This is a genomic window from Streptomyces barkulensis (assembly GCF_002843305.1).
GTDB classification, from domain to species: domain Bacteria; phylum Actinomycetota; class Actinomycetes; order Streptomycetales; family Streptomycetaceae; genus Streptomyces; species Streptomyces barkulensis.
Map to the genome: position 1 here is coordinate 1 of NZ_PGSG01000043.1, position 41,938 is coordinate 41,938.

Sequence of the window (41,938 nt, forward strand, 5' to 3'; positions counted from 1 at the left end):
TGAACGCTTCTCATCCTGTGGTTCGTGGGTGATGGCGGCTGGTGGTCGGGGGGCCGTAACGCGGCAGGGCTCCTGGTCGTTGCGGCTGGTGATCTCACTCGCCAACGTCTCGACACAGGAGCCCTGTTGGTCCCGTATCGTGCCATGCTCGACGTCCCCCACGAAGTCGTGGAGCACGTTTCCTGGCTCATCTACGCCCGAAGGCGTGAGCTGAACTCCCGCTGGCGGAAGCTGGGCTGCTTCCGCCAGGCCCTGCTGGTCCTGGTGCACCTGCGCAAGAACGAGACCCTGGCCCAGGCCGCAGCGGGGTTCGGCATCTCCACCGCCACCGCCGGCCGGTACGTGAGCGAAACGGTCGACCTCCTCGCCGAGCGCGCCCCGAGCCTGCACGAGGCCCTGCGCGAGCTGCCGCCGGAGGGGTTCGTCATCCTCGACGGCACTTTGATCACTACCAACCGCATCGCGGCGGACGAGCCGTACTACTCGCAGAAGCACCGCCGCCACGGGATGAACGTGCAGGTCATCGCCCGCCCGGACGGCACCCCGCTCTGGTTCTCCCGCGCGACACCGGGCCGCACGCACGACCTGACCGCAGCCCGCGCCCACGGTGTGATCCAAGCCTGCCTGTCCCGTCAGCTCCTCGTCCTGGCCGACCGCGCCTACCAGGGCGCCGGCGCGACCGTCCGCACCCCCTACTACGGTCATCGCGACCTGCCCGAGCACTACCAGCAGTACAACCGCGACCACGCCCGGCTGCGCGCCCCGGGCGAACGCGCCTTCGCCCGCCTCAAGCAATGGCGGATCCTCCGCAAGGCCCGGTGCAGCACCAACCGCATCGGTCGCACGGTCGCCGCCGTTCACGCCATCGAGATCGCCTGGCGCTCAGGATGAGAAGCGTTCACTGGAAGCAAAGACCGAGAACCTGCGGTTCTCTGCCCGGATCTTCCCCTCTGTCCATACCTGCGGCCCTCACGACGCTAACGTCAAGTTCATGATCGTATGGCTCAACGGCACCCACGGCGCAGGCAAGACGACGACCAGCACACTCGTACAACAGCTCATCCCGAACTCACGGGTGTTCGACGCCGAGAAAGTCGGCGAGACACTCATGGACATCAAGCCCGGGCTGCCCGCGACGGACAACTTCCAGCACTGGCCACCGTGGCGGCCCCTCGTGGTCGAGACCGCCCGGCGCATCCTCGACTACACCGGCGGCACCCTGGTGATGCCCATGACAGTCTTGATCGAGCAGTATTGGCGCGAGATCAGCTCGGGCCTTGCCCAGCACGATATTCCGGTCCGGCACTTCGTCCTCCATGCCGACCAGGACACCCTCCGCGCGCGCATCGCGGGCGACACCGTTCTCGGCCCCAACTCCCCGTTCCGCCTCCAGTACCTTGAGCCCTACGCTGAGGCAGCCCGCACGTGGCTGCACGCCGAGGCCGAGGTCGTCGACACCACGCACCTCACGCCCGACCAGGCCGCCCAGCAGATCACAGAGGCCGTCAGGAGCTGAGAGAACGACCCTCCGGCGTCAACCCTCGCAGGTGACAACAGGCCTACCTATGTGACAACTATCGTGCTTCGGCTCAAGCGCTCGGCTGTCCGCCCACCCGCGAGCGCCGTGTGCCCCGAGCCGCCCAGCGGTCCGGGGACACACGGCGCCGGCGGGTGGGCCGGCAACGGCTCAGGGCTGGATGACGACGCGGCCGGTGGTGGTGCCGTCGGCGACGCGCTGGACGGCGTCGGCCGCATCCTCCATCGGTACGCGCTCGCTCACCAGCGGCTTGATCGCGCCCTGTTCGGCGAGCCTGGTCAGCTCCTGGTGGCAGGCGCGGACGGCGGCCGGGTCCTGGGTGTTGTACAGACCCCAGTGCAGGCCGAGGATGGCGTAGTTCTTCACCAGGGCGTGGTTGAGGCCGGGGCTGGGGATGGCGCCGCTGGCGAAGCCGACGACCACGATCCGCCCCTCGAAGGCGACGCACTTGGTGGATGCGGTGTATGCGTCGCCGCCGACGGGGTCGTAGACCACGTCCGCGCCGTGGCCGCCGGTGGCCTCCTTGACCGCCTGGGCCAGGCCCTTGACGCCGTCGACGGCGCGCCGGTCGATCACCGTCTCGCAGCCCAGCTCCCGGGCCACCGCGGCCTTCTCGGGGCCGCCGACGACGCCGATCACCTTCGCGCCCGCCGCCTGGCCGAGCTGGACGGCGGCGCTGCCCACTCCCCCGGCGGCGGCGTGGACCAGCAGGGTCTCGCCCGGCTGGAGGCGGGCGCGGCGGTGGAGGCCGAACCAGCCGGTCTGGTAGCCGATGTGAAGGGCGGCGGCCTCGGCGTCGTCCAGCGCAGCGGGCGCGGGGGCGCAGTGGGACTCGTCGACCGTCACCAGTTCGGCGAAGGCGCCGTGGGGCAGGTCGGGCTGGGCGATGACGCGGGTGCCGGTGGCGGTGGAGGTGCCCTCGCCGGCCGCCACGACCTCGCCGCACAGCTCCACACCGGGGGTGAAGGGCAGCGGGGGCCGTACCTGGTAGTGGCCGCGGCACAGCAGCGCGTCGGGGAAGTTGACGTTCGCCGCCCGTACGCGCAGCAGGAGGCGGCCGGGGCCCGGCTCGGGGTCCGGGACCTCCTCCAGCCGCATCGCCTCGCGCGGTTCGCCGTTGCTGTGGACGCGCCATGCCTTCACCTGAGGCCTCCGCCTTGGGTAGTGGGTCGTGTGGGGTCGTGGGTTGTGCCGGGTTCTTCGGGTGGTCCGTAAGGCGCCGAGTTGGGGGTCTACGGCCGCAGGGCCCGCAGCAGCAGGTCCGCCAGGTGGTCGGCGACCTCCTGCGGGGTCATGCGCCCGCCGGGCCGGTACCAGGTGCTGAGGTGGTGGACGGAGCCGAAGTGGTAGTCCACCACCAAGTCGGCCGGGGTGGCGGTGGAGAACACCCCCGCCTTCTGCCCCTCCTCGATCAGGGCGCGGAACCGCTCGTGGTAGCGGCGGCGTTCGGAGCGCACCTGCTTCTGCTTGTCCTCGCTGAGCTGGTGCATGGAGCGGAAGAAGATCGAGGCGTCGTCGAGGTTGTCGATGGTGGTGACGACGACGTCGGCGGCGGCGTCGCGCAGCCGCCGCTCCACGGGCGCGTCGGAGGAGGCGAAGGCGTCCAGCCGCTCCTGCTGCAGGCGCAGCACCCGGCCGTAGATCTCGTGCAGCAGGTCGTCCTTGGAACCGAAGTAGTGGTAGAGGGCGCCCTTGGTGACGCCCGCCGCCTCGACGATCTCCTGGACGGAGGTGCGGTCGTAGCCGCGGTCGGCGAACAGCCGGGTGGCGGCGGCCAGCAGCCGCTGCGGGACGGGCTGGGTGGGGGCGGCGTCGTCCTGCCGCTGGTTCGCCGGGCTCGTCATGGCGGTTCCTCCTGCTGCTCGTGGCCTTACCGGGCCTGCTGGTCCCGCTGGATTGTCTCCAGCTTCCGCTGCACATGATTCATGCCGTCCAGCCACTTGTCGGTGTCGGATGCCCGCGCGACGGCGTAGCGGCCGGCCTCCGGGTGCGGCAGGACCAGGAAGCGTCCGGCGTCGACGGCCTCCAGGGTGGCGCGGGCGACGTCCTCCGGCTCGATGGCGGTGGGCCTCAGCACCAGGTCGCCGGCGGTGGAGGCGGAGTCGAGCATGTCGGTGCGCACGCCCTGCGGGCACACGGCGTGGACGTCGATGCCGCGGTGGCGGTAGGTGAGCGACAGCCACTCGGCGAAGGCGAGGGCGGCGTGCTTGGAGACGCTGTAGGGCGCGGAGCCGACCATGGTGAGCATTCCGGCGGCCGAGACGGTGGCGACGAAGCGGCCCCGGCCGCGCTCCAGCCACTCGGGCAGCAGCTCGCGCGCCGCCCGGACGTGGGCCATGACGTTGACGTCCCAGGCTGCGTCCCAGACGGCGTCGGCGGCCTCGGGGCCGCCGCCGGGGGCGATGCCGGCGTTGGCGCAGAAGACATCGATTCCGCCGCCGAGGGCCTCGCGGGCGGCGGGGACGACCTCCGAGGCGTCGCCGGGCACTGCCGTGGCGCCGATCTCGCGCGCGACGGCCTCGGCCTTGCCGGCGTCGAGGTCGTTGACGACGACCCTGGCGCCGCGTGCGGCGAAGGCGCGTGCGAGGGCGGCGCCGATGCCGCCGCCCGCCCCGGTCACCACGACGCCCGAGTCCCGCAGGTCCTCCATGTGCCCACCCTTCGTCTCGTTCCGGTCGCCGACGGTGGTCGTCTTCCGGCCGCTCCCGGTGATCCACCGACTTCCTGCACAGACTAACCAGTCGGTATGTGGCATCGGAAGATTCGGGGGCACACGGATCCATTGGAGGGTCCGGTACGTCCCAGCGATGACGGCTGTGGTCGATTACGTCGGAGGTGGTACGCGTTGGCCGGTTTCAATGCCCTGGCGGAACAGGTCCGTGATCCCGGAAGAGACCCGTCCCAGCGCAGGCAGGCCCTGCGCAAGTGCCTGGAGCGCTTCGCCCCCTACGGGCACCGCGCCACCTGGCACCACCTGTGCGCCCGCGCGGGTATCTCCCCCGACGACCGCAGCCCCGATCCGGATCGGCTGGTGGCCGCGCTGGAGGAGCTGGAGGAGGCCCGGGAGGTGTGGCTGGCGTACGAGCGCGACTTCGCGCGGCGGCGCAGGGAGCAGAAGCACGTCGGCGTCCGGCAGCCGCCGGGCGACGCCTGGCACCGCCGGTGCTGGGGCGGTCGCGGGCTGCTGCCCGTGGAGGACCCCGGCGCCGCGCCGCCCGCCCCGCTGGCGGAGGTGCTGCGGCGGCTGGTCCGTGAGGCGGAGGCGCGCGAGGCACGGCGTGCGGCGCAGGCGATGCACAGCGCCGAGCGGGCCCTGGGGGCCCGGCGGCCGGGTGCGGTGGCGCACGGCGGCGGCGCCGGAAGGATGGCGGTCAGCGGCTGACACCCGCGGTCGGCACGGGCGGCCCGGATGACCCCGGCGGCCCGGTGGAGCATGGCGCGTCACGGCGGGCCCCGGATCTTCCGGGGCCCGCCGTGACGCGCCATACGTGTACGGGGAGACGGGCCCGGCCGTTGACATGCCCGACGCCCCCGACCATGCTGAGCAAGCGCTTAGTAGCGTGTACCGACACAACGGACACACGGACACACGGACACCACGCATGGTTGGGGAGGCGAGCTTCGATGGCGGAGCCCCGGGTTTTCACATCGGTCGACGAGCTGAAGGCCGCTGTCGGCGAGGAGCTGGGCACCAGCGACTGGCTGGAGGTGGACCAGAAGCGGATCGACCTGTTCGCGGACGCGACCGGCGACCACCAGTGGATCCACGTCGACCCGGAGAAGGCCGCCGCCGGCCCGTTCGGCACGACCATCGCGCACGGCTATCTGACGCTCTCGCTGCTGCCGGTGCTGGTGCCGCAGCTCATCCGCGTCGAGGGCGTGCGCATGGGCATCAACTACGGCGTGAACAAGGTCCGCTTCCCCTCCCCCCTGCCGGTCGGCTCGCGGGTGCGCGCGACCGCGCGGATCACGGAGGTCTCCGAGGTGGGCGAGGGCTGCGTCCAGTTCGCCTCGGTGGTGACGGTCGAGCGTGAGGGCGGGGAGAAGCCGGTGTGCGTCGCGGAGAGCGTCGTGCGCTACTACCTCTGACGCCCTCCCCCGCCGTCCGCCGGGCTCACGCGCCCCGGCCGGCTCCGCCCGCGGTTCCGTCGGCGGGGCCGGCCGGGGCGCCGGCCATCCTCAGCACCAGTCCGGCGTAGAGCTCGCCGATCTCCTCGGGGGTGCGCGTGCCGCCGGAGCGGAACCAGCGGGCGACGTCGACGCAGAGCGAGAGCACGGCCAGGGCCGTGCCCCGGACGTCGGGGACGGTGAAGTCCCCGGCGGCCACCCCGTCCTGAAGGATGCCGCGCAGGATCTCCTCGCTGCGCCGCCGCAGGGCGACGATCTCGGCGTAGTGCTCCTCGGCCAGCGCGTTCAGCTCGTACTGCACCACCCGGGCCGTGGTGTGGCGCTCGGCGTGCCAGCGCACGAAGGCGCGCACCGCGGCGGCGAGCCGGTCGGCGGGGGACACCGCGCTGTTGCCGGCCTCGGTGAGGATGCGCACCGAGCGCTCGTGGCCCACCCGGCTGATCTGGTAGAGCAGCTCTTCCTTGGTGCGGTAGTGGATGTAGAGGGCGGCGGGGCTCATTCCGGCGCGGGAGGCGATGTCCCGGGTGGTGGTGGCGTGGAAGCCGCGCTCGGCGAAGGCCTCGACGGCCGCCAGCAGCAGCCGGCGGGCGGCGTCGGGGGCCACCTCGCCCCAGGAGTCGTCGGGCCCTCCGGCGCCGTCCGCGGCGTTCCCCGCTGCGTTCTCGGTGTTCTCGGTGTTCTCGGTGTTCCCGGTGTCCGCGGCGTCCATGGCGTCCGCGCTCTCCACGGACTCCGCTCCCGTCTCCGCAGCCATCAGCACCTCGCCCGTTCGTCCCGCCGGGCGAACACCATACAACGGTTGCTGAGCAGTCGCTTAGGGAGCTGGGGCGCGCGGGAAACCCCGGAGGGCGGTCAGAAGGCCGACACCCCGGTCAGCGAGCGGCCGATGAGCAGCTTGTGGATCTGGCTGGTGCCCTCGTACAGGGTCATCACGCGGGCATCGCGCAGCAGCTTGCCGACGGGGTACTCGTCGATGTAGCCGTAGCCGCCGAAGACCTGGAGGGCGTTGTTGGCGGCGCGCACGGCGGCCTCGGAGGCGTAGAGCTTGGCGACGGAGGACTCGGTGGCGAAGGGCAGGCCCCGGTCGATGTGGTCGGCCACGCGCCAGGTCAGCAGCCGGGCGGCGTCGACGTCCACCGAGATGTCGCTGATCAGCTCCTGGACGAGCTGGTGGCGGGCGATGGGCTTGCCGAACTGCTCGCGCTCGGCGGCGTAGGCCACGGCCGCGTCCAGCGCCGCCTGGGCGATGCCGACGCATCCGGCCGCCACCGACATGCGCCCCTTGGCGAGGGCGGACATGGCGACGGAGAATCCCTTGCCCTCCTCGGCGATGCGGCAGTCGTCGGGGACGCGGACGCCGTCGAGCACCAGCTCGGCGGTGGCCTGGCCGCGCAGGCCGAGCTTGCCGTGGATCTCCCGGCGGGTCAGGCCGGGGGTGTCGGTGGGGACGAGGAAGGCGGTGATCCCCTTGTGGCCGGGCTCGGTGCCGGTACGGGCGAAGAGCAGCACCACGTCGGCCCAGGTGCCGTTGGTGATGAACATCTTGGTGCCGTCGATGATCCAGTCGCCGCCGGGGCCGCCGTCGCGGCGGGCGCGGGTGGTGAGGTTGGCGGCGTCGGAGCCGGTGCCCGGCTCGGTCAGGCCGAAGCAGCCGATCGCCTCGCCGGCGCACAGGCCCGGCAGCCACCGCCGCTTGTGCTCCTCGTTCCCCCAGGCCGCGATCGACTTGGCGACCAGGCCGAGGGAGACCGACAGCACCCCGCGCACGGCGGAGTCCCCGCGCCCCAGTTCCTCGGTGACCAGGCAGTACGCCAGGTGGTCGCCGCCGGACCCGCCGTACTCCTCGTCGATGGTCAGGCCCAGGAAGCCCAGGTCGCCCAGGGACTTCACCACGGACCGGTCGATGCTCTCGGCGCGGTCCCACTCGGCGGCGTGCGGGACGATCTCCCGGTCGACGAACTCCTTGGCGAGCTGCCGTACGGCAGCCTGCTCCTGAGACAGCTCCAGATCCATGCCCAATAAACTAGCAGCGCTAGTTGCAGCTTCACAGATACCGGACGAGACCCGAGGATGTGATCCGTGGCACGCCCACGTACCCCCCTGCTGAGCCGCGAGCGGATCGTGGCGGCGGCGCTCGCGCTGGTGGACGGCGAGGGCCTGCCCGCGGTGTCCACCCGCAGGCTCGCCGCCGAGCTGGGCGTCAGCGGCCCGTCGCTGTACAACCACTTCCGCACCAAGGACGAGATCCTGGACGCGGTGGCCGACGCGGTGTGCGCCGATGTCGACCTGTCGATGTTCACCGACGGCACCGACTGGCGCGAGGCGCTGGTGGCCTGGGCCCGCTCCTACCGGGCGGCGCTCAGCGCGCATCCGAACATCGTCCCGTACCTGGCACAGGGTCCGGGCCGGCGCCCCAGCCAGCTGCGGATGGCCGACGCCGTCTACGGCGCGATGCTGGACGCCGGGTGGCCGCGCGCCCACGCGACCCGCATCGGCGCGCTGATGCGGTACTTCGTGGCCGGCTCCGCCCTGGGCTCCTTCGCCCGCGGCTTCGTCGACGACGCGGCGCTGTACGAGCGCGACTACCCGCATCTGGACCAGGCCCATCTGCTGGCCGAGCACCAGCAGCGCGTCGACGAGGGCGCCTTCGAGACGGGTCTGCGCGCCCTCGTCGACGGGCTGGCGCTCCGGTTCCCGGGCCGGGAGCGGGCCCGGGAGGCGGAGGGCCGTGAGCGTTAGAAGACCACCAGCGCCCGGCCGCCGCGTCCGGCGAGCATGGCCTCGAAGGCCTCCGGCACCTCCTCCAGACCGATCCGGTCGGTGACCAGCGCGCTCAGGTCCAGCCGTCCGGAGCGGACGTGCTCGGCGAGGACGGGCAGGTCGCGCGCGGGGTCGCAGTTGCCGTAGACGCAGCCGGACAGGGTGCGGGCGAAGTGGAAGATCTCCAGCGGCGAGAAGGAGACCTGGCTGTCCTTGCCGCCGATGCCCACCACCGAGGTCCGTCCGCCGCGCCGGGTGGAGGACCAGGCGGCCCGGATGGTCTCCGCGCGGCCGACGCACTCGACGGCGGCGTCCGCGCCCAGCCCGCCGGTGATCTTCCGGACCTCCTTGGCGGTGGTGTCGGAGGCGATCAGGAAGTCGGTGGCCCCGGCGCGGCGGGCCAGCTCCTCCTTGCCCGGGGAGACGTCCACGGCGACGATCCGCTCCGCGCCCGCGATCCGCGCCGCCTGGATCACCGCCAGGCCGACCCCGCCGGCGCCGAAGACGGCCAGCGACTCGCCCTCGCGCAGACGGACGCTGTGGTTGACCGCGCCGTAGCCGGTCAGGACCGCGCAGCCCAGCAGGGCCGCGTCGGCCAGCGGCACGCCGGCGGGCAGCGGCAGCACACCGCGCTCGGCGACGACCGTCTCCTGCGCGAACGCGGCCGTGCCCAGCCCCGGATACAGGTCGCGGCCGTCGGTGGAGCGGGCGTAGGGGACGCCGCTGGCCGCGTTGGCCTCGGTGCACAGCCAGGGCTCGCCCAGCTTCGCGCAGAAGTGGCAGCTCCCGCAGGCGGGCGCCCAGTTGAGGACGACCTCGTCGCCGGGGGCCACGGTCGTGACGCCCTCGCCCACCGCGGTCACGGTGCCCGCGCCCTCGTGGCCGAGGACGGCGGGCACGGGCTGGCGCAGGGTGCCGTTGGACAGCGACAGGTCGGAGTGGCAGACCCCGGCGGCGGTGAGGCGGACCCTCACCCGGCCGGGGCCGGGCTCCGGCAGGTCGATCTCCCCCATCTCCAGCGGGGCTTTGACGGCGGGCAGGACCACGGCGCGGACCACGTGGCGTCTCCTCTCACGTCCTGGGCGGACGGGCTGCTTGCGGTGGGGTCGGGCGGGCGGATCGGGCGGGCGGCCGGCTGGACAGGCGGCCGGACGTGCGGCCGGGCGTGCGGCCGGGCGAGGCGCTCAGAACTGCAGGGACTTGGTCTGGAGGTACTCGGTCAGGCCGTGCGGGCCCAGCTCCCTGCCCACGCCGGACCGCTTGTAACCGCCGAAGGGCGCGAGCGGGTTGAACCGGCCGCCGTTGATGTCCACCTGGCCGGTGTGCAGACGGCGGGCGAAGGCGGTGGCCGTCTCGTCGTCGGCGGCCCACACCGCGCCCGACAGCCCGTATTCGGAGTCGTTGGCGATCCGGGCGGCGTCGTCGGCGTCCTCGTAGCGCAGGATGCTCAGGACCGGGCCGAAGATCTCCTCGCGGGCGATGGTCATCTCGGGGGTGACGCCGGCGAAGACGGTGGGGCGCACGTAGTAGCCGCGTTCCATCCCCTCGGGGGCGTCCGCGCCGCCCGCGACGAGGGTGGCGCCCTCCTCGGTCCCGGTGCGGATGTAGCCGGTGACGCGCTCGCGCTGTCCGGCGTTGACCACCGGGCCCAGGCGCGTGGCGGGGTCGGTGGGGTCGCCGGGGACGTACTTGGCCGCCGCGGCGGCGGCGATCCCCACGGCCTGGTCGTAGTGGTCGGTGTGGACCAGCATGCGGGTCCAGGCGCTGCACGTCTGGCCGGCGTTGGCCATCACGTTGCCCACGCCGATCTTCACGGCCTTCACCAGGTCGGCGCCGGGCAGGATCACGTTGGCGGACTTGCCGCCCAGCTCCAGCGCGACCCGCCTGACCGCGCCGCCGGCGATCGCGCCGATGCGGCGGCCGACGGCGGTGGAGCCGGTGAAGGAGACCATGTCCACGCCGCCGTGCTCGGCCAGCGCCTGCCCGGCGACCGGGCCGCGCCCGGTGACGAGGTTGAACGCCCCGGCCGGCACCCCCGCCTCGGCCACGGCCTCGGTGAACAGCCGCGCGACCAGCGGGGTGTCCTCGGCGGGCTTGAGGACCACCGTGCAGCCGGCCGCCAGGGCCGGGGCGACCTTGGCGACGATCTGGTGCAGCGGGTAGTTCCAGGGGGTGATGGCGCCGACGACGCCGACCGGCTCGTGCAGTACGCGGGAGTTGCCCAGCCTCTCCTCGAAGGGGTGCTCGGCGGCGAGCTTCGCGTACGTGCCGGCGACCGTGGTGGGCAGGTCGGCGTGGACGGCCTGCGAGAAGGACAGCGGGGCGCCCAGCTCCGCGGTGACGGTGGCCGCGATCTCCTCGCGGCGGGCGGCCAGGGCGTCGTGCAGCGCGCCGAGCCGGGCCGCGCGCTCGGCGGGCGGTGTGGCGGCCCAGCCGGGCAGGGCCTCGCGGGCCGCCGCCACGGCCGCGTCGACGTCCTCGGCGGTGCCCGCCGGGACGGTGCCGATGATCTCCTCGGTGGCCGGGTCGACGACCTCGATCGTCTCCGTGCCCGCGGCGGGGCGCCACCGTCCGTCGATGTACATGCCGTTGTGTGCCTGCATGACCCCAAACTAGCGGCGCTAGTTTGGGGTGTCAGCAGGACGGCGCATGCCGTGGATCACACGGAGGACCCGGCGGCGGCCGAGGAGGCCGGTCCGGACTCCGGGGCGGCCCCCTCGGCGGGCGTCTCCGCGGATGTCTCCGCGGGGGCCACCCGGACCGGGAACCCGTTGAGCACGGCGGTCCCCGACAGCGGGTCCAGCAGCCGCCCGTCCAGGAGCTGGTTGACGTTGACCCCGGGTTCGGCGGAGGCCACCGGCGTCCGGGTGCCGGGCCGGTCGTGACCCCAGCCGTGCGGCAGGCTGACGACCCCCCGGGCCACCTCGTCGGTCACCTCCACCGGTGCCCCAACGGTGCCCCCGTCGCCGGTGATCTCGGCGAGGGAGCCGTCGGCCAGGCCGAGCCGGGCGGCGTCGGCGGGGTGGACGTGGAGGGTGCAGCGGTTGCTGCCGCCCTTCAGGCCGGGGACGTTGTGCATCCAGCTGTTGTTGGAGCGCAGATGGCGGCGGCCGACCAGCACCAGTGCCCCGGAACCCCCCTGACGGTCCGCCAGGAATCGGTGCAGCCGGGGTATGTCGGCGGCGACCGGCTCCGGGCACAGCTCGACCTTGCCCGAGCGGGTGCGCAGCACCTCGGGAAGCCGGGGGCGCAGCGGGCCCAGGTCGATGCCGTGGGGGTGCTCCAGCAGCTTCGCCAGGGTCAGGCCGCCCGGGCCGGCGCCGAAGCCGTCGCCGTAGGGGCCCAGCCGCAGCATCATGTCCAGCCGCCGCTCGGGGCCGCTCTCCCCGTTCAGCAGGCGGGTCAGCTCTTTGGTGTCCCGGCCGTGGACGGGGGAGAGCGGGTCGGCGACGGCGGCGGACAGGGTGTGCTCGACGACCATGGCGTCGACCGACTCCGGGTCGGCCTCCGGCGCGCCGGAGGCGCACAGCACCAGGCGGGCCAGGATCGCGCTCTCGCTCATCTCCCCCTCGCCCAGGGGGATCACGGGCCGGGTGTAGCGCGCCTGGTTGCGGACGGCCAGGGCGTTGAAGCTGAAGTCGAAGTGCGGGGAGCGGGAGGGCGGGGGCGGTGGCAGCACCACATGGGCGTGGCGGGAGGTCTCGTTGAGGTACGGGTCGACACTGACCATGAAGTCCAGCCCCGCCAGGGCCTTCTCCAGCCGGGCGCCGTCGGGCGCGGAGAGCACGGGGTTGCCGGCGACGCAGACCAGCGCCCGTACCCGTCCCTCGCCCGGAGTGTCGATCTCCTCGGCCAGCGCGGCGGCCGGGAACTCCCCCTTGACCTCCGGGTGTCCGCCGACCCGGCTGCGCCTGCGGCCGGTGGCGAAGCCCCGGCCCGGGGCGGGCGGCCGGGGGGCGCGGGCGGTGGCCGACAGCGGGAACATCGCGCCGCCGGGCCGGTCGAGGTTGCCGGTCAGCGCGTTCAGGACGTCCACCAGCCAGCTCGCCGTGGTGCCGAACTCCACGGTGGTGCTGCCGATACGGCCGTAGACCGCGGCGCGCTCGGCGGCGGCCAGTTCGCGGGCGAGGGTACGGATGACCTCCGGCTCGACGCCGCAGGCCCCGGCCACGGCCTCGGGGGTGAAGTCGGCCGCGAGGCGGGCCACGTCCTCCACGCCGCCCAGGTGCTCCCCGGCCGCGCCGGTGTCGACCAGGCCCTCGGCGAAGAGGACCTGGACCATCGCCATCAGCAGCAGGGCGTCGCCGCCGGGCCGCACGGCCACGTGCCGGTCGGCCAGGCGCGCGGTACGGGTGCGGCGCGGGTCGACGACGGTGAGGGTGCCGCCACGCCGCCGCAGGGCCTTCAGCCGACCGGGGAAGTCGGGGGCGGTGCACAGACTGCCGTTGGATTCCAGCGGGTTGGCGCCGACGATCAGCAGATGGTCGGTGCGGTCCAGGTCGGGGACGGGGATGGCCAGGGGGTCGCCGTAGAGCAGTCCGCCGGAGGCGTGCTTGGGCATCTGGTCGAGGGTGGAGGCGGTGAAGACGTTGGGGGTGCGCAGCGCCTTGACCAGCAGGGGCGGGTAGAGGGCCCCGGCGACGGTGTGGACGTTGGGGTTGCCCAGGAAGAGGGCGACGGCCCGGGGGTCGCCGCCGGCCGGGCCGTCACCGTCCAGGACACGACCCAGCCCCTCGGCGACCGCCGCGAACGCCTCCTGCCAGCTCGCCTCCCGCAGTTCGCCGTCACGGCGGACCAGGGGGCGGGTCAGGCGGTGGGGGTCGGTGTCCAGTTCACCGATGAGGGCCCCCTTGGGGCAGACGAAGCCGCGGCTGAAGACGTCGTCGCGGTCGCCGCGGGCCGCGGTGATCCGTTCCCGTCCGCCGTCACCGGGGGCGACCGTGACGACCAGGCCGCAGGTGGCCTCGCACAGCGGGCAGATCCGCAGCGCGGTACGGGAGCCGGCGCCCGCGGACGGGCCGGTCCGTGCGCTGGGCTGCCCGCTGGGCTGCGTGGTGACACTCTCCGGCATCGGTCCCCCTGGTGAGCGGTGTCCGGGTGGGCGGTGCGGTCCGACGGCTCCATACCGACCGGACGGTAAGTGAACCTTAGCCCCGTCACCCCCCGGCCGCCCAGGGGTGGGAGCCGAAACGGCGGCGCGCCCGTCCAAGACGCGCCGTTGACGTGCGGACCCCCGCATTCCTATGGTTGACAACAGGAAACCCTGAGCACCGGGAGCGTTGCGATGAGTGGCACCACAAGCGGTTTCGAGCAGGCGCGCAGGACCGCGGAGGGGCTGGCGTACTCCTCCGGCTTCGGCAACGAACACGCCTCCGAAGCCGTTCCGGGAGCGCTCCCCGTCGGCCGCAACTCCCCCCAGCGCGCACCCCTGGGGCTCTACGCGGAGCAACTCAGCGGCACCGCCTTCACCGAGCCGCGCGCCCACAACCGCCGCTCCTGGCTGTACCGCATCCGTCCCTCGGCCGCCCACCCCCGCTTCGTCCGCGCCGACGGCGGCTCCCTGCGCGGCGCGCCCTTCACCGAGACCGAGCCCGACCCCAACCGGCTGCGCTGGGACCCGCTGCCCGACCCCGCCCCCGGCACCGACTTCCTGGACGGGCTGTGGACCCTGGGCGGCAACGGCGACGCCACCCGGCGCGAGGGCGTCGCCATCCACCTGTACGCCGCCAACGCCCCCATGGAGCGCCGGGTGTTCAGCTCCTCCGACGGCGAGCTGCTGATCGTGCCCGAGCGCGGCGGCCTGCTGCTGCGCACCGAGTTCGGCCTGCTGCGCGCCGAGCCGGGCCACATCGCGCTGATCCCCCGCGGGGTCCGCTTCCGCGTCGAGCCGCTGGACACGGTGGTGCGCGGCTACGTCTGCGAGAACATGGGCCGCCCCTTCGTCCTGCCCGACCTCGGCCCCATCGGCGCCAACGGCCTGGCCAACCCCCGGGACTTCATGGCCCCCACCGCCGCGTACGAGGACGTGGAGGGCCCGGTGGAGGTGGTCAACAAGTTCTGCGGCGGCCTGTGGACGGCCACCTACGACCACTCCCCGCTGGACGTCGTCGCCTGGCACGGCAACCTGGTGCCCTACGTCTACGACCTGCGCCGCTTCAACGTGATCGGCAGCATCAGCTACGACCACCCCGACCCGTCGATCTTCACCGTCCTCACCTCGCCCTCGGACACCCCGGGCCTGGCGGGCGTGGACTTCGTGGTCTTCGCCCCGCGCTGGCTGGTCGGCGAGGACACCTTCCGGCCGCCGTACTTCCACCGCAACGTGATGAGCGAGTACATGGGCCTGATCGAGGGCGCCTACGACGCCAAGACCGCCGGCCCCGGCGGCTTCGTCCCCGGCGGCGGCTCGCTGCACAACATGATGTCCGCCCACGGCCCGGACCGCGAGACATTCGACCGGGCCAGCGCCGCCGAGCTGGTCCCGCAGAAGGTGGACGACGGGCTGGCCTTCATGTTCGAGACCCGCTGGCCGGTGACGCTGACCGCCCAGGCGCGCGACGCCGGACACCTCCAGCACGGCTACGACGACGTGTGGCAGGGCCTGGAGCGCCACTTCCGGCAGTGATCCGGCAGTGATCCGGCAGTGCTCCGGGAGTGATCCGGGAGTGAGGGGCCGCATCCGAAGGCGATGGCGCGTACCGTGACCCACGACGTACCGCCGCACCGCCGCCGCGTCACGGTGCCGTGACGCGGCGGCCCGGCAACACCCGGCAACCCAGCCTGGCCGTCCGGAGGCCGCCGTGACCACCTTCGCTCCCGACTCGCTCGCGCTGAACCGCAAGCTGCCGCTGTGGTATCAGGTCTCGCAGTCCCTGCGCGCCTCGATACTCGGCCGCTCCCCGGGCGCGCCCCTGCGCCTGCCCACCGAGGAGCGGCTCGCCGAGCACTACGGCGTCAGCGTGCTGACCATGCGCCAGGCGCTCAAGGAGCTGGAGAACGAGGGGCTGATCTCCCGGCACCGGCGGCGCGGCACCTTCATCGAGCCGAGTGCCCGCAGCGGGTCCCCCGTGCGGCTGCTCGGCTCGGTGGACGCCATCGTGGCCCAGCAGTCGGGCGAGGAGACGGTGCTGCTGGGGCACGGCGCCGAACCGGTCCCCGGGGAGCTGGCCGAGTACTTCCCGGACCTCACCGAGGCGGTGGCCTACCGGCGGCTGCGCCGCGACCGGGAGACGGGCGAGCCGACCAACTGGGCGGAGAACCTCGTCCGCCCCGAACTGGCCGGCCGCATCGATCTGGAGGACCTGGCGCGCTGGCCCATGACGAAGGTGCTGCGCGACGCCGTGGGCGTGCGCATCAGCCGCATCACCGACACCGTCCAGGCACGGCTGGCCGACCCGGAGACGGCCGGACTGCTCCAGGTGCCGCTGCTCAGCCCGATCCTGCACTACACCGGCGTCACCTACGACGAGAGCGGACGGGTGGTGGACGTGGCCCGCATCCACTACCGCGGCGACCGCTTCTCCTTCTCCGTCACCGTGGAGGCGGACTGATCCGCGCCGGACCGGTCCACGTCCGTAGCATGCGTGCGGCAGGCCGTACGGGAAGGGCAGCGGGGAGGGAAACGGTGGGTGCCGGGACGGGCGGCGACAGCGGCCGGGGCGTTCCGCTCGACGAGCTGATGCCCTGGTCGGTCCGGACGGTCCGGCCGGGCCGGGACTGGGTGACGGCGCCGGACGCGGCGTCGCTGCGGTCCCGCTGGGCCGCGCTGCTGCGGGCCTTTGGCGACGAGCGCGCGGCGCTGTTCGTACCCACCCGCGCCCGCACCACCCGTACCGCCGTCTCCCGGCTGCCCGGCCCCGCCGCGGACGCGGGCGCCCCCACCGGCCGGCTGGACCGGGAGGACGGGCCGTGCCCGGAGCCGGTGCGGGTGCTGTGCGGGCCTTACGACCGGCAGTGGCTGATACCGGACCACCGCCTGCTCGACGCCGCCCGGCCGGAGCTGTGGCGGGTCGCCGACGACCGGCAGATCCTCCTGGTCGAGCCCCCGGCCGCGCCCCGCTCCCCCGCCCCGGAGCCGGTCTTCACCGAACTGCTCCCGGTCGGGGCCGCCTCCCGGGCCGGCCGCGTACGCCCCCTGTACCGGCGCCCCGGCGGGCGCGAGCCCAACCTCGCCCCCGGCCTGCCCGGCCTGCTGGCCGGGGTACTGGGCGCACCGGTGACGGCCGAGGACGTGCTGGCCTGGACGGCCGCCGCGGTACGCCCCGCCCCCGGCGCCCCGGGCGGCCATGCCGTGCCGCTCACCGCGGACGCCGGGACGTGGCGGGAGGGCGTCGCGCTGGGCCGCGAGGTGCTGCGGGCGCACACCCGCGGCGCCCGCTGCGGCGACGGCGCCCGCCCGCGCCTGCCCGGCGGGCGGCGCCCCTACGTACGGGCCGCGCTGCCCGAGCACCCGGCCCCGGACGAGCTGCGCCACGACGCGCGGGAGGAGACCCTGTGGGTGGGAAACGGCCGGATAGCGCCGGTGGCGCGCGGCGCCTGGGAGTTCGAGGCCGGCGGCGTCCGGGTGCTCGCCGACTGGTTCGCCCGCCGTACGGCCCCGGCCGCGCCCGGCACCCTGGCGGCGGTGCGCCCGAAGGCCTGGCCGCCCCGGTGGACCTCGGAGCTGCTGGAGCTGATCACCTCGCTCACCCTCCTCGACGGGTTGCGCGGGGCGCGCGCCGAGTTCGCCGGCCGGCTGGACGGGAGTCCGGTGGTGGGGGTGTCCGCGCTGCGGGAGGCCGGTGTGCTGCCGCCGCCTCCGGCGGCGCGGCGCCCGGCCTCCGTGCTGGACCACCGCGAGGAGGGGCCGGAGGGGCAGCTGGCGCTGCTGTGAGAAGCCGGTTCCCACCGGCGGCGGGCGGCCGCGGAAGCGGGGTGCGGGGAGAGCGCGCCGGGAGAGTGCGGGAGGCGGCCGGGGCCGGGTGGTGACACCCGGCCCGCCGCGGGGAGGCCGGTCTCCCGGAGTCCTGAGCCGAAACCTTCATCCTCCGGCCCGGGCGCTGCGGGTATGGCCGGGCGTGGTCAGGCGTGGCCCCCGAAGAGGGAGCGCCGCAGCCGCCGCAGCGGCGCGAAGAGGGAGACCCGCGCGCCCCTGTTGCGGGAGCGCATGTGCACCGCGTCGCGCGCGGTCAGTTCGCGCATGAGCAAGGTCGCCTCCACCGTGTCATCCTGGGAGACGGCGGGCCCCGCCAGCACGCTCAAGTGCCGGTCCAGGCGCGAACCGGTCGCACCGCTCCCGCACTGGATCGCAGGGACCCGCGCCCTGCTGCGTACCGTTATCTGTTCCATGACACTCCCCACCCAAACGAGGGCTCCCGGCCCGGGCAGGGTAACCCTATCTCCCGACCGTGACCCACGGGTATTCCGGTCACTCGATCCACCTTCCCCGCAAGGGGGTTGACGAACACCGTACGAGACAACAGCATCCGACCGGCCCCATGGCGGGGCCGGGGACGGGGGACGAGGATGAACACCGGTGACGACGGACGGCTGCTCGCCGACCGCTATCGCCTCGCCGCCGAGCTGGGCCGCGGCGAGGTGGGCGTGGTCCGGCAGGGACGCGACGAGGTGCTGGGCCGCGAGGTCGCGGTCAAGGAGGTGCGGGCCGCGGAGGAGCTCTCCCCGGCCGAGGTGCGCGCCCTCTACTCCCGCCTGGAACGGGAGGCCATGACCGCCGGGCGCATCTCCCACCGCAACGCCACCACCGTCCACGACGTGGTGATCGAGGACGGCCGCCTGTGGATCGTGATGGAACTGGTGCGGGGCCTGTCCCTGGCCGCCGCGCTGGAGGCCGGGGGGCCGATGTCCCCGGCCGGCGCCGCGCGGATCGGCGCCGAGGCCGTCTCGGCGCTGCGCAGCGCTCATGAGGCGGGCATCACCCACCGCGACATCAAGCCGTCCAACATCCTGCTGGGAAACGACAACAGGGTCGTCCTCACCGACTTCGGCACCGCGCAGGTGAAGGCCGGCACGGCGCACGACCGGCCCGGTGCGCCGGTCGGCCGGCCCGAGTTCCTGGCCCCGGAGTGCGCCCGGGGCCAGGACCCGGGCCCGGCCGCGGACCTGTGGGCCCTGGGCGTGGTGCTGTATCTGGCCGTGGAGGGCGTCTCGCCGTTCCGCCGCGACACCCCCGAGGGGACCCTGCGCTCCCTCGCCGCGTACACCGACGCCGATCTGCCGCCCATGCGGCGGGCGGGCGCGCTGGCGCCGGTGCTGGAGGGGCTGCTGCGGGCGGACCCGGCCGAGCGTACGGACGCCGCCCGGGCGGAACGGCTGCTGCGCGTGGCCGCGGCCGGCGGCGGCCCGCGCGCCGCCGCCCCCTCCTCCTCCCCTTCCTCCTCTCCTTCGCCCTCACCCTCGTCCGGTGAGGACGAACGCGGTGAGGACGGGAACGGCGGGAACGGCGGAGGCGGAGGCGGAGGCGGAGGCGGAGGTGGAGGCGGACGCCGGGACGCGCCGGGCTCCTGGGACGCCGACCGGGGGCCGCGCGGGGTGCCGGCGCTCATCGCCGGACTGCTGATCCTGCTGCTGGCCGCCCTCGCCGTGGCCGTCGCTCTGCGCTGAGCATCCGCCGAATCCCGGCGAGGCGCCGGAAACCTGCGTGCGCACGGGCCCCCCGTGCCCGATCATGGGGGCCATGTGTGCCGACCGCCGTGCCGTGCCGACCGAGGAGTCGCTGCCCATCCGGCTCAACATCGACGACAGCGACTCCCCCTCCGACGTCATCGACGCCCTCTTCCTGGGGCGCTTCACCACCGGTGAGCAGCCGCACGCCCGCAGCCGCTCCCTGGAGCGGGTGCGCAAGGGCATGGCCCTGCTGCCGCCGGGAGCGGCCGTGCTGCGCTCGGCCCGCGACGGCGACCGCGGCGCGACGCTGGCCGAGGGCGACGGCTGGACGGTGCTGGTCTCCCGCTGGTCCCGCGGCGCCGACGTGACCGTGACGGCCGTCAGCGAGGAGCTGGCGGAGCGGACGCTGAAGGCCGCGGTGGAGGACGCGGAGGACGAGCCCGAGCCCCGGCCGGACGACGTCACCATGGGTTTTTGGTACAACTCCCCGCGGCGCGGCCCGTACCGCACCACCCGCCGGATCACCGCCGGAAGCTGGGAGGAGATCCGCGGCAACTACACCGCCCCGGTCGCCGAGGCCATGGACGGGCTGATGAAGACCACCCCGGACGACATCACCGGGCGGCTGCTGCTGCTCCACGGCCCGCCGGGCACCGGCAAGACCTCCGCCCTGCGGACGCTGGCGCGCTCCTGGCAGGACTGGTGCCAGGTGGACTGCGTGCTCGATCCGGAGCGGCTGTTCAACGAGGTCGGCTATCTGATGGACATCGCCATCGGCGAGGACGACGGCGCCCCGGACCGGCCGGGCCGGGAGCGCTGGCGGCTGCTGCTCCTGGAGGACTGCGACGAGTTGATCCGCGGCGAGGCCAAGCACGCCACCGGCCAGGCCCTGTCCCGGCTGCTGAACCTCACCGACGGGCTGCTGGGCCAGGGCCGCAACGTCCTGGTCGGCCTGACCACCAACGAGGACCTGGAGCGGCTGCACCCGGCGGTCGTCCGCCCCGGACGCTGCCTGGCCCGCATCGAGGTCGGCCCGCTGACCCGCTCCGAGGCCGTGAACTGGCTCGGAGCCGAGGAGGGCGTCGGCCGCGACGGGGCGACCCTGGCCGAGCTGTACGCGCTGCGCCGCGGCTCGGGCCCGGCCTCGGTGCCGCCGCAGCCCGGGCGGTCGGACGAGGGGATGTACCTGTGACACCTCCCCACCGGGCCGCCGGGGAGCGCGTGGACGATCCGGTGGCGGAGCTGATCGGGCGGCAGACGCGCGGGGAGCGGATCAAGTACCTCCACTTCTGGGGACACACCCCGCCCCGGGGGCGGGACGACGGCTCGCCCGGTCCGTGGTGCCTCAGCCAGTGGTGGCCCTCGCCGTTCACCGTGGACGGCGTCCCCTACCCCACCGCCGAGCACTGGATGATGACCGCCAAGGCGCGGCTGTTCGGCGACGCGGCGGCCGAGGAGCGGATTCTCGCCTCGGCCGAGCCGGGCGCGGCCAAGGCCGCGGGACGTGCGGTGCGGGGCTTCGACGAGGAGGTCTGGGCCCGGCACCGCTTCGGCGTCGTGGTCGAGGGCTGCGTCCACAAGTTCGGGCAGCACGGCGAGTTGCGGGCGTTCCTGCTCGCCACGCGGGGGCGGGTGCTGGTGGAGGCCAGTCCGCTGGACCGGATCTGGGGCATCGGGCTGGCCGCGGACGACGAGCGGGCGCCGGACCCGGCGCGCTGGCGCGGGCTCAACCTGCTGGGCTTCGCCCTGATGGCGGCCCGGGAGCGACTGGAGACGGGCTGAGACGACGTCAGTCCCGGCGGTCGTACTCGGCGGCGACCGCCTCCTCGGCGGCGGCGAGTGCGGCGGCCCGGTCCAGGCCCAGGCGCCGCGCCCGCCGGGCGTACGCCCGCGCCGACGTCGCGGCCTCGCGTGCGGCGGTGTCCCCGCCGGCGGCGACGAAGCTGCCGTGGCGGCCCCGGGTCTCGATCACCCCGTCGGCCTCCAGCGCGCGGTAGGCCTTGGCCACCGTGTTGGCCGCCAGTCCCAGCTCCCCGGCGAGTCCGCGCACGGTGGGCAGCCGGTGGCCGACCGGCAGCCCGCCGTCGCGGGCCTGTTCGGCGATCTGGGCGCGCACCTGCTCGTAGGGGGCGACGGGGGCTTCCGGGTCGACGGTGATGCTCAGGGGCACGGCACTTCTCCTGCGGCGGGATCGGATCATCGGATGGCGCGGGTGCGCGGGTGCGCGGGTGCGCGGGTGCGCGGGTGCGCGGGTGCGCGGGTGCGCGGGTGCGCGGGTGCGCGGGTGCGCGGGTGCGTCGATTGTGCACCAGCACGTCAGCCGCGCTCCCAGATCCCGGTCTCCGGCGCCCAGCGGTACTCCGGCCGGCCCTCCGTGCCGCTGGTGCGGAAGGGCCGGCCGCCGTCGTCGATGCGCAGGGTGCCGCTGTCCTCCCCGCTGCTCCACTCCACCTCGACGTACCAGTCGCAGTCGCAGCCCTCGGTCCGCGCCTCCACACGCAGCGCGAGGGGGTCGTCGGCGGTGACGCGGTACGGCAGACGGGTGGCGGGCAGCTCCCTGCCGTCCTCGCCGTCGTAGCCGTCCACGGGTTCGGCGAGCGGGCGGCGGGCGTCCAGGTCGGCTGTGAAGGCGGCCGGGGTGAGCGATCCGCCGCAGCCGTCGTCCATCCGGTAGACCGGCCGGCCCAGGGGGGCCCGGCGTTCGGCCACCCGGATGTGCAGGGCCTCCACCACGACGGGGGCCGTCCCGGTGCCGTACACGGTGGCCTCCACGATGGTCTCGCCGCCGTGCACCGCACCGAGGGCGCCGGCCCAGGAGGGCGCGTCCTGCGGGGCCGGCGGCGGAGGGACCCGGGAGGGCGGCGAGTCGATCAGATAGCGGTGACCGCAGCCGTGCCGCCACACGTGGGAGCGGGCGGACCAGCTCAGCGGAGCTGCTTCCGGCGCACTGCCGTGCTCGCGCTCCCGGTCGCCGCCGTTCGGCATCCGGGAGGAGCCCGCCCGCGGGGTGCGGCCCGGTTCCGCGCCCTCTCCGGTTTTCCCGTCCTCCCGGCCCCCGGCCGGGGACGGGGGCCGGGAAGGCGAGGGGACGGAAGGAGACGCGGAGGGGGGTGAGGCGTCGGTGCCGCCGCCGGTCCCCGGTGCGGAGGCGGCCGGTCCGCCCGCGGCGCGGCGCTCCGGGCCGGTGCGGTCGGGGAGGACGTACGGCGCGGCGGTGACCGCGACGGCGAGGACCACGGCGAGTACGGCGATCGCGGTGGGCACGGTCGGCAGCGGCCACCGTCCGGGCCGAAACCGGGGCCCGGGCCGGAGCCGGCTCCGCCGGGGAGCGGACTCGGGCTCGGGCTCGGGATCCGGCTCGGGATCCGGCTCGGGATCCGGCTCGGGATCCGGCCCGGAGCGGGCTTCGGGAACGCTCCCCACCGGCCCCGGCCGCTCCGGTTCCCTTCCGCGCAGCGCGTCGGCCCGCATCCACCGCCGGTGCAGTTCCAGCAGTTCCCCGGGAGTCGCGCCGCACAGTCTCGCCAGCCGTTCCACGGGGGCGTACCGAGCCGGTACCGCCCGGCCGTTGCAGTACCGGTGCAGTGTGGAGGTGCTGGTGTGCAGCCGGCGCGCCAGCGTGCCGTAGCTGTGGCCCGACCGCTCCTTCAACTCCCTCAGGAAGGAGGCGAACTCCTCCGTCTCCCGTGCGGCCCCCATGGCATCCCCCTCGTCAGCGCCGTTCCGGGAGCGCGTTCCAGGCACGCGCGTTTCCACAGGTCAGCCTAGGCGCGAACGTTCCCGCGTCCCGCTTGTTCCGGAATGTGTTGCCGCCGTACGACAAGGCGCTCCAGGCTCGTGGTGCCGGGTCGCCGACCATCTGGCGACCGGTCACCGACCGAAAGGACGCAGACGATGCCCATCCGCACCCGCCGCACCCGCCTCGCCGCCGCCGTGACGGCTGCGGCCGCCGCGGCCGTGGCGCTGACCGCCCCGGGCACGGCGCAGGCCGAGCCCGTACGGACCGGCGCACCCGGCTTCCTCTCCCCCGGGCAGCTTCCGCCGCACCCGTTCTCGCCGTGGTACGCGGGCGAGGTCGCACCGGGGCTTCCGGAGCTGCCGGTCTTCTGTCTGGAGGGTGCCCTGCCCGAACGGGGCTCCTGGCACCGGCAGTTCCACACGGAGTTCGACACCGGGGCCGTACAGGTCACGGTGCGTACCGCAGGCGTCGGCGCGGCCCGCAGGCTGGCCGCCGAGGCCGAGGCGTCGGTGCGCGGCTGCGCGGCGGACTTCCGGAAGCGGTACCCGGGGGCGTCCGCCCAGTGGAAGGACTACGGCCGCGTCGACGTCGAGGAGGGCGCCCACGTCTACGGCGTCCACACCGCCCCGCCGGAGTCCGAGTACGGGATCCATCTGTTCGGCGTGGGGCGCGACGGGCGCACGGTCACGGTCGTCGCCTGGGGCCAGATGGGCACCTTCGAGGACGCCCCGGTGAAGGATTTCAAGGAGACGACGCGCACGGCGGTGGACAAGCTGTACCGCTGACCTGGCCGGATACCACCGGTGCGGGTCCCGCCGCCGTACGGCGGCGGGCCCCGCACCGGTGCTCCGCCTGCCGTCCGCTCAGTCGCGCAGCCGCCGGCCGACCTCGCCCAGCGCCCGCGCCAGGACGGTGAGTTCCTCGCGGTCGAGGACGTCGATGAGCGTCTCGCGCACCGTCGCCACATGGCCGGGGGCCGCGGTGCGCAGCAGTTCGCGCCCCTCCTCGGTGAGGACGGCGAAGACGCCGCGGACGTCGGTGGGGCAGGCGCGGCGCCGCACCAGACCGCGCCTCTCCAGCTGGCCGACCTGGTAGGTCAGGCCGCTCTTGGAGGTGATCAGCCGTTCGGCCAGTTCGGTCATGCGGATCTCGCCGCCGGGGGCCTCGGCGAGGTGGACCAGGATCTCGTACTGCGGGTGGGACAGGCCCGCCTCGTCCTTGAGCTGCTGCTCCAGCCGTCGGGTGACGCGGTTGCCGGCTTCGAGGAAGCCCTGCCAGGCCGCCATCTCCAGCTCGTCCAGCCATCGGGGCTCCTTCATGCCCCCATCGTACGCGCTTGTTCAAATTCAAACCAAGCTGTACGCTCGCCACGAGCAAGTGATTCGAATTTGAACCACTGAAACGACAGAGCAGGAGACACACATGGCCGCCTCCACCGGCACCCTCCCCGGCACCGACACCGCCCACGCCGACACCGCCACGGGCACCCGTACCCACGCCCGTTCCCACTCCGCCGGGGCCCCGGCGCCCTCCTTCCCCGCCCATGACGCCGGACTTCTGCTGCTGCGCCTCGCCCTCGGCCTGACGATGGCCGCGCACGGCGCGCAGAAGCTGTTCGGCTGGTTCGGCGGAGGCGGTGTCGAGGGCACCGGGCAGTTCTTCGCCTCGCTCGGCTACCCCTCACCCGAGGCGATGGCCGTGGTCGCCGGCCTGACCGAGACCTTCGGCGGCCTCGCCCTCGCCCTCGGCCTGCTCACCCCGCTCGCCGGGGCGGCCGTACTGGGAACCATGGTCAACGCGGTGGCGGTGAAGTGGGGCGGCGGCTTCTTCGCACCGCAGGGCGTGGAGTACGAACTCCTCCTCGCCGCGGCCGCCGCCGCGCTCACCCTCTCCGGCCCCGGCCGCTGGGCCGTGGACCGCGCCCTGCCCGTGCTGCGCTCCCACCGGCTCTCCCACGGCGCGGCCGCCGTCGCACTGGCCGTCGTCGTCGCGGGCGCGACCCTGCTGGTCCGCTCCTGACCCACATCCCTCCCCGGCCTCCGGACACGCGATTCCACGCGAACCCGGAGGTGGGAAGCACGGAAGAAACGGAAGGCACCACCATGACCGCGACCACTCCTTCGGCCCCGGGCGGCTCCGAGGCGGGCCGCATGCCCGTGCTGTACCTCAGCCACGGCGCCCCGCCGCTGGCCGACGACGCCCTGTGGACCTCGCAGCTCGCGGACTGGTCCGCGAAGCTGCCGCGGCCCGAGGCCGTGCTGATCGTCTCCGCCCACTGGGAGTCCGCGCCGGTGACGCTGGCCGCCACCCGGACCGTCCCGCTGGTGTACGACTTCCACGGCTTCCCCGAGCACTACTACCGCGTCGCCTACCCGGCCCCGGGCGCCCCCGCCCTGGCCGCGAAGGTGCGGGCCCTGCTCGCCGGGCCGGGCACACCGGTGCACGACGCGCCGGACCGGGGCCTGGACCACGGCGCGTACGTGCCGCTGGCCGAGATGTACCCCGACGCCGACGTCCCCGTGCTCCAGCTCTCGATGCCCACCCTGGACCCCGGTGAGCTGCTGCGGCTGGGCCGCAGGCTGGCCCCGCTGCGCGACGAGGGCGTGCTGATCGTCGGCAGCGGCTTCTTCACCCACAACCTGCGCGGTCTGACGTGGGGTGCCGGGCCCGACGAGGCCCCGTCCTGGTCGAAGGAGTTCGACGCGTGGGGCGGCGAGGCCCTGGAGAGGTCGGACCTCGACGCCCTGCTCGACTTCGAGCACCGGGCCCCGGCGGGCCGGATCGCCCACCCGCGCACCGACCACTTCGCGCCGCTGTTCGTCTCCCTGGGAGCGGGCGAGGCCGACCTGGGCACCCAGCGCACGGTCGTCGACGGCTTCTGGGCCGGGCTGGCCAAGCGTTCGGTGCAGTTCGGCTGAGCCCGGCCGGCCGAACCCGTCCGGTACGGCCGCCGCGCCCGCCTGCGTGACGGCCGCCGCGCCCGCCTCCGCACCGGTCAGGTGGCCGGAAGCACCACGACCCGGTCGGGAGCGTCCGGGTCGTAGGCGATGGAGTCCCCCGGCCGGTGCCAGTGCAGCGCGAAGCGGTGGCCCGCCCGGTACGCCTCCAGCCCGGCCCTGCAGTAGGCGACCATGTCGCCGGGCAGCGCCGCCAGCGGGAACCAGCCCAGCTCCGAGCACTTGTCGGGCTCCGCGTTGACCGGCTCGCGCCCCTGATCCGCCCACGCCTCGAAGAACCAGCCCATCCGGGGGTCCCCGGCCGGGGAGCGGTGCTGCATCACGAGGGCGACCTTCAGCTCCCCGGGCGCCAGGCGCAGTCCGATCTCCTCGTACGCCTCCCGGATCAACGCCTCCCGTACGTCCTCACCGTCCTCGGCGTGGCCGGACGGAGCGTTCAGCAGGCCGTCCGCGTAACCGGTGCCCGCCCGGCGCGCGAGCAGCACCTCCTCGCCGCGCCGCAGCACGAGGTGGACGTCGACGATCTCCCTGTGCCGTCTTCTGTTCCGCAGGCTTCTCATGGTGCGCGATCATCGCACCGCCCTCCGACACCGGCGCCCCCTCGTTCGAACGCGGGGGACCGGAGCGAAGAGGCCGGGAGCCCCCTCCCGCCCCCGGCCTCCCGCGCGGCCGCCGGGCTCAGCCCACCGGCGCCGGCAGGTCCACCAGCGCGGCGAGCGCGGCGCGGTGGCGGTCGGGGGTGCCCAGCGCGATCTGGTCGGCCTTGGCGCGCTTGAGGTACAGATGCGCCGGGTGCTCCCAGGTCATGCCGATGCCGCCGTGGAGCTGGACGCACTCCTCGGCCGCCCGTACCGCCAGCTCCCCGCAGTGGGAGGCGGCCACCGCGACGGCCACGGGGGCGTCCGGATCGCCGGTGGCCAGGGTGTCGGCGGCGTACCGGGCGGCGGCCCGCGCCCCGACCACCTCCAGCCAGAGGTCGGCCAGCCGGTGCTTGAGCGCCTGGAAGGAGCCGAGCTGCCGCCCGAACTGCCGCCGGTCCTTCAGATACGCGACGGTGGCGGTCAGGCACCACTCGGCGATGCCGAGCTGTTCGGAGGCGAGCAGTCCGGCGCCGGTCAGCAGTGCGCGCTCCAGCGCGGCGGGGGCCCGCCCGGCGCCGGCCAGCCGCCGGGCGGCGGTGCCGGTGAGCGTCACGTCGGCCACCGGGCGGGTGAGGTCGAGGGAGGTGCGCGGTACGACGGCCAGTGCGGCGGCGGTGGTCTCCACCGCGTACAGCCCCGGCCCGTCCCGGCCCTCGGCCGGGACGATCAGGACGTCGGCGGCCGCGGCGTCGGCGACCGAGGTGACCGCGCCGGTCAGGGTGCCCGCGCTGTCGGCCCGTACGGCCGGGGGGAAGGCCCCGGTCCCGGGCATCGCGGAGAGCGGCACCGCCAGTGCGGCGGTGCGCTCGCCCGCGGCCAGGGACGCGAGCAGCTTCGAGGCCCCGCCGCCGTCACCGCCGTCGCCGTCCGCGTCATCCAGGGCGAGCAGTGCGGTGGTGGCCAGGACGGCGCTGCCCAGGTACGGCGTCGGCGCCGCCGCCCGGCCCAGCTCCTCCAGCACCACGGCCACCTCGCGCACCGAGGCTCCGGCGCCGCCCGCCTCCTCCGGCACCGCCAGGGAGGCCGCGCCCAGGTCGCGGGCGAGGGTCTGCCACAGTGCGCGGTCGTAGGGCTCGCCCGTCTCGCAGCGGGCCAGGGTGTTCTCGGGCGGGCAGCGGTCGGCCAGCAGCGCGCGGACGCTGGCGCGCAGCTCCTCCTCGATCTCCGAGTAGAGAAGGTCCGTCATCGGGCCAGTTCCTTCCAGGGGAGGTCCTTGTCGGTGCGGGGCTCGGCGGGCAGTCCCAGCACCCGCTCGGCGATGATGTTGCGCAGGACCTCCGAGGTGCCGCCCTCGATGGAGTTGCCCTTGGCGCGCAGATAGCGGTAGCCGGCCTCGCGGCCGGTGAAGTCCACGATCTCGGGCCGGCGCAGGGTCCAGTCGTCGTAGGACAGTCCCTCCTCGCCCAGCAGCTCGACCTCCAGGCCGCTGAGTTCCTGCGCCAGCCGGGCGAAGGCGAGTTTCGTGCCGGCCCCCTCGGGCCCGGGGTGGCCCGCGGTGAGCTGCTGGCGCAGCCGTTCGCCGGTGAGCCGGGCGACCTCGGCGCCGACCCAGCCCGACAGCAGTCGCTGGTGGAGGCCGTGGGTGCGCAGTTCGGGGCGCTCGCGCCAGGTGGCGGCGGCCTTGCCGATCATGCCGCTCTCGCGCGGCATGCGCCGGCCGCCGATGGCGACGCGCTCGTTGTTGAGGGTGGTCTGGGCGACCTTCCACCCCTCCCCCACCCCGCCGAGCCGGTGAGCGTCGGGGACCCGGACGCCGGTGAGGAAGACCTCGTTGAACTCAGCCTCGCCGGTGATCTGGCGCAGCGGCCGCACCTCGACCCCGGGGTGGGTCATGTCGCAGACGAAGTAGGTGATGCCGCGGTGCTTGGGGACGTCCGGGTCGGTACGGGCGATCAGGATGGCCCAGCGGGCGTTGTGCGCGCTGGAGGTCCACACCTTCTGGCCGTCCACCACCCAGGAGTCGCCCTCGCGTACCGCCCGGGTGGCCAGTGCCGCCAGGTCGGAGCCGGCTCCGGGTTCGCTGAACAGCTGGCACCACACCTCCTCGCCGGTCCACAGCGGACGCAGGAAGCGCTTCTTCTGTTCCTCGGTGCCGTAGCGCAGGATCGTCGGCGCGGCCATGCCCAGGCCGATGCCGTTGCGGCCGGGGTCGTTGTCGGGGGCGCCGGCGGCGGCCAGCTCGGCGTCGACGACGGCCTGGAGGGCGCGGGGCGCGTCGAGTCCGCCGTGGCCGTGGGGGAAGTGCACCCAGGCCAGGCCCGCGTCGTAGCGGGCGCGGAGGAAGTCGAGCGGTTCGGTGACGGCCGGATCGTGCTCCGCGAGCAGGGCCTGGGTACGTCGGCGCAGTTCGTCCGGGTCGGTCACGGGGGCGTTCGCAGGGGGCACGGGATCTCCTTCACGGGCCACGACTAAGCGCTTGCTTATCCTCGCGGCATACCGGCCGGTACGTCAATGGCCCCGCAGTCGCGCCCGTGATGCCGTCCGCGTCCGCACCCGGTCCCGGCCGGAACCGGCGGTTTCACCGATGCGGAGCCGCTTGCTCCGGCACCACGATGCATCCGTCCGACCCCAGAAGGTCACCCCTCACACACCTGGAAAGGGTCAGCATGGAGCCGCAGCAGCACGACACGACCCCGGGCACGGCCACCAGACACCGCCGCGTCCCCCACCGCCTGACGAAGCTGGGCGTGGCCCTGGCCATGGTCCTGGGCGGCGTGAGCGTCGCCCTTCCCACCGCCCAGGCCACCCAGGACTCCGGTGCCGCACCGGCCGCCGTCCAGGCCGCCGAGAACCCCTACGAGCGCGGCCCGGACCCGACCGAGCAGAGCATCGAGGCCGTCCGCGGCCCCTACTCCGTCTCCGAGGACCGGGTGTCCTCCCTGGTGTCCGGCTTCGGCGGCGGAACGATCTACTACCCGACCGATACCAGCGACGGCACCTTCGGCGCGGTCGCGATCTCGCCCGGTTACACCGCCAGCCAGTCCAGCATGGCCTGGTACGGGCCCCGTCTGGCCTCGCAGGGCTTCGTGGTCTTCACCATCGACACCAACACCCGCTACGACCAGCCCGGCAGCCGCGGCGACCAGCTGCTGGCCGCGCTGGACTACCTGACCCAGCGCAGCTCGGTCCGCGACCGCATCGACAGCGGCCGCCTGGCGGTCATGGGCCACTCCATGGGCGGTGGCGGCAGCCTGGAGGCCGCCAAGGAACGGCCCTCCCTGAAGGCCGCGATCCCGCTCACCCCGTGGAACCTCGACAAGACCTGGGGCGAGATCACCGTCCCGACCTTCATCGTCGGCGCCGACGGCGACAGCATCGCCCCGGTCCGCTCCCACGCCGAGCCCTTCTACGAGAGCCTGCCGTCCACCACCAACCGGGCGTACATGGAGCTCAACAACGCCACGCACTTCGCGCCGAACACCTCGGACACCGAGATCGCGAAGTACAGCATCTCCTGGCTCAAGCGCTTCGTGGACAACGACACCCGTTACGAGCAGTTCCTGTGCCCGCTGCCGGGGCCCGACTTCCAGATCGAGGAGTACCGGGGCAGCTGCCCGCTGCGCTGACCCGCACCCCGGGCATCCGACGATCCCGCACAGTGAAGGTGGCGGCCGCCGTGAGGCGGCCGCCACCGCCGTGTGCGCCCACCGCCACGAGCGTGAGGTGGACCACAGAAATTGGCACCCTCCCGTCCGGCAGGGCAGGGTAGAAGGTTGACGCAGCGGGACACGCACGACAGAAGGAGTCCTATGAGAATCGGCATCGTCGGAGCCACCGGCCAGGTCGGCGCAGTGATGCGCGAGATCCTGGCCGAGCGCGACTTCCCGGTGGAGCAGCTGCGGCTGTTCGCCTCGGCTCGCTCGGCCGGACGGACTCTGCCCTGGAAGGACGGCGAGATCACCGTCGAGGACGCCGCCACGGCCGACTACACGGGGCTGGACGTCGTGCTGTTCTCCGCGGGCGGCTCGACCTCGAAGGCGCTGGCCCCGAAGGTGGCCGCGGCCGGACCCGTGGTCATCGACAACTCCTCCGCCTGGCGGCTGGACCCCGAGGTCCCGCTGGTGGTCTCCGAGGTGAACCCGCAGGCCGCCGCCGAGCGTCCCAAGGGCATCATCGCCAACCCCAACTGCACCACGATGGCCGCCATGCCGGTGCTGCGGCCGCTGCACGCCGAGGCCGGGCTGACCGGCCTGGTAGTGGCCACCTACCAGGCGGTGTCCGGCAGCGGTCTGGCCGGCGTCGCCGAGCTGGACGAGCAGACCCGCAAGGCGGTCGAGGGCGACGCCACCCGTCTGACCTTCGACGGCTCCGCGGTCGAGTTCCCCGAGCCCGACAAGTACGTGCGGCCCATCGCCTTCAACGTGCTGCCGATGGCGGGCTCCATCGTGGACGACGGGCTGGGCGAGACCGACGAGGAGCAGAAGCTCCGCAACGAGAGCCGCAAGATCCTGGGCATCCCGGAGCTGAAGGTCTCGGGCACCTGTGTGCGCGTGCCGGTCTTCACCGGCCACTCACTCCAGATCAACGCCCGCTTCGAGCGGCCGATCAGCCCCGAGCGCGCCCGGGAGCTGCTGGAGGGCGCCCCCGGCGTGGTCCTCTCCGACGTGCCCACCCCGCAGCAGGCGGCCGGCCAGGACCCGACCTACGTGGGCCGCGTCCGCGCCGACGAGACCGCCGAGAACGGCCTGGCCCTGTTCTGCGCCGGCGACAACCTCCGCAAGGGCGCGGCGCTCAACGCCGTCCAGATCGCGGAGCTGGTCGCGGCCGAGTCCCGCTAGCCCCGAGGGGCCGCTTCGACAGGTACCGGCCGGCGTCGCCCGGTACGCGGCCCGCGCACTCCACCGCCCGGCCCCGTCTCCCCTTCGGAGGCGGGGCCGGGCGGTTGCCCCGGGCGGGGCGGTCAGCCGATCCGGGCGCCGTGGTCGCGCAGCGCCTCGGTCAGCGGCTGGTAGAAGGTCTCGCCTCCCCGCGAGCAGTCCCCGCGTCCGCCGGAGGTCAGGCCGTGGCCGGTGGTGCCGGAGAACAGCGGGCCGCCGCTGTCGCCGGGCTCGGCGCAGACGTCGGTCTGGATCAGTCCGTCGACCCTGCCCTGGGGATAGGTCACAGAGACGTTCACCGCCGTGACCTCGCCCTCGTGGACCTTCGTGGTGCTGCCGCTGCGCCGCACCCGCTGGCCGACGATGGGGTCGGCGGCCCGGGTGATGGCGTGGCTGGACCCGTTGTACAGGTTCACCCGGCTCCGGTGGTCCGTGCGGGTGGTGTACCGCACCAGTGCGTGGTCGTCACCGGGGAACTCGCTCGCCACGGTGATCCCGACACTCCGCCCGGACCGGGTGGCGGACCAGCGGTCGAAGAGCCGGGCGCAGTGGCCGGCGGTGAGGAAGTACGGCATGCCGTTCCTGACCACGTTGAAGCCGAGTGAGCAGCGGGCGCCGTCTCCGCGCCAGATCGCGTCACCGCCCAGGCCCAGAGGCGCGAACCTCCCCTCGGCCCGCCTGAGGACCGCCGTGTCGCCCTGCGCCGCCACCCGCTTCTCCAGGCCTGCCAGTTCCTCTCCCCCGACCGTGCTGTCCGCGGTGACGACGACCTTGTTGAGCCGGTGGTCGACGGCGCGCGCGGTGCCGGGGACGCTCTTGGCCGTGAGGTCCTTCCGCACGGCGTCGAGCCGGGCGAGGGAGTGCTTGACCATCCGGGGCTCGGCACCGGCCTGCCGGACCTTCTCCGCGCCCGCCCCGCTGAGGACGTTGACCACCAGTTTGCGCCCCTCGGCGTCGTAGTAGGCGCCCGCCATGTCGTCCTTGAGGTCGCCTGCGAGGGTCGAGGCCAGCTGCCCCGCGGCGGTGGGGGTGAGCGGTCTGGGCGCGACGGGGGCCGGGGTGTCCGCGCTCGCCGGGGCGAGAGGGGCGGAGAGCATCGCCGCCACGCCCACGCCCGCGATGGCGATGCGCCGCGTGAGTGTCCGTCGGTGTTTCAGCACAGTGCCTCCCGTGGGGGGTGGGGCCGCCTGTGTGGGGGGCGCGGCCCCGGAGGAATGTCCGGCTCGGTCATCCTTTCCTCGGCCGACGGGGATACACACGCACAGTGCGCACACCGCCCCGGAGGGTGACGACCGACTCCGCCATCATCCCCGCACCGGCGCCGTCCGGCACGCCGGGCACGGCGGAGCCCCCGCCCGGCGGGACCGGGCGGGGGCTCTTGAGGCGGTGGGGTCAGTAGACGCTCACGCCGTACGCGTTCAGCGCCTCCACGACCGGCTGGAAGAAGGTCGTGCCGCCGTAGGTGCAGTTGCCGCTGCCGCCGGAGGTCAGGCCGTAGGCGGTGGAACCGTAGTACAGCGGGCCGCCGCTGTCGCCGGGCTCGGCGCAGACGTTGGTCTGGATCATGCCGTAGACGACGTCGCCGCCGCCGTAGTTGACCGTGGCGTTCAGACCGGTGACGCGGCCGCTGTGGGTGCCGGTGGTGCTGCCGCGGCGGTAGACGGTCTGGCCCACGGACGGGTTGGCGGCACGGGTGATGTCCTGGTTGCCGACCGCTCCCGGCTTGGACTGCGAGTTGTCGTGCCGGACGATGCCGTAGTCGTTGCCCGGGAAGCTGGAACCGGCCGTCGGCCCGAGGTAGCCGGCGCTGGAGGACCAGGAGGGGTAGCCGTCGGTGCAGTGCCCGGCGGTCAGGAAGTACTGCGTTCCGCTGCTGCTGCGGACGTTGAAGCCCAGCGAGCAGCGCCCGCCGCCGCTGCGGTAGATGGCGTCGCCGCCGGAGGCCAGCTTGTTGAACTTGCCCGGGGTGCGCTCGATGCGGATGGCGTCCGCGCCCGCGCCGGCGGTCCTCTTGATCTTGGCTATCTCGGCCTTGCTGACGGTGCTGTCCACCGTGACGACCAGGGTGTTGGTCTCCTTGTCGGTGTACCAGGCGGTACCGCCGACATCCGCGGTCTTCATCGCCTTGTCCGCCATGGCGACCTGGGCCGCGGGCGAGGGAGCGGGGGCGGCGCTCGCCGAGGTCGGCAGGGCCATGGCCGCGGCGGCGACGACGGCGGAGGCCGCGGCGATCAGGCGGATGCGGCCTCGTCTGGCGGAAGCGCCGTGGGGGGAGGTGCGCTCGGTCTTCACTGGCTGTTCCTCCTGTGAAGGAAATGGGGGGAACCCGCGATGGGGCGCGGGCAGGCGGAGCCGCCGGGGACCCGCTGTGCGACGCGTCCCTGACAAGCACCGGGAGGGAGTATTCACACGTTCGATCCGTGCGCGCAAGGGTGCCGTTGCGCCAAGTTGCATCGCTCAGCGCACCGGTAACCCCGCATAACGGACGTGAGGCGCCGTCAGTCGCAGCCTCCGCAGCCGCAGTTGCAGTCGCATCCTCCGTCGCCGCCGCCCGAACCGCCGGAACTCCCCGATCCCCCCGAGCTGTTGCAGCACCTGCAGCAGTCGCCGCAGCTCCCGCAGCACTCGCAGCAGTCCGAGCAGCCGGAGCAGTCGCAGGACCGGCACAGGCCCTCGCGCCTGCGCCCCGACCAGGGGTCCTCGTACTCATTGCGGCAGCAAATCTGTCCGGTGCACAGAAGCCCCGTCCACACCATGCATCCGGCCACCGCACCCCGGCGGCGCGACGGACCGGGAAACGGGCCTCCGGGGCCTCCCGGAGGGCCGGGGTGCCCCGGGCGCGGCGGATGGACGCGCGCCGCCGCGAAGGCACGGTCCACCGCGTGCCCCGCCTCGCGGCCCAGCAGCACCCGCACCAGTTCGGCGCCCTCCTCGTCCGCGAACTCCACGTCCCGCAGGGCCAGTCGTACGCCGTGCACGGCGTCGTCGCACAGCCTGCGCACCTCCGGCAGGGGGGTACCGGTGACGGCGATCGGATTCCACGCGCCCGCCTCCCCGTCGGCGGCCAGGTCCTCGACGGCGTCCAGCAGATGCGCCAGCCGTCCGAAGAGCCGCCCGGCCTCGGCAAGCGGCTCCACGTTGCCGGGCCGGCCGGCGAGACGGGCGGTGTGGGCGAAGGCGGCGGCGGTGGCGGCCTCGGTCGGCTCGGTGACCGCCACCAGCGGACCTCCCGGGCCCGTCCCGGCCTCCACCAGCGGCTGCCGCAGGGCGGCCTCGGTCAGCACCGCGGTGTCGAAGCCCAGCTCGGCACCGGTACGCGCCCCCGCCCGGTCCCAGCCGGCCGCGATCCTGCGGGCCGCGGCGGCCACCGGACGGCGCGCCATCACCCCGTCCCCGTCGGCGACATGGTCGCGCACCTTGACGGAGGCCAGCACCAGGGACACCGTCGCGGCCAGCCGGGCGCCCTCGCCGCGGGCCACGGAGGCGGTGCGCATACCGCGCAGCGGGCACGGGCCGGCGGTGCGCCGCAGGGCGCCGGAGCCGTTCGCCGGGCGCGGTGTCTGCGCCTCGGTCAGCGCGGAGACGACGATCCCGTCGTAGTTGGTGACGACGCGCGCGAACTGGCCGTGGTCGCCGCGCAGCGCGAGGCAGAGCCCGCACAGATGCGCGGTCCAGGCGGTCAGCAGCCGCTCGCCCAGCCGGTGACGGCACGGCCTGATGATGCCGAACAAGTTTCCCCCCGTTACCCCTGAAGCATGAGTGGGTGTCACGATACCGGGCACTTCACCCGTATGCCTTTGGTGACCACTCGTCCGGCGGGGCCGCCCGGTTCGGCGCCGTGTCACCGCCCCTACAGGCTCCCGGCCCTCGCCGCGGGGGCGCGCCACGCGCGTCCTGTGCACCAGAACCGTCACGAATCCCGTGCGGAACGGGTAACTGTTTGGCGCGTTGTCAGCATCATGGACGACGATAGGGGTGCGGGCCCCGCGGCGGAGGCGCTGCCAGACACGGTGGACCGTGCATGTGAGAGGAGGCGTCCATGGGATCGGTGCGCAAGGCGAGTGCCTGGCTGGGCCTCGTCGACGACAGCGAGATGCGTTACTACGACGACGAGTACGCCGAGGGTTCCGAGCCCGAGGACGCCCGTGACGCCTGGGTCACCGACCCTCGGGTGCGCGTGACCGCCGAGACCGCCCAGGACCAGGGCACCCGGATCGCGACGGTCACCCCCGACGGCTTCCGGGACGCCCGGGGCATCGGCGAGCTCTTCCGGGAGGGCGTCCCGGTGATCGTGAACCTCACGGCCATGGAGTCCGCCGACGCCAAGCGGGTCGTCGACTTCGCCGCCGGCCTGACCTTCGGCCTGCGCGGTTCGATCGAGCGGGTGGCCACGCGCGTCTTCCTGCTGACCCCTCCCGACTACCAGGTGATCAGCGGCCAGGAGCGCCGCAGCCCCGACGGCTTCTTCAACCAGAGCTGACCGGCGCCGGCGCCGGCACCGGTGCCGGCGCCGGTCAAGGCGCTCACCGGAACGCGTCGACGCCGGTGAGCGCCTTGCCCAGCACCAGTTGGTGCATCTCCACGGTGCCCTCGTAGGTCAGCACCGACTCCAGGTTCGTGGCGTGCCGCATCACCGGGTACTCCAGGGAGATCCCGTTGGCGCCCAGGATCGTGCGGGAGGTGCGGCAGATCTCGATCGCCTCGCGCACGTTGTTGAGCTTGCCGAAGCTGACCTGCTCGGGACGGAGCCTGCCCGCGTCCATCCGCCGCCCCAGGTGGTGGGCGAGCAGGACGCCCTTGTGCAGTTCCAGCGCCATGTCGGCGAGCTTGGCCTGGGTGAGCTGGAAGCCGCCGATCGGCCGGCCGAACTGCTCGCGGGTGCGCGCGTAGCCGAGGGCCGCCTCGAAGCTGGAGCGGGCCGCGCCCATCGCGCCCCAGACGATGCCGTAGCGGGCGTGGTTCAGGCAGCTCAGCGGGCCGCGCAGCCCGGTGACCTCCGGCAGCACCGCGTCGGCGGGCAGCCGTACGCCGTCCATGACCAGTTCGCTGGTGACCGAGGCGCGCAGGGACCACTTGTGCCTGATCTCGGGCGCGGAGAAGCCGGGGGTGTCGGTGGGCACGACGAAGCCGCGCACGCCCTCGTCGGTGCGGGCCCAGACGACGGCGACCGAGGCCACCGAGCCGTTGGTGATCCACATCTTGCGGCCGCTGAGCACCCAGTCGCCCCCGTCCCGCTTGGCGTGGGTGCGCATCCCGGCCGGGTCGGAGCCGTGGTCGGGCTCGGTGAGCCCGAAGCAGCCGATGGCCTCACCGGACGCCATGCGCGGCAGCCACCGCTGCTTCTGTTCCTCGGAGCCGTAGCGGTGGATGGCGTACATCGCCAGCGAGCCCTGCACCGAGACCAGTGAGCGGATGCCGGAGTCGGCGGCCTCCAGCTCCAGACAGGCCAGCCCGTACTGGACGGCGGACGCGCCCGCGCAGCCGTAGCCCTCCAGGGACATGCCCAGGGCGCCGATCGAGCCGAGTTCGCGGGCCAGCTCCCGGATGCCGGGCAGCTCGCCGCGCTCGTACCACTCGGCGATGTGCGGCATCACCCGGTCGGCGGCCCAGGAGCGGACGGTGTCGCGGACCGCCTTCTCCTCGGGGGCGAGCAGATCGTCCAGGCCGAGGGGGTCGGCGGGATCGAAGGGGGGCGGGGCGGAGCTGGACACGGTGGCCTCCGGCTGGGGATCTTCGAGGGTCGCGCCCGACGTTACGGCCGGGTAATCCCGCTGGACAAGAGGGGGCCGCCCGGCCGGCCGGGCGGTTCGGCGGGGTCGGGGGACGCACAGGCCCGTGCGGGGGCGCCGTCCCGGTCCGCCCGGCCCGGCTCCTTCGCCGGCCTCTCCCCACGGCCCCCGTCCGGGCCCCCGCCCTGCTCCTGAGCCCGGTTCCTGCCCTGCTCCTGAGCCCGGCCCCTGTCCTGAGCCTTGTCCGGGCCCCCGTCCGGGCCCCCGCCCTGTCCCGGGGCCCCCATCGCGCGCGGCAGCCGCAGCGCGGCCAGCGCGCCGAGCAGCAGGAGGCCCGCGCTGACCAGCAGCGCCACGTGCAGTCCGTGGACGAACGACTCCCGCGCCGCCTCGCGCAGTGCCTCACCGGCCGGCCCGCCGAGCCGTTCGGCGACCTCGTACGCCGCGCCCAGCGAGTGGGCGGCGTCCTCCCCGGCCGCCTCCGGCACACCGGCCGCCCCCCGCACCCCGGGGGCGTAGGCGGCGTTCATGACGGTGCCCAGGACCGCGATGCCCATCCCCGCGCCGAGCTGGTAGGCGGTCTCGCCGATCGCCGCGGCGCCGCCCGCCTGGTGGGCCGGGGCCTCGCTGAGCATCGACTCGTACGCGCCGAACAGCGTCGTCTCGAGCCCGAAGCCCAGCACGACGAAGCCGCAGACGAGCAGGCCGGGCTCGTCCCGCAGGCCGACGCCGGTCAGCGCCAGCACCGCGGCGGCGGTGAGCAGGAAGCCCACCAGCACCATGACGCGCGGCCCCAGCCTGCGCAGCATCCGGGAGCCGGCCAGCCCGGCGGCGATCGCGGCGAGGCTGAGCGGCAGCAGCCGCAGTCCGGTCTGCAGGGGGGAGAGCCCGAGGACGAGCTGGAGGTACTGGGCCGCGATCAGCGCCAGGCCCACCAGCGCCAGCACCGTCAGCACGATGCAGGCCACCGCCGTGCCGAAGGCGGGCCGGGCCAGGGTGGCGCAGTCCACCAGGGGGTGGCGGCGGCGCAGCTGGCGGCGTACGAAGAGGGCGAGCAGCACCGCGCCCAGCACCAGCGGCACCAGGGTGCCCGGGTGGAGCACCTCGCCGCCGCCCGCCCGCTTCACGCCCAGGATCAGCGCGCCCAGCCCGGCGGCGGCCACCAGGGCGCCGACCACGTCCCAGGGGCCGTCGCGGTCACCGGTGGACTCCGGCAGCAGGCGGCGTCCGAGCGGGATGCACAGCAGCATCAGCGGGATGTTGACCAGGAAGACCGAGCCCCACCAGAAGTGCTCCAGCAGCAGGCCGCCGACCAGCGGTCCCACCGCGGCGCCGACCGCGGCGACGGCGCTCCACACGCCGATGGCCAGCGCCCGCTCGCGGCGGTCGGGGAAGACCTGGCGCAGTATCGACAGGGTCGCGGGCATGATCATCGCACCGCCGATCCCCAGCAGCGCGCGCGCCGCGATCAGCATCTCGGGGGCGTGCGCGTACGCCGCCAGCGCCGAGGCCGCGCCGAAGACGGCGTAGCCGCACAGCAGCACCCTGCGCCGCCCGACCCGGTCGCCGAGGGTGCCGAAGAGGATCAGCAGGGAGGCGCAGACCAGCGGGTAGGCGTCGACGATCCACAGCAGTTCGATGGCGCCGGGCCGCAGCGCCTGGGAGACCGCGGGGACGGCGACGTGCAGCACCGTCGCGTCGACGGCCACCAGGAGCAGGCTGGCGCACAGCACGACCAGCACGGTCCAGCGGCTCGCGCCCGCGCCCGGTGCGGGGGGACCGCCGCCGGGGCCGGCCGGTCCCGTCCGTCGCGGTCTCTGCCGGGGGACGTCCGCCGCCCTGGTGACTTTGGCCGTGGTCGTCCCGGACATGTACGCACCTCCTGTAGCGCTCGCACCGCCGCCGGGGGGAATGCCGGGACGCCGGGGGAGCGTCCGGCCCGGTGTGGAGGGTCGAGTAGTGCGTCAGCGTACGCGAGTCCTCCGCACGGTCACGTGGCGCGCCTCACGTTGACGCCGGTCCGAAACCCATCTCATCACTTCGCCCCGGCCCTATAGCCTCCTCGTTCATGCCCGCGAGCGATCTGCTGCCCCCCTCTCCCCCACCGCAGGGGTCCGAGACCCCCGCATACGGTCCGTCGGCGGCCGTCATCGGCCGCCTGCCCGGCCCCCGCCGCGCGGGCGGTGCCGGCGTCCTCCCCGGCCGCCCGCCGCCGGCACCGCCCGCGCGGTCCCCCGGCCGGACCCTGCGGTACGCGGCGCCCGCGCTGCTGGCCTACGCCGGGGTGCGGGCGCTGGGCCTGCTGGTACTGGCCGGGTGGGCCGCGGCGGAGGGCGAGAGCGCGCACACACTGCTGTCCGCCCGCTGGGACTCGCTGTGGTACGCCCGAATAGCCGAGGACGGCTACGGCTACACCGCCCGCCTGCCCGACGGCGGCGCCCATCCCGACCTCGCCTTCTTCCCGCTGCTGCCCGCCCTGGAGCGAGGGTTGTCCGCCCTGCTCCCGCTGAGCGCGCCCGACGCCGGGCTGGCCGTCAGCGCCGTCTGCTCGCTGTGCGCCGCCGCCGCGCTGTTCGCGATCGGCGACCGTCTCCACGGCAGACGGGCGGGCGTCACGCTGGCCGTGCTGTGGGCCGCGCTGCCCGTCGGGATCGTGCAGTCGATGGCCTACAGCGAGTCGCTGTTCACGGCCCTGGCCGCCTGGGCGGTGTACGCCGTGCTGACCGGCCGGTGGGTGTGGGCGGGCACACTGGCGGCCTTCGCCGGACTGACCCGCCCGGTGGGGGCCGCGGTGGTCGCGGCGGTGTGGCTGGCCGCCGCCGAGCGGTTCCGCCGCGAGCGGCGGTGGGAGCCGAACACGGCGGCCGGGGTGCTCCTCGCCCCGCTGGGCTGGTTCGGCTACGTGGGCTGGGTGGGGCTGCGGACCGGCAGTCCGGTCGGCTACCTCGACGTGCAGGGGCAGTGGGGCAACGGCTTCGACGGCGGACTGGCCTTCGCCGTGTTCATCGGGGAGCACCTCACCGGATCGGTGATCGGCGGCGTGGGACTGCTCGCCGGGGTGGCCCTGGTGGTGTGGCTGTACGTGCTGTGCGTGCGGCGGGGGCAGCCGCTGCCGCTGCTGGCGTACGCGGGGACCGTCGTGGTGCTCGCGCTGTGCGCCAAGGGCTACTTCGGCTCCAAGCCGCGACTGCTGCTGCCGGCCTTCCCGCTGTTACTGCCCGCCGCGGTCGCCCTGGCGCGGTGGCGTACGGCCGCCTCGGCGACGGTCCTGACCCTGGCGGCGTTCGGCGCCGCGGTGTACGGGGCGGTGTGGCTGCACGGCTCCGGCCCGCCCTGAGCCGGCCCGGCGGCGCACCGGTTAGCCTCGCGCTTTCATGAAGTGGGCTGTCCGGCAGGCGGTCAGGAAAGCAGAAAGTGCCTCTGACCAGCAAGAATGAGGATTGTCGAGGTCCTTGTTCCTGCCATCGCCGGAGGCACTTCCCAGGTGAAGCACTCTACCGGGCCCTACCCCCGCGTCCGTGTCCAGGACGACGGCCGCCAGGTCGTCTCCCAGGCCGGGTCGGTCCTGCTCGTCGAAACGGTCCGCAAGACCGGTCTTGACCAGGCCATATCCGCAGCTCTGGCACCGTGGCGCAAACCGCGGGCCGTCCACGATCCCGGCAAGGTCCTTCTGGACGTCGCCCTGGCGGTCGCTCTGGGCGGAGACTGCCTCGCGGACGTTGCGGTGCTGCGGTGTGAGCCGGCCCTCTTCGGGCCGGTCGCCTCCGACCCGACCGTCTCCCGTCTGATCGACACCCTCGCCGCCTCCGGCGAGAAGGCCCTGACCGCCATCCGCGCCGCACGGTCCGAAGCCCGGCAGCGGGTCTGGTCGTTGGCCGGCGAGAACGCCCCGGACGCCGACGACCAGGTCACGGTCGATCTCGACGGCGTCCTCGTGGTCGCCCACTCCGACAAACAGGACGCGGCCGCGACTTGGAAGAAGACCTACGGCCACCACCCGCTGACGGCCTTCGTCGACCACGGCCCGGGCGGAACCGGAGAGCCGGTCGCCGCCCTGCTCAGGCCGGGGAACGCGGGCTCGAACACCGCTGCCGACCACATCACCACCGCCCAACTGGCCCTGGCCCAGCTGCCCAAGCAATACCGGCGAGGGCGCCGGACCCTGGTCCGCACCGACTCCGCGGGCGGCACCCACGACTTCGTGTCCTGGCTCGCCCGGCGAGGGCGGTGGCTGTCCTACTCAGTCGGCATGACGGTCACCGACGCGATCCACGAACACGTGCTGAAGGCCCCCGCCTCAGCCTGGACGGCGGCCGTCGAGACCGGCGGCGAGATCCGCGACGGGGCCTGGGTCGCCGAGCTCACCGGCAAGCTCCTGGACGGATGGCCCAAGGGCATGCGGCTGATCGTCCGCAAGGAAAGACCGCACCCCGGCGCCCAGCTGCGGCTCACCGACGCCGACGGCATGCGGATCACGTGTTTCGCGACCAACACCCCTGACCGGCCGATCGCCGAGCTCGAGCTCCGTCACCGGCTGCGGGCCCGGGCCGAGGACCGCATCCGGGCCGCCCGCACGACCGGCCTGCGCAACCTGCCCCTGCACACCACCGCCCAGAACAAGGTCTGGCTCGAGATCGTCCAGATAGCCCTCGACCTGCTGGCCTGGATGCCCATGCTCGCCCTCACCGGCACCGCCCGCCTCTGGGAACCCCGCCGCCTGCGGCTGCGCCTGTTCACCGCGGCCGGCCAGCTCGTCACCACCGGCCGCCGCCGCATCCTCCGCCTCGCCCGGCACTGGCCCTGGACCGGCCACATCACCGCCGCCCTCGAACGGCTCGCCCTCCTGCCCAACCCCGGCTGACCAGCGGATCCGCCTGTTCCTGCGAGCAGCACCACCCCGACCCGGAGCAGTGGAACCCGGCGCCCACCCGACGCGACAGCCGGGCCCTCGGCCTGCCCGGACTCAGAAACAGCACGCGTGAGGGCCCGCCGACTCCGTCGGCGGACCCTCACGAAAGATCGAGG

Annotated in this window: 38 protein-coding genes and 1 pseudogene; 19 read left to right on the plus strand and 20 right to left on the minus strand. The window is 74.2% G+C overall.

Annotation, left to right across the window (positions count from 1 at the left end; translation table 11 throughout):
* The first annotated feature begins 144 nt into the window (after positions 1–144).
* Positions 145–891, plus strand: coding sequence for a transposase family protein (locus CUT83_RS09965; protein WP_101254054.1), 747 nt, complete (start codon positions 145–147; stop codon positions 889–891).
* A gap of 100 nt (positions 892–991) precedes the next feature.
* Entirely contained in the window at positions 992–1,516 is a 525-nt protein-coding gene (locus tag CUT83_RS09970) for a P-loop nucleotide/nucleoside kinase family protein (protein WP_101255501.1), read from the plus strand.
* A gap of 171 nt (positions 1,517–1,687) precedes the next feature.
* Here CUT83_RS09970 and CUT83_RS09975 read toward each other — a convergent pair whose 3' ends face one another.
* From CUT83_RS09975 to CUT83_RS09985, 3 genes are all read right to left on the minus strand, one after another.
* Entirely contained in the window at positions 1,688–2,680 is a 993-nt protein-coding gene (locus CUT83_RS09975; RefSeq protein ID WP_101255502.1) for an NADPH:quinone oxidoreductase family protein, read from the minus strand.
* Positions 2,681–2,769: 89 nt separating this feature from the next.
* Positions 2,770–3,381, minus strand: a complete 612-nt coding sequence (locus CUT83_RS09980) for a TetR/AcrR family transcriptional regulator (protein WP_101255503.1) — start codon at positions 3,379–3,381, stop codon at positions 2,770–2,772.
* 26 nt (positions 3,382–3,407) lie between these two features.
* Entirely contained in the window at positions 3,408–4,187 is a 780-nt protein-coding gene (locus CUT83_RS09985) for an SDR family NAD(P)-dependent oxidoreductase (protein WP_101255504.1), read from the minus strand.
* 195 nt (positions 4,188–4,382) lie between these two features.
* Between CUT83_RS09985 and CUT83_RS09990 the strand changes: the two genes are divergently transcribed.
* Both CUT83_RS09990 and CUT83_RS09995 read left to right on the plus strand, forming a co-directional pair.
* Entirely contained in the window at positions 4,383–4,919 is a 537-nt protein-coding gene (locus tag CUT83_RS09990) for a hypothetical protein (RefSeq protein ID WP_240957867.1), read from the plus strand.
* Between the two features lie 242 nt (positions 4,920–5,161).
* A complete protein-coding gene (locus tag CUT83_RS09995) occupies positions 5,162–5,626 on the plus strand; it encodes a MaoC family dehydratase (RefSeq protein ID WP_101255505.1) in 465 nt (154 codons plus the stop codon).
* Positions 5,627–5,651: 25 nt separating this feature from the next.
* On the opposite strand, the gene CUT83_RS10000 is transcribed toward CUT83_RS09995, so the two are convergent.
* Together CUT83_RS10000 and CUT83_RS10005 are read right to left on the minus strand one after the other, a co-directional pair.
* On the minus strand, positions 5,652–6,374 hold the full coding sequence (locus tag CUT83_RS10000) for a TetR/AcrR family transcriptional regulator (RefSeq protein WP_101255531.1): 723 nt from the start codon (positions 6,372–6,374) through the stop codon (positions 5,652–5,654).
* 143 nt (positions 6,375–6,517) lie between these two features.
* Positions 6,518–7,678: an acyl-CoA dehydrogenase family protein gene (locus tag CUT83_RS10005; protein ID WP_101255506.1), complete on the minus strand. Its 1,161-nt coding sequence runs from the start codon at positions 7,676–7,678 to the stop codon at positions 6,518–6,520.
* Between the two features lie 66 nt (positions 7,679–7,744).
* Here CUT83_RS10005 and CUT83_RS10010 point away from each other — a divergent pair, with 66 nt between their 5' ends.
* Positions 7,745–8,404 carry a TetR/AcrR family transcriptional regulator gene (locus tag CUT83_RS10010; RefSeq protein ID WP_101255507.1) on the plus strand — a complete coding sequence of 220 codons (660 nt, stop codon included), beginning with the start codon at positions 7,745–7,747 and terminating at the stop codon, positions 8,402–8,404.
* On the opposite strand, the gene CUT83_RS10015 is transcribed toward CUT83_RS10010, so the two are convergent.
* From CUT83_RS10015 to CUT83_RS10025, 3 genes are all read right to left on the minus strand, one after another.
* The gene (locus CUT83_RS10015) at positions 8,401–9,483 is read right to left on the minus strand and encodes a Zn-dependent alcohol dehydrogenase (RefSeq protein ID WP_165869443.1); all 1,083 of its coding nucleotides are present in this window, start codon (positions 9,481–9,483) and stop codon (positions 8,401–8,403) included. The genes CUT83_RS10010 and CUT83_RS10015 overlap by 4 nt on opposite strands.
* A 126-nt stretch (positions 9,484–9,609) precedes the next feature.
* A complete protein-coding gene (locus CUT83_RS10020; RefSeq protein WP_101255508.1) occupies positions 9,610–11,028 on the minus strand; it encodes an aldehyde dehydrogenase family protein in 1,419 nt (472 codons plus the stop codon).
* Between the two features lie 56 nt (positions 11,029–11,084).
* Positions 11,085–13,496: a molybdopterin oxidoreductase family protein gene (locus CUT83_RS10025; protein WP_101255509.1), complete on the minus strand. Its 2,412-nt coding sequence runs from the start codon at positions 13,494–13,496 to the stop codon at positions 11,085–11,087.
* A gap of 213 nt (positions 13,497–13,709) precedes the next feature.
* Here CUT83_RS10025 and hmgA point away from each other — a divergent pair, with 213 nt between their 5' ends.
* From hmgA to CUT83_RS10040, 3 genes are all read left to right on the plus strand, one after another.
* Positions 13,710–15,050 (plus strand): homogentisate 1,2-dioxygenase, encoded by a 1,341-nt coding sequence (gene hmgA / locus CUT83_RS10030; protein ID WP_101255510.1) that lies wholly within the window; start codon positions 13,710–13,712, stop codon positions 15,048–15,050.
* Between the two features lie 175 nt (positions 15,051–15,225).
* Positions 15,226–15,975 carry a GntR family transcriptional regulator gene (locus CUT83_RS10035; RefSeq protein ID WP_101255511.1) on the plus strand — a complete coding sequence of 250 codons (750 nt, stop codon included), beginning with the start codon at positions 15,226–15,228 and terminating at the stop codon, positions 15,973–15,975.
* A gap of 128 nt (positions 15,976–16,103) precedes the next feature.
* A complete protein-coding gene (locus CUT83_RS10040; protein WP_101255533.1) occupies positions 16,104–17,297 on the plus strand; it encodes a type ISP restriction/modification enzyme in 1,194 nt (397 codons plus the stop codon).
* A 188-nt stretch (positions 17,298–17,485) separates the two neighbouring features.
* Here CUT83_RS10040 and CUT83_RS10045 read toward each other — a convergent pair whose 3' ends face one another.
* A complete protein-coding gene (locus CUT83_RS10045; RefSeq protein ID WP_101255534.1) occupies positions 17,486–17,752 on the minus strand; it encodes a hypothetical protein in 267 nt (88 codons plus the stop codon).
* Positions 17,753–17,929: 177 nt separating this feature from the next.
* Here CUT83_RS10045 and CUT83_RS10050 point away from each other — a divergent pair, with 177 nt between their 5' ends.
* From CUT83_RS10050 to ybiA, 3 genes are all read left to right on the plus strand, one after another.
* On the plus strand, positions 17,930–19,027 hold the full coding sequence (locus CUT83_RS10050) for a protein kinase domain-containing protein (RefSeq protein WP_101255512.1): 1,098 nt from the start codon (positions 17,930–17,932) through the stop codon (positions 19,025–19,027).
* A gap of 73 nt (positions 19,028–19,100) precedes the next feature.
* A complete protein-coding gene (locus CUT83_RS10055) occupies positions 19,101–20,222 on the plus strand; it encodes a DUF5925 domain-containing protein (RefSeq protein ID WP_338104155.1) in 1,122 nt (373 codons plus the stop codon).
* Positions 20,223–20,251: 29 nt separating this feature from the next.
* Entirely contained in the window at positions 20,252–20,812 is a 561-nt protein-coding gene (ybiA, locus tag CUT83_RS10060; protein ID WP_101255514.1) for a riboflavin biosynthesis intermediates N-glycosidase, read from the plus strand.
* Positions 20,813–20,819: 7 nt separating this feature from the next.
* Here ybiA and CUT83_RS10065 read toward each other — a convergent pair whose 3' ends face one another.
* A complete protein-coding gene (locus tag CUT83_RS10065; protein ID WP_101255515.1) occupies positions 20,820–21,200 on the minus strand; it encodes a GntR family transcriptional regulator in 381 nt (126 codons plus the stop codon).
* 146 nt (positions 21,201–21,346) lie between these two features.
* Positions 21,347–22,729, minus strand: a complete 1,383-nt coding sequence (locus tag CUT83_RS10070) for a helix-turn-helix domain-containing protein (protein WP_101255516.1) — start codon at positions 22,727–22,729, stop codon at positions 21,347–21,349.
* Positions 22,730–22,924: 195 nt separating this feature from the next.
* Here CUT83_RS10070 and CUT83_RS10075 point away from each other — a divergent pair, with 195 nt between their 5' ends.
* Entirely contained in the window at positions 22,925–23,554 is a 630-nt protein-coding gene (locus CUT83_RS10075; RefSeq protein ID WP_101255517.1) for a hypothetical protein, read from the plus strand.
* A gap of 78 nt (positions 23,555–23,632) precedes the next feature.
* Here CUT83_RS10075 and CUT83_RS10080 read toward each other — a convergent pair whose 3' ends face one another.
* Positions 23,633–24,088, minus strand: a complete 456-nt coding sequence (locus CUT83_RS10080) for a MarR family winged helix-turn-helix transcriptional regulator (protein WP_101255518.1) — start codon at positions 24,086–24,088, stop codon at positions 23,633–23,635.
* A gap of 103 nt (positions 24,089–24,191) precedes the next feature.
* On the opposite strand from CUT83_RS10080, the gene CUT83_RS10085 reads away from it, so the two are divergent.
* Together CUT83_RS10085 and CUT83_RS10090 are read left to right on the plus strand one after the other, a co-directional pair.
* Positions 24,192–24,788: a DoxX family protein gene (locus CUT83_RS10085; RefSeq protein ID WP_101255519.1), complete on the plus strand. Its 597-nt coding sequence runs from the start codon at positions 24,192–24,194 to the stop codon at positions 24,786–24,788.
* A gap of 83 nt (positions 24,789–24,871) precedes the next feature.
* Positions 24,872–25,687: a dioxygenase family protein gene (locus CUT83_RS10090; RefSeq protein WP_101255520.1), complete on the plus strand. Its 816-nt coding sequence runs from the start codon at positions 24,872–24,874 to the stop codon at positions 25,685–25,687.
* 77 nt (positions 25,688–25,764) lie between these two features.
* On the opposite strand, the pseudogene CUT83_RS10095 reads toward CUT83_RS10090, so the two are convergent.
* The 3 genes and pseudogenes from CUT83_RS10095 to CUT83_RS10105 all read right to left on the minus strand — a co-directional run.
* Positions 25,765–26,262: pseudogene (locus CUT83_RS10095) on the minus strand (NUDIX hydrolase); the annotation flags it as partial.
* Positions 26,263–26,404: 142 nt separating this feature from the next.
* Positions 26,405–27,553, minus strand: coding sequence for an acyl-CoA dehydrogenase family protein (locus CUT83_RS10100; RefSeq protein WP_101255522.1), 1,149 nt, complete (start codon positions 27,551–27,553; stop codon positions 26,405–26,407).
* The gene (locus CUT83_RS10105; RefSeq protein WP_101255523.1) at positions 27,550–28,731 is read right to left on the minus strand and encodes an acyl-CoA dehydrogenase family protein; all 1,182 of its coding nucleotides are present in this window, start codon (positions 28,729–28,731) and stop codon (positions 27,550–27,552) included. The genes CUT83_RS10100 and CUT83_RS10105 overlap by 4 nt, the downstream gene beginning before the upstream one ends.
* 242 nt (positions 28,732–28,973) lie before the next feature.
* Here CUT83_RS10105 and bdeA point away from each other — a divergent pair, with 242 nt between their 5' ends.
* Together bdeA and CUT83_RS10115 are read left to right on the plus strand one after the other, a co-directional pair.
* Positions 28,974–29,933 carry a bis(hydroxyethyl) terephthalate hydrolase gene (gene bdeA / locus CUT83_RS10110; RefSeq protein ID WP_101255524.1) on the plus strand — a complete coding sequence of 320 codons (960 nt, stop codon included), beginning with the start codon at positions 28,974–28,976 and terminating at the stop codon, positions 29,931–29,933.
* A 183-nt stretch (positions 29,934–30,116) separates the two neighbouring features.
* Positions 30,117–31,145, plus strand: a complete 1,029-nt coding sequence (locus CUT83_RS10115; protein ID WP_101255525.1) for an aspartate-semialdehyde dehydrogenase — start codon at positions 30,117–30,119, stop codon at positions 31,143–31,145.
* Positions 31,146–31,267: 122 nt separating this feature from the next.
* On the opposite strand, the gene CUT83_RS10120 is transcribed toward CUT83_RS10115, so the two are convergent.
* From CUT83_RS10120 to CUT83_RS10130, 3 genes are all read right to left on the minus strand, one after another.
* Complete coding sequence (locus CUT83_RS10120) at positions 31,268–32,341, minus strand: S1 family peptidase (RefSeq protein ID WP_101255535.1); 1,074 nt, start codon at positions 32,339–32,341, stop codon at positions 31,268–31,270.
* 235 nt (positions 32,342–32,576) lie between these two features.
* Positions 32,577–33,476 carry a S1 family peptidase gene (locus CUT83_RS10125; protein ID WP_101255526.1) on the minus strand — a complete coding sequence of 300 codons (900 nt, stop codon included), beginning with the start codon at positions 33,474–33,476 and terminating at the stop codon, positions 32,577–32,579.
* Between the two features lie 206 nt (positions 33,477–33,682).
* A complete protein-coding gene (locus CUT83_RS10130) occupies positions 33,683–34,915 on the minus strand; it encodes a DUF5685 family protein (protein WP_240957866.1) in 1,233 nt (410 codons plus the stop codon).
* 308 nt (positions 34,916–35,223) lie between these two features.
* Between CUT83_RS10130 and CUT83_RS10135 the strand changes: the two genes are divergently transcribed.
* Positions 35,224–35,664 (plus strand): cell division protein SepF, encoded by a 441-nt coding sequence (locus CUT83_RS10135; protein ID WP_093851562.1) that lies wholly within the window; start codon positions 35,224–35,226, stop codon positions 35,662–35,664.
* Between the two features lie 43 nt (positions 35,665–35,707).
* Here CUT83_RS10135 and CUT83_RS10140 read toward each other — a convergent pair whose 3' ends face one another.
* On the minus strand, positions 35,708–36,895 hold the full coding sequence (locus tag CUT83_RS10140) for an acyl-CoA dehydrogenase family protein (RefSeq protein WP_101255527.1): 1,188 nt from the start codon (positions 36,893–36,895) through the stop codon (positions 35,708–35,710).
* Positions 36,896–36,936: 41 nt separating this feature from the next.
* Entirely contained in the window at positions 36,937–38,784 is a 1,848-nt protein-coding gene (locus tag CUT83_RS10145; protein WP_101255528.1) for an MFS transporter, read from the minus strand.
* A gap of 197 nt (positions 38,785–38,981) precedes the next feature.
* On the opposite strand from CUT83_RS10145, the gene CUT83_RS10150 reads away from it, so the two are divergent.
* A complete protein-coding gene (locus tag CUT83_RS10150) occupies positions 38,982–40,250 on the plus strand; it encodes a mannosyltransferase family protein (RefSeq protein WP_101255529.1) in 1,269 nt (422 codons plus the stop codon).
* A gap of 147 nt (positions 40,251–40,397) precedes the next feature.
* Positions 40,398–41,774 (plus strand): IS1380 family transposase, encoded by a 1,377-nt coding sequence (locus CUT83_RS10155; RefSeq protein ID WP_101255530.1) that lies wholly within the window; start codon positions 40,398–40,400, stop codon positions 41,772–41,774.
* The last annotated feature ends 164 nt before the right edge of the window (positions 41,775–41,938 follow it).

Bases quoted from the DNA above. Each gene is read 5' to 3' on its own strand.
- CUT83_RS09965 (WP_101254054.1), top strand. From the start codon at position 145: ATGCTCGACGTCCCCCACGAAGTCGTGGAGCACGTTTCCTGGCTCATC.
- CUT83_RS09970 (WP_101255501.1), top strand. From the start codon at position 992: ATGATCGTATGGCTCAACGGCACCCACGGCGCAGGCAAGACGACGACC.
- CUT83_RS09980 (WP_101255503.1), bottom strand. From the start codon at position 3,381: ATGACGAGCCCGGCGAACCAGCGGCAGGACGACGCCGCCCCCACCCAG.
- CUT83_RS09985 (WP_101255504.1), bottom strand. From the start codon at position 4,187: ATGGAGGACCTGCGGGACTCGGGCGTCGTGGTGACCGGGGCGGGCGGC.
- CUT83_RS09995 (WP_101255505.1), top strand. From the start codon at position 5,162: ATGGCGGAGCCCCGGGTTTTCACATCGGTCGACGAGCTGAAGGCCGCT.
- CUT83_RS10000 (WP_101255531.1), bottom strand. From the start codon at position 6,374: ATGGACGCCGCGGACACCGGGAACACCGAGAACACCGAGAACACCGAG.
- CUT83_RS10005 (WP_101255506.1), bottom strand. From the start codon at position 7,678: ATGGATCTGGAGCTGTCTCAGGAGCAGGCTGCCGTACGGCAGCTCGCC.
- CUT83_RS10020 (WP_101255508.1), bottom strand. From the start codon at position 11,028: ATGCAGGCACACAACGGCATGTACATCGACGGACGGTGGCGCCCCGCC.
- CUT83_RS10025 (WP_101255509.1), bottom strand. From the start codon at position 13,496: ATGCCGGAGAGTGTCACCACGCAGCCCAGCGGGCAGCCCAGCGCACGG.
- hmgA (WP_101255510.1), top strand. From the start codon at position 13,710: ATGAGTGGCACCACAAGCGGTTTCGAGCAGGCGCGCAGGACCGCGGAG.
- CUT83_RS10040 (WP_101255533.1), top strand. From the start codon at position 16,104: ATGCCCTGGTCGGTCCGGACGGTCCGGCCGGGCCGGGACTGGGTGACG.
- CUT83_RS10045 (WP_101255534.1), bottom strand. From the start codon at position 17,752: ATGGAACAGATAACGGTACGCAGCAGGGCGCGGGTCCCTGCGATCCAG.
- CUT83_RS10050 (WP_101255512.1), top strand. From the start codon at position 17,930: ATGAACACCGGTGACGACGGACGGCTGCTCGCCGACCGCTATCGCCTC.
- CUT83_RS10055 (WP_338104155.1), top strand. From the start codon at position 19,101: ATGTGTGCCGACCGCCGTGCCGTGCCGACCGAGGAGTCGCTGCCCATC.
- CUT83_RS10070 (WP_101255516.1), bottom strand. From the start codon at position 22,729: ATGGGGGCCGCACGGGAGACGGAGGAGTTCGCCTCCTTCCTGAGGGAG.
- CUT83_RS10075 (WP_101255517.1), top strand. From the start codon at position 22,925: ATGCCCATCCGCACCCGCCGCACCCGCCTCGCCGCCGCCGTGACGGCT.
- CUT83_RS10080 (WP_101255518.1), bottom strand. From the start codon at position 24,088: ATGAAGGAGCCCCGATGGCTGGACGAGCTGGAGATGGCGGCCTGGCAG.
- CUT83_RS10085 (WP_101255519.1), top strand. From the start codon at position 24,192: ATGGCCGCCTCCACCGGCACCCTCCCCGGCACCGACACCGCCCACGCC.
- CUT83_RS10090 (WP_101255520.1), top strand. From the start codon at position 24,872: ATGACCGCGACCACTCCTTCGGCCCCGGGCGGCTCCGAGGCGGGCCGC.
- CUT83_RS10100 (WP_101255522.1), bottom strand. From the start codon at position 27,553: ATGACGGACCTTCTCTACTCGGAGATCGAGGAGGAGCTGCGCGCCAGC.
- bdeA (WP_101255524.1), top strand. From the start codon at position 28,974: ATGGAGCCGCAGCAGCACGACACGACCCCGGGCACGGCCACCAGACAC.
- CUT83_RS10115 (WP_101255525.1), top strand. From the start codon at position 30,117: ATGAGAATCGGCATCGTCGGAGCCACCGGCCAGGTCGGCGCAGTGATG.
- CUT83_RS10135 (WP_093851562.1), top strand. From the start codon at position 35,224: ATGGGATCGGTGCGCAAGGCGAGTGCCTGGCTGGGCCTCGTCGACGAC.
- CUT83_RS10145 (WP_101255528.1), bottom strand. From the start codon at position 38,784: ATGTCCGGGACGACCACGGCCAAAGTCACCAGGGCGGCGGACGTCCCC.
- CUT83_RS10150 (WP_101255529.1), top strand. From the start codon at position 38,982: ATGCCCGCGAGCGATCTGCTGCCCCCCTCTCCCCCACCGCAGGGGTCC.